This window comes from Kitasatospora sp. UYEF31 (assembly GCF_057291755.1).
Genome location: NZ_JBXAWK010000029.1, coordinates 1 through 56,843 on the forward strand (window position 1 = coordinate 1; position 56,843 = coordinate 56,843).

The 56,843-nt window shown below is 67.5% G+C and carries 51 protein-coding genes, 1 tRNA gene and 1 pseudogene (1 of these 53 running past the window's edge); 24 read left to right on the forward strand and 29 right to left on the reverse strand.

The window, feature by feature from the left end:
• Positions 1-358 precede the first annotated feature (358 nt).
• From AC0Z36_RS16180 to AC0Z36_RS16200, 5 genes and pseudogenes are all read right to left on the reverse strand, one after another.
• Positions 359-553 carry a hypothetical protein gene (locus AC0Z36_RS16180; protein WP_485463586.1) on the reverse strand — a complete coding sequence of 65 codons (195 nt, stop codon included), beginning with the start codon at positions 551-553 and terminating at the stop codon, positions 359-361.
• A gap of 454 nt (positions 554-1,007) precedes the next feature.
• Positions 1,008-1,241: a helix-turn-helix transcriptional regulator gene (locus AC0Z36_RS16185; RefSeq protein WP_485463587.1), complete on the reverse strand. Its 234-nt coding sequence runs from the start codon at positions 1,239-1,241 to the stop codon at positions 1,008-1,010.
• Between the two features lie 365 nt (positions 1,242-1,606).
• Positions 1,607-1,885, reverse strand: a pseudogene (locus AC0Z36_RS16190) (DUF3151 domain-containing protein); the annotation flags it as partial.
• Positions 1,886-2,016: 131 nt separating this feature from the next.
• Positions 2,017-3,036, reverse strand: a complete 1,020-nt coding sequence (gene fbaA / locus AC0Z36_RS16195; RefSeq protein WP_485463588.1) for a class II fructose-bisphosphate aldolase — start codon at positions 3,034-3,036, stop codon at positions 2,017-2,019.
• A 200-nt stretch (positions 3,037-3,236) separates the two neighbouring features.
• Entirely contained in the window at positions 3,237-4,598 is a 1,362-nt protein-coding gene (locus AC0Z36_RS16200) for an FAD-dependent oxidoreductase (RefSeq protein WP_485463589.1), read from the reverse strand.
• A gap of 105 nt (positions 4,599-4,703) precedes the next feature.
• Here AC0Z36_RS16200 and AC0Z36_RS16205 point away from each other — a divergent pair, with 105 nt between their 5' ends.
• Positions 4,704-5,408 carry a DedA family protein gene (locus AC0Z36_RS16205; RefSeq protein ID WP_485463590.1) on the forward strand — a complete coding sequence of 235 codons (705 nt, stop codon included), beginning with the start codon at positions 4,704-4,706 and terminating at the stop codon, positions 5,406-5,408.
• Between the two features lie 324 nt (positions 5,409-5,732).
• Here AC0Z36_RS16205 and AC0Z36_RS16210 read toward each other — a convergent pair whose 3' ends face one another.
• The 3 genes from AC0Z36_RS16210 to AC0Z36_RS16220 all read right to left on the reverse strand — a co-directional run bounded on the left by AC0Z36_RS16210 (position 5,733) and on the right by AC0Z36_RS16220 (position 9,073).
• Positions 5,733-6,707 carry an LPXTG cell wall anchor domain-containing protein gene (locus tag AC0Z36_RS16210; RefSeq protein ID WP_485463591.1) on the reverse strand — a complete coding sequence of 325 codons (975 nt, stop codon included), beginning with the start codon at positions 6,705-6,707 and terminating at the stop codon, positions 5,733-5,735.
• A 398-nt stretch (positions 6,708-7,105) separates the two neighbouring features.
• On the reverse strand, positions 7,106-7,642 hold the full coding sequence (pyrE, locus tag AC0Z36_RS16215) for an orotate phosphoribosyltransferase (protein WP_485463592.1): 537 nt from the start codon (positions 7,640-7,642) through the stop codon (positions 7,106-7,108).
• Positions 7,643-7,777: 135 nt separating this feature from the next.
• On the reverse strand, positions 7,778-9,073 hold the full coding sequence (locus AC0Z36_RS16220; RefSeq protein WP_485463593.1) for a L,D-transpeptidase: 1,296 nt from the start codon (positions 9,071-9,073) through the stop codon (positions 7,778-7,780).
• 528 nt (positions 9,074-9,601) lie between these two features.
• On the opposite strand from AC0Z36_RS16220, the gene AC0Z36_RS16225 reads away from it, so the two are divergent.
• Entirely contained in the window at positions 9,602-10,699 is a 1,098-nt protein-coding gene (locus AC0Z36_RS16225; protein WP_485463594.1) for a lipid II:glycine glycyltransferase FemX, read from the forward strand.
• Here AC0Z36_RS16225 and AC0Z36_RS16230 read toward each other — a convergent pair.
• The 3 genes from AC0Z36_RS16230 to AC0Z36_RS16240 form a co-directional block, all read right to left on the reverse strand.
• Complete coding sequence (locus AC0Z36_RS16230) at positions 10,674-11,543, reverse strand: hypothetical protein (protein ID WP_485463595.1); 870 nt, start codon at positions 11,541-11,543, stop codon at positions 10,674-10,676. The two genes, AC0Z36_RS16225 and AC0Z36_RS16230, sit on opposite strands and share 26 nt — an antisense overlap.
• 134 nt (positions 11,544-11,677) lie before the next feature.
• The gene (locus AC0Z36_RS16235; protein WP_485463596.1) at positions 11,678-12,100 is read right to left on the reverse strand and encodes a DUF350 domain-containing protein; all 423 of its coding nucleotides are present in this window, start codon (positions 12,098-12,100) and stop codon (positions 11,678-11,680) included.
• 72 nt (positions 12,101-12,172) lie between these two features.
• Positions 12,173-12,685: a DUF2617 family protein gene (locus tag AC0Z36_RS16240; protein WP_485463597.1), complete on the reverse strand. Its 513-nt coding sequence runs from the start codon at positions 12,683-12,685 to the stop codon at positions 12,173-12,175.
• Between the two features lie 167 nt (positions 12,686-12,852).
• Here AC0Z36_RS16240 and AC0Z36_RS16245 point away from each other — a divergent pair, with 167 nt between their 5' ends.
• Complete coding sequence (locus AC0Z36_RS16245; RefSeq protein WP_485463598.1) at positions 12,853-14,037, forward strand: pyridoxal phosphate-dependent aminotransferase; 1,185 nt, start codon at positions 12,853-12,855, stop codon at positions 14,035-14,037.
• 419 nt (positions 14,038-14,456) lie between these two features.
• Here AC0Z36_RS16245 and AC0Z36_RS16250 read toward each other — a convergent pair whose 3' ends face one another.
• Positions 14,457-14,957: a type III secretion system chaperone family protein gene (locus tag AC0Z36_RS16250; protein WP_485463599.1), complete on the reverse strand. Its 501-nt coding sequence runs from the start codon at positions 14,955-14,957 to the stop codon at positions 14,457-14,459.
• 69 nt (positions 14,958-15,026) lie between these two features.
• Positions 15,027-15,185 (reverse strand): hypothetical protein, encoded by a 159-nt coding sequence (locus tag AC0Z36_RS16255; RefSeq protein ID WP_485463600.1) that lies wholly within the window; start codon positions 15,183-15,185, stop codon positions 15,027-15,029.
• 183 nt (positions 15,186-15,368) lie between these two features.
• On the opposite strand from AC0Z36_RS16255, the gene AC0Z36_RS16260 reads away from it, so the two are divergent.
• Positions 15,369-15,773: a cupin domain-containing protein gene (locus tag AC0Z36_RS16260; RefSeq protein WP_485463601.1), complete on the forward strand. Its 405-nt coding sequence runs from the start codon at positions 15,369-15,371 to the stop codon at positions 15,771-15,773.
• Positions 15,774-16,282: 509 nt separating this feature from the next.
• Here AC0Z36_RS16260 and AC0Z36_RS16265 read toward each other — a convergent pair.
• The 4 genes from AC0Z36_RS16265 to clpB form a co-directional block, all read right to left on the reverse strand.
• Entirely contained in the window at positions 16,283-16,762 is a 480-nt protein-coding gene (locus tag AC0Z36_RS16265) for a YbjN domain-containing protein (protein WP_485463602.1), read from the reverse strand.
• The gene (locus AC0Z36_RS16270) at positions 16,759-17,193 is read right to left on the reverse strand and encodes a type III secretion system chaperone family protein (RefSeq protein ID WP_485463603.1); all 435 of its coding nucleotides are present in this window, start codon (positions 17,191-17,193) and stop codon (positions 16,759-16,761) included. The genes AC0Z36_RS16265 and AC0Z36_RS16270 overlap by 4 nt, the downstream gene beginning before the upstream one ends.
• Entirely contained in the window at positions 17,190-17,831 is a 642-nt protein-coding gene (locus AC0Z36_RS16275; RefSeq protein ID WP_485463604.1) for a type III secretion system chaperone family protein, read from the reverse strand. Before AC0Z36_RS16275 ends, AC0Z36_RS16270 begins: the two co-directional genes overlap by 4 nt.
• Positions 17,832-18,074: 243 nt before the next feature.
• The gene (gene clpB / locus AC0Z36_RS16280; protein WP_485463605.1) at positions 18,075-20,678 is read right to left on the reverse strand and encodes an ATP-dependent chaperone ClpB; all 2,604 of its coding nucleotides are present in this window, start codon (positions 20,676-20,678) and stop codon (positions 18,075-18,077) included.
• Between the two features lie 180 nt (positions 20,679-20,858).
• Between clpB and AC0Z36_RS16285 the strand changes: the two genes are divergently transcribed.
• The 3 genes from AC0Z36_RS16285 (at position 20,859) to AC0Z36_RS16295 (ending at position 22,550) form a co-directional block, all read left to right on the forward strand.
• Positions 20,859-21,266, forward strand: coding sequence for a pyridoxamine 5'-phosphate oxidase family protein (locus tag AC0Z36_RS16285; protein WP_485463651.1), 408 nt, complete (start codon positions 20,859-20,861; stop codon positions 21,264-21,266).
• Positions 21,267-21,391: 125 nt separating this feature from the next.
• Positions 21,392-21,529, forward strand: coding sequence for a hypothetical protein (locus tag AC0Z36_RS16290; protein WP_485463606.1), 138 nt, complete (start codon positions 21,392-21,394; stop codon positions 21,527-21,529).
• Positions 21,530-21,776: 247 nt separating this feature from the next.
• Positions 21,777-22,550: an ATP-binding protein gene (locus AC0Z36_RS16295; RefSeq protein WP_485463607.1), complete on the forward strand. Its 774-nt coding sequence runs from the start codon at positions 21,777-21,779 to the stop codon at positions 22,548-22,550.
• A gap of 17 nt (positions 22,551-22,567) precedes the next feature.
• Here AC0Z36_RS16295 and AC0Z36_RS16300 read toward each other — a convergent pair whose 3' ends face one another.
• The 5 genes from AC0Z36_RS16300 to dnaK all read right to left on the reverse strand — a co-directional run bounded on the left by AC0Z36_RS16300 (position 22,568) and on the right by dnaK (position 28,928).
• On the reverse strand, positions 22,568-24,424 hold the full coding sequence (locus tag AC0Z36_RS16300; RefSeq protein WP_485463608.1) for a TIGR03767 family metallophosphoesterase: 1,857 nt from the start codon (positions 24,422-24,424) through the stop codon (positions 22,568-22,570).
• A 102-nt stretch (positions 24,425-24,526) separates the two neighbouring features.
• Entirely contained in the window at positions 24,527-24,982 is a 456-nt protein-coding gene (locus AC0Z36_RS16305) for a heat shock protein transcriptional repressor HspR (protein WP_485463609.1), read from the reverse strand.
• Positions 24,983-24,998: 16 nt separating this feature from the next.
• Positions 24,999-26,192: a molecular chaperone DnaJ gene (gene dnaJ / locus AC0Z36_RS16310; RefSeq protein WP_485463610.1), complete on the reverse strand. Its 1,194-nt coding sequence runs from the start codon at positions 26,190-26,192 to the stop codon at positions 24,999-25,001.
• A 265-nt stretch (positions 26,193-26,457) separates the two neighbouring features.
• Positions 26,458-27,042, reverse strand: coding sequence for a nucleotide exchange factor GrpE (grpE, locus tag AC0Z36_RS16315; protein ID WP_485463652.1), 585 nt, complete (start codon positions 27,040-27,042; stop codon positions 26,458-26,460).
• A 41-nt stretch (positions 27,043-27,083) separates the two neighbouring features.
• On the reverse strand, positions 27,084-28,928 hold the full coding sequence (dnaK, locus tag AC0Z36_RS16320; protein WP_485463611.1) for a molecular chaperone DnaK: 1,845 nt from the start codon (positions 28,926-28,928) through the stop codon (positions 27,084-27,086).
• Positions 28,929-29,258: 330 nt separating this feature from the next.
• On the opposite strand from dnaK, the gene AC0Z36_RS16325 reads away from it, so the two are divergent.
• From AC0Z36_RS16325 to AC0Z36_RS16340, 4 genes are all read left to right on the forward strand, one after another.
• Complete coding sequence (locus tag AC0Z36_RS16325) at positions 29,259-30,320, forward strand: hypothetical protein (RefSeq protein WP_485463612.1); 1,062 nt, start codon at positions 29,259-29,261, stop codon at positions 30,318-30,320.
• The gene (locus AC0Z36_RS16330) at positions 30,317-31,324 is read left to right on the forward strand and encodes a hypothetical protein (RefSeq protein ID WP_485463613.1); all 1,008 of its coding nucleotides are present in this window, start codon (positions 30,317-30,319) and stop codon (positions 31,322-31,324) included. Before AC0Z36_RS16325 ends, AC0Z36_RS16330 begins: the two co-directional genes overlap by 4 nt.
• A 107-nt stretch (positions 31,325-31,431) precedes the next feature.
• Positions 31,432-32,316, forward strand: a complete 885-nt coding sequence (locus AC0Z36_RS16335; RefSeq protein ID WP_485463614.1) for a hypothetical protein — start codon at positions 31,432-31,434, stop codon at positions 32,314-32,316.
• A gap of 38 nt (positions 32,317-32,354) precedes the next feature.
• Positions 32,355-33,392 carry a hypothetical protein gene (locus AC0Z36_RS16340; RefSeq protein ID WP_485463615.1) on the forward strand — a complete coding sequence of 346 codons (1,038 nt, stop codon included), beginning with the start codon at positions 32,355-32,357 and terminating at the stop codon, positions 33,390-33,392.
• A 171-nt stretch (positions 33,393-33,563) separates the two neighbouring features.
• Here AC0Z36_RS16340 and AC0Z36_RS16345 read toward each other — a convergent pair whose 3' ends face one another.
• On the reverse strand, positions 33,564-34,601 hold the full coding sequence (locus AC0Z36_RS16345) for a hypothetical protein (protein ID WP_485463616.1): 1,038 nt from the start codon (positions 34,599-34,601) through the stop codon (positions 33,564-33,566).
• A gap of 591 nt (positions 34,602-35,192) precedes the next feature.
• On the opposite strand from AC0Z36_RS16345, the gene AC0Z36_RS16350 reads away from it, so the two are divergent.
• The 3 genes from AC0Z36_RS16350 (at position 35,193) to AC0Z36_RS16360 (ending at position 39,373) form a co-directional block, all read left to right on the forward strand.
• Complete coding sequence (locus AC0Z36_RS16350) at positions 35,193-37,487, forward strand: (Fe-S)-binding protein (RefSeq protein WP_485463617.1); 2,295 nt, start codon at positions 35,193-35,195, stop codon at positions 37,485-37,487.
• Positions 37,488-37,614: 127 nt separating this feature from the next.
• Positions 37,615-38,457 (forward strand): Yip1 family protein, encoded by an 843-nt coding sequence (locus AC0Z36_RS16355; protein WP_485463618.1) that lies wholly within the window; start codon positions 37,615-37,617, stop codon positions 38,455-38,457.
• Positions 38,458-38,704: 247 nt separating this feature from the next.
• Positions 38,705-39,373 (forward strand): bifunctional DNA primase/polymerase, encoded by a 669-nt coding sequence (locus AC0Z36_RS16360; protein WP_485463619.1) that lies wholly within the window; start codon positions 38,705-38,707, stop codon positions 39,371-39,373.
• Positions 39,374-39,508: 135 nt separating this feature from the next.
• Here the strand turns inward: AC0Z36_RS16360 and AC0Z36_RS16365 are convergent, their stop codons facing one another.
• Positions 39,509-40,006 carry a phosphoribosyltransferase gene (locus AC0Z36_RS16365; RefSeq protein ID WP_485463620.1) on the reverse strand — a complete coding sequence of 166 codons (498 nt, stop codon included), beginning with the start codon at positions 40,004-40,006 and terminating at the stop codon, positions 39,509-39,511.
• Between the two features lie 62 nt (positions 40,007-40,068).
• The gene (dcd, locus tag AC0Z36_RS16370; protein WP_485463621.1) at positions 40,069-40,644 is read right to left on the reverse strand and encodes a dCTP deaminase; all 576 of its coding nucleotides are present in this window, start codon (positions 40,642-40,644) and stop codon (positions 40,069-40,071) included.
• Between the two features lie 155 nt (positions 40,645-40,799).
• Between dcd and AC0Z36_RS16375 the strand changes: the two genes are divergently transcribed.
• From AC0Z36_RS16375 to AC0Z36_RS16390, 4 genes are all read left to right on the forward strand, one after another.
• Positions 40,800-40,873, forward strand: a tRNA-Gly gene (locus AC0Z36_RS16375).
• An 81-nt stretch (positions 40,874-40,954) separates the two neighbouring features.
• Positions 40,955-41,803 carry a helix-turn-helix domain-containing protein gene (locus tag AC0Z36_RS16380; protein ID WP_485463622.1) on the forward strand — a complete coding sequence of 283 codons (849 nt, stop codon included), beginning with the start codon at positions 40,955-40,957 and terminating at the stop codon, positions 41,801-41,803.
• Positions 41,804-42,239: 436 nt separating this feature from the next.
• A complete protein-coding gene (locus AC0Z36_RS16385; protein ID WP_485463623.1) occupies positions 42,240-42,545 on the forward strand; it encodes a hypothetical protein in 306 nt (101 codons plus the stop codon).
• 275 nt (positions 42,546-42,820) lie between these two features.
• Positions 42,821-44,311: an aminopeptidase P family protein gene (locus AC0Z36_RS16390; protein ID WP_485463624.1), complete on the forward strand. Its 1,491-nt coding sequence runs from the start codon at positions 42,821-42,823 to the stop codon at positions 44,309-44,311.
• Positions 44,312-44,461: 150 nt separating this feature from the next.
• Here the strand turns inward: AC0Z36_RS16390 and AC0Z36_RS16395 are convergent, their stop codons facing one another.
• The gene (locus tag AC0Z36_RS16395) at positions 44,462-45,724 is read right to left on the reverse strand and encodes a 2-isopropylmalate synthase (protein WP_485463625.1); all 1,263 of its coding nucleotides are present in this window, start codon (positions 45,722-45,724) and stop codon (positions 44,462-44,464) included.
• 294 nt (positions 45,725-46,018) lie between these two features.
• Between AC0Z36_RS16395 and AC0Z36_RS16400 the strand changes: the two genes are divergently transcribed.
• The 4 genes from AC0Z36_RS16400 (at position 46,019) to AC0Z36_RS16415 (ending at position 50,677) form a co-directional block, all read left to right on the forward strand.
• The gene (locus AC0Z36_RS16400) at positions 46,019-46,684 is read left to right on the forward strand and encodes an MFS transporter (protein ID WP_485463626.1); all 666 of its coding nucleotides are present in this window, start codon (positions 46,019-46,021) and stop codon (positions 46,682-46,684) included.
• A 94-nt stretch (positions 46,685-46,778) separates the two neighbouring features.
• Complete coding sequence (locus AC0Z36_RS16405) at positions 46,779-49,172, forward strand: AMP-binding protein (RefSeq protein WP_485463627.1); 2,394 nt, start codon at positions 46,779-46,781, stop codon at positions 49,170-49,172.
• Positions 49,160-49,459, forward strand: a complete 300-nt coding sequence (locus AC0Z36_RS16410; RefSeq protein ID WP_485463628.1) for a hypothetical protein — start codon at positions 49,160-49,162, stop codon at positions 49,457-49,459. The genes AC0Z36_RS16405 and AC0Z36_RS16410 overlap by 13 nt, the downstream gene beginning before the upstream one ends.
• Positions 49,460-49,993: 534 nt before the next feature.
• Positions 49,994-50,677 carry a hypothetical protein gene (locus AC0Z36_RS16415; RefSeq protein ID WP_485463629.1) on the forward strand — a complete coding sequence of 228 codons (684 nt, stop codon included), beginning with the start codon at positions 49,994-49,996 and terminating at the stop codon, positions 50,675-50,677.
• A 229-nt stretch (positions 50,678-50,906) separates the two neighbouring features.
• On the opposite strand, the gene AC0Z36_RS16420 is transcribed toward AC0Z36_RS16415, so the two are convergent.
• Positions 50,907-52,373 (reverse strand): aminopeptidase P family protein, encoded by a 1,467-nt coding sequence (locus tag AC0Z36_RS16420; protein ID WP_485463630.1) that lies wholly within the window; start codon positions 52,371-52,373, stop codon positions 50,907-50,909.
• Positions 52,374-52,699: 326 nt separating this feature from the next.
• Here AC0Z36_RS16420 and AC0Z36_RS16425 point away from each other — a divergent pair, with 326 nt between their 5' ends.
• Both AC0Z36_RS16425 and AC0Z36_RS16430 read left to right on the forward strand, forming a co-directional pair.
• Positions 52,700-53,329, forward strand: a complete 630-nt coding sequence (locus AC0Z36_RS16425; protein WP_485463653.1) for a helix-turn-helix domain-containing protein — start codon at positions 52,700-52,702, stop codon at positions 53,327-53,329.
• Positions 53,330-53,688: 359 nt separating this feature from the next.
• The gene (locus tag AC0Z36_RS16430) at positions 53,689-55,377 is read left to right on the forward strand and encodes a phytoene desaturase family protein (RefSeq protein ID WP_485463631.1); all 1,689 of its coding nucleotides are present in this window, start codon (positions 53,689-53,691) and stop codon (positions 55,375-55,377) included.
• A 52-nt stretch (positions 55,378-55,429) separates the two neighbouring features.
• Here the strand turns inward: AC0Z36_RS16430 and AC0Z36_RS16435 are convergent, their stop codons facing one another.
• The gene (locus AC0Z36_RS16435) at positions 55,430-56,287 is read right to left on the reverse strand and encodes an ABC transporter permease (RefSeq protein ID WP_485463632.1); all 858 of its coding nucleotides are present in this window, start codon (positions 56,285-56,287) and stop codon (positions 55,430-55,432) included.
• Positions 56,284-56,843 carry the 3' portion of an ATP-binding cassette domain-containing protein gene (locus tag AC0Z36_RS16440; protein ID WP_485463654.1) on the reverse strand. It continues 469 nt past the right edge of the window, so 560 of the gene's 1,029 nt are visible here — the last part of the coding sequence; the start codon falls outside the window, past its right edge; the stop codon is at positions 56,284-56,286. Before AC0Z36_RS16440 ends, AC0Z36_RS16435 begins: the two co-directional genes overlap by 4 nt.

Below are 56,843 nucleotides of genomic sequence, written 5' to 3' on the forward strand. Positions count from 1 at the left end.
GGCTGCTGCTGAGCGTCGGTCACAAGATCAATCTACCGGCCAGGCAAGACCACTCCGCACCAGACCGCAGCTCACCGACCATCCAAAACAGTCACTACAAAAGGGTCGCACAGGCACCCATACGTCTGACCCCATACCCCGACGTTTGGTGCGCCCGCATACAAGCTAGATGTCCGTTCACTTTGCGTCAATCACCTGTGCGATTCGGCCAACCACCGAAGCGCTAGACAAAATGTCCCACTTAGACAAAACCTCTCAGTTTTCCTCGCATGCCCGCTTTGCCCTACTACAAGCAAGAAGCCACAGACATGTATGTCTGTGGCTTCCCAATGGTGCTGCTTTAAAGTTGCGTGTCCCGCTAGCGCCGCAGATAGCCCGTTTCGTCGGATTCCCGTATCGCCAGACCGTACCCCGTGTCATAGGCGTACGTCACGATCATGTGATGCATCAACTCTTTGAACGTTCCGAACCGCGCAGCGCGCTTCGCGTGGACGGTTTCGCCTGCTTCCACATCCGCGGCACATCTAAGCATCAAGTGCCACTCGGCGGTCATGTGCGCCGGGTTGACCCGCGCCGGGAGCCACTTCTCATACTCGGCCCGACTCTTGAGTCTGTTACTCCCCTGCATCCGGCGCAAGCGATTAATGAGAGTGCTCGCTGGCACGTCCAACATGCCTGCTTGCCGCCGGAGTGATAGGCCGGCCCCCGGGCCCTCAACTAGCGACCGGATCTCTTCATCGGTCACAGGATTTGTGGGCACGGTACTACCTACCTCTCTCACACGTTCCCCCGAACATCGACCCCGAGCGTAGAACGGGTGCAAGGGCTACGACTAGTCCTCAACTGCAAAATGCAGGTGCCTGCCAACCTGTCAGATCACCTTGTACATGTATCGACATGTTCGCTGACACGCGTGCCGCGTGTCAAAGCTCTGCTCAAGCCATGCGGCAAGTCACTTAAGGGCCGCTCAGGCGCTCACGCGCCCGCCTACAGGCATCAACCATGAGTCAGGGGAAGAGATCCCGCGCGGGAGCACCGAGCGCGTCAGCGATCGACAAGAGCGCGTTCTCGTTGGGTGCATACGCAGCAACTTCAATGTGGTTGATCGTCTTGCGAGGCAGCCCCGCAGCTTCGGCTAGCCGCTCTTGTGTCATCCCTCGCGCCACCCGCAGGGCGCGCACCTGCCGTCCGATCTCAAGGCGACGCGCGTAGTGCGCATCGGGTGAGTAGGGAGACGACACGGTGACACGGTGTCGTCAGCATGATCAAAAGTCTGTCCCATCGATGGGACAGACTCAAGCCGACGCAAAAGAGCCCCCTGCAACGGGAGCTCTTTGATGCTTGGCGTAGAAGCAAGCCTCAACCCGTAGGGGGCTTCTTCTTTCCGTTCTTGCTGGGCACCTCTGCGCCCGTGACGATGCGGGCTAGGTCTAGGTGCCATCGTGCGCCCCTCTTAGGCATCTTCGCTGCCCAGTGGGTCAACCAGTCTTCTTCGGTGCTCAGCTCGGCCTGTGTCGCTTCTTCCATCGCTCTTCCGCCCCACCCTGGGCGGCCTCAGCGTCGTTGTTGCAGGTCAGACGCTTAGCCGTACAGGGTTACATTTGGCATCCTTCTCCCACGGCACCGGGCCGTGGCCGTGCCAGCCGGCCCGGCGCAGCGAGTCGAGGCCGCGGTGGTAGCCGACGCGGGCGTAGGCGTACGACTCGATGACGTTGCCCTTGGCGTAGGCGGCGTCGGCGAGTTCGGCCCAGGCGAGCGAGAAGGTCGGGAACTTCGCGGCCACCTCGGCCGGGTCGGCGCCGTCGGTGAGGAGATTGAGGGGCTCGGTCTCCTCAGGCAGGTAGGTGGGGTCGGGTCCGCCGAAGAGGTTCTGGTCGATCGTCATGGGCCTATCTTGTCCTGCCCGGCTCATACGCCATGACGTGGTGGCAGTGGCAGGCCGAATTGTGGCCCGGACATGCCGGTGCCCCGGCCCGCATCGGACCGGGGCACCCGCACTGGAGCAGGGCGTACCGCTTACTTCATGCGGGTGCCGGCGGACCGCAGGTCCTGGCAGGCCACGACCACACGCTCGGCCATCGCCGTCTCCGCGGCCTTGCCGTACGAGCGGGGGTCGTACAGCTTCTTGTTGCCGACCTCGCCGTCGACCTTCAGCACCGCGTCGTAGTTGCGCAGCATGTGGTCCGCGATCGGGCGGGTGAAGGCGTACTGCGTGTCAGTGTCGACGTTCATCTTCACCACGCCGTAGTCCAGCGCCTCGCGGATCTCCTCGAGCGCGGAGCCCGAACCGCCGTGGAACACCAGGTCGAACGGGCGCTCCTTGCCGGAGGACGCGGTGACCGCGTCCTGGATGTCCTTGAGGATCGACGGGCGCAACTGGACGTTGCCCGGCTTGTAGACGCCGTGCACGTTGCCGAAGGTGGCCGCGAGCATGTAGCGGCCCTTCTCGCCGAGACCGATGGCCTCGACGGTCTTCAGCGCGTCCTCCGGGGTGGTGTAGAGCTTGTCGTTGATCTCGTGGGTGACGCCGTCCTCTTCGCCACCGACGACACCGATCTCAAGCTCCATGATGATGCGCGCGGCGGCGCACTTCGCGATGAGCTCCTGGGCGATCTGGAGGTTCTCTTCGAGGAGTACGGCCGAGCCGTCCCACATGTGCGACTGGAACAGCGGGTCGAGGCCCTTCTTCACCCGCTCCGCGGAGATGTCGATCAGCGGGCGCATGAAGCCGTCGAGCTTGTCCTTGGGGCAGTGGTCGGTGTGCAGCGCGATGTTGACCGAATACTGCGCGGCGACGACCTTCGCGTACTCGGCGAAGGCCACCGAGCCGACGACCATGTCCTTGACCGACCCGGAGAGGTACTCCGCACCACCGGTGGACACCTGGATGATGCCGTCGCTCTCCGCCTCGGCGAAGCCACGCAGGGCTGCGTTCAAGCTCTGCGAAGAAGTGACGTTGATGGCCGGGTAGGCAAAGTGCTCTGCCTTCGCCCGGTCCAGCATCTCGGCGTAGACCTCGGGGGTTGCGATGGGCATGCGTGTGCTCCTCGTAACGAGCTTGCGGCGATATGAGGGTTCGGCGCTTTGGGCCGTATCCCCGCGTGCCGACCATCCTGGCAGACTGCGCGGTGCCGTACAGCACCCCGGGCCACTCGTTCGATGGGCACTCCGCGGCGCGAACACGCTTGACTGGCAAGACCGTTACGTACGGTTTCTGATGTTCTGTCCGGGCTGGTTCAGCGCGCTTCCGCCACTCTCTGCGCGGTCTTGCGGGCGGCCACCAGGATGGGGTCCCACACCGGGGAGAACGGCGGGGCGTAGCCGAGGTCGAGGGCGGTCATCTCCTCCACGGTCGCCTGGTACGTCAGGGCGACTGCGGCGGTGTCGATGCGCTTGGCGGCCCCGTCGCGGCCGACGATCTGCACGCCGAGCAGCCGTCCGGTGCCGCGTTCGGCCATCATTTTGACTGTCATCGGGGCGGCCCCGGGCATGTAGCCGGCCCGTCCGGTGGACTCGATGGTCGCGGTGACGTAAGCGAACCCCGCGGCTTCGGCGTCCTTCTCGCGCAGTCCGGTCCGGGCGATCTCCAGGTCGCAGACCTTGCTGAGCGCGGTGCCGACGATGCCGGGGAAGGTGCCGTAGTCGCCGCCGATGTTCATGCCGATGACGCGGCCCTGCTTGTTGGCGTGGGTGCCGAGTGCGGCGTGCATGTAGCGCCCGGAAACCAGGTTGAGGACTTCCACGCAGTCGCCCCCGGCCCAGATTCCCTCTGTGTGCAGGACCCGCATCCGGAGGTCGGTGCGGATACCGCCGCTGTCACCGAGCGGCAGTCCCGCTTCTTTGGCGAGTTCCGTGTTCGGCCGTACGCCCGTCCCCAGAACGACGATGTCGGCGGGGTAGCGCTTGTCCGCGGTGTGGACTGCGACGACGCAGCCGTCTTCGCCGGTCTCCACCCGCTGCACGTCAGCGCCGGTGACCACGTTGATGCCCAGGTCCTCCATGGCCTTGTGGACGAGGGTGCCCATGTCGGGGTCGAGGGTGGACATGGGTTCCGCCCCCCGGTCCAGGACGGTGGTCTCCAGGCCCCGCCGGGACATCGCCTCGGCCATCTCCACGCCGATGTAGCCGCCGCCGATCACTACGGCGGTGCGGTGCCGCGCGTTCAGGTGGTCGAGCAGGGCCTGACCGTCGTCCAGGGTCTGTACGCCGCACACCCCGGGCGCGTCGATTCCGGGTACGGGCGGGCGCCTGGGGGTGGCCCCGGTGGCGATGACCAGTTGGTCGAAGCCGACCCGGGAGTCCTTTCCGGCGCTGAGGTCCCGTACATAGACCTCCCTGCGGTCGAGGTCGATCCCCACGGCCTCGGTGCCGAGACGCACGTCCAGACCCCGTTTGCGGTGCTCTTCGGGGCTGCGCGCGATCAGCTTCCCGGGGTCCGTGACGTCACCGGCGATCCAGTACGGAATTCCGCAGGCGGAGTACGACGTGCGGGTGCCCCGTTCCAGGACGACGATCTCCAGATCCTTGCGCCGGTTGCGGGTCTGGGAGGCCGCTGTCATGCCTGCGGCGTCGCCGCCGATCACCACGAGTCGTTCCATGCGGATCAGCATGCCCGTACGCGGGACTGAACACACGTACGATCAGAACACTCGGAGGACCAGGCGGGCGTAACGGCGACTGGAGAAGACCATTACCCTGCGGATGTGGACTACACCTCCCTTGCCGTCAACGTATTCGACGCCAAATCGCTGATCGCGACCTTCGGTCTGATCGGCATCCTGGCGATCATCTTCGCCGAGACGGGCCTGCTGGTCGGGTTCTTCTTCCCAGGCGACTCACTGCTGTTCCTGGCCGGTATCGCCACGTCGAGCGTGGCTGACGAAGTCATCGGCACCAGCATGTCGCTGCCGGTCCTTCTTATCGCCGCGCCGATCTGCGCGATCGCCGGAGCCCAGCTCGGACACCTGCTCGGCGCGAGATACGGCGCCAAGATGTTCGACAAGCCCGACTCGAAGATCTTCAAGCCGGAGTACGTACACAAGGCCGAGTACTACTTCGAGAAGTTCGGCCCGGCCAAGGCTGTGGTGCTCGCCCGGTTCATCCCGATCGTGCGGACGTTCCTCAACCCGGTCGCGGGCGTCCTGGAGATGCCGGCCCGCACGTTCTTCGTCTGGAACGTCGTCGGCGGCCTGGTCTGGACCGACGGGATCATCCTGCTCGGCCACTGGCTGGGCGCCAAGATCGGCACCAGCATCGACAAGTACCTGCTGCCGGGCATCGTCCTGATCGTCTTCGTGTCGATCCTGCCGATCCTCATCGAGATCGTCCGGGAGCGGAAGGCGAAGAAGCGCGGCGAGGTGCCCGCCCACAAGCAGATGAAGTCGCGGATCACGAATCCGCGCGACTGACTTCCACAACAGCTGTACGGCGAAGGGGCGGTGCGTGAGCACCGCCCCTTCTGCGTTGGCCGGGGCAGGCCGTCCAGCGATGATGACCGCGATCGGCAGCGTCAAGTGGCCGGAGAACAAGCGGGTTTCCCTCCGGGAACTCGCCGAACCCGCCGAGATCACACAAGCCCGCACCATCATCCCCGGGGCTGGCAATTCGCGGATCATCACCGTCTGCCCGGCAGGCTTACAGCGGGCCGTCGTGCCGGACCTTCACTGGGCCCGGCGGGTCGTACCGGGGAGAGCTACTCAAACTCCGTCAGCAGGTGAAGCGGGATGCCTGGATCAGGCAGCCGCGCCACCGCTGTTGCGACGGCGCAGAGCGACGAGCACACCCGCACCACCGATGAGGGCGACGCCACCGACGATGCCGACGGTCATGGCGGTGGAGTTGCTGTTACCGGCACCCGTCTCGGCGAGCGACTGACCCGGCTTCGGCTTGACCGGCTTCTTCTCCGGCTTGACCGGCACCTTGCCCGGGACGGTCGGCTTGTCGCCGGCCTTGGTGATGGTGAAGATGTACGCGTCGCTGTACGAGTCGTACTGGAACTCGCCGCTCTGGTCCGTCTTGTCGGCGGAGAGCGCGGCGTAGAGGCCGAGGCCCTTGCCGAGCGGCGCGTCCTTGGTGAAGGAGAGCTTGACCTGGATGCTGGCCTTCGCGTCCTTCTTCAGTTCGTAGAGCGAGTCGGCGCCGACACCGTCAGCGTCCTCGTGACCGAAGATCGCGACGACGGCCACGTCGACCTGCACGATCTGGGCGTCCTGCCACTTGCCCGTCTTCGGGTTGACGAACGAGAGCTTGACCTGGGAGGCCTTCAGGCTGCCGTCGATCGACACCAGCGACACGGCCGGCGAGTAGACCAGGTCCTTGCCCTTGTTGTTGCTGATCAGGGTGCTGAACGTGGCCGCGTCACCACCGGCGACGAAGGCCGAGGGAACACCCTGGAGGGAGACCTCGGGACCGTCGCCCTTGTTCTGGGTCGGCTGGACGACAGCCGAACCACCGGGGGTCTGGGCCAGCGGCGCAGCGGCGGGAACCGTCGCGGCCGGCTTGGCGGAGGCCGGCGTGGAAGCCGGAACCGGCGCGCTGGGCTTCGGCTCGTCAGCCTTGGGGGTGGTCGACGCGGGGGCCGTCGCGGGGGCCGACGGAGCGACCGGCGGCGCCGACTCGGCGGCCATGGCGGCCGGGGCCGCGACGAGCACTGCGGAGGAGACGAATGCCGTAACAGCGGCAACGGCGAGACTGCGGTGGAGCTTCATGAAAGAAGACCTCTATGGGACGCAGGGCAGGGGACTGCGGGGATGGAACTGTACGAATGAGAAAGGCCCGCCGCGTACAGAGGGACGCACAGCGGAGCCGGTTGAACAGGGACGGGCGTCAGCGGATGCAGGAGATCCGGGCGGCGCGCAACACGTCGCGACAACACGGCAGTTCGTACAGGAAAGTCATCATCCCCCCACGGAATGGCTCAGCCCTCCCCAAGAATCAAGGCCGAGTGCGCTCGAAGGATATCCCAGTGGCCAAGAAAAGCAACGGCCGCACCAGTAGATGCGATTGGCATCACAGGTGCGGCCGTTCACAGAAGCCGCTAAAGGGCCCATACAGGGCTCCATAAACGGAATCAAACAGTTACCAGCAGTTACACGCAGCGAAAGGGCTACAAACCGAGATCGTCCAGCGAGTACGCGATGTAGTACGGCAGGCCGGTCTTCTCAATGGCGGGTGCGGCTCCGCGCTCGACGATGACGGCGACGCCGACGACCTCGGCCCCGGCCTCACGCAGTGCCTCGACGGCGGTGAGCACCGAGCCACCGGTGGTGGAGGTGTCCTCGACGGCCAGCACCCGGCGGCCGGCCACGTCCGGGCCTTCGATGCGGCGCTGGAGACCGTGCGCCTTGCCTTCCTTGCGGACGACAAAAGCGTCGAGCGTACGGCCCTGTGCCGCGGCGGCGTGCAGCATCGCGGCGGCGACGGGGTCGGCGCCGAGGGTCAGCCCGCCGACGGCGTCGTATTCGAGGTCGGCGGTCACGTCCAGCATCACCTTGCCGACGAGCGGTGCGGCGACCGCGTCGAGGGTGATCCGGCGCAGGTCGACGTAGTAGTCGGCCTCTTTGCCGGAGGAAAGGGTCACCTTGCCGTGCACGACGGCCTTGGTCTTGATCTGTTCCAGGAGGGCATCACGGTCGGTGCTCATGAAACAAGAGCGTAGGCGAAGCAGCGGGCGACGACTAAACGCGGGAGGCCCGTACGCCCCGCTTCGCAGCAGGTCGTACGGGCCTCACCGGCGTTCAGCGGGTCAAGGGTTCCGCAGGTCCGGAGGTCAGGACAGTCAGGATGTGGTGACCGCCGACTTGGCCTTCCATTCGTCCCAGCTGAGGGTGAACGCCCCGAAGCCGTTGCCCGGGTCGACGTTCTTCTCCTTGGCGTTCTTCACCTCGATGATGTCGCCGACGGTCGCGCGGTCGTAGAACCACTTGGCGTCCGCGGTGCCCAGGTTCACGCAGCCGTGACTGGTGTTGGCCGAGCCGATGTTGGTGTTCCAGTGGGCGTCGTGGGTGAACGTGCCGGACTGGGTCATGTGGACGGCGTTGTCGACCTCAAGGTCGTAGAAGTCGGCGATGCCGACGCTCGCCGACGTCATCCGGACCTTCGGCTGCTTGCCGAGCACGGCCATCTTGCCGTTCCAGGTGGCGTACTGGGCCGAGCCGAGGGAGACCGGCATCGTCCGTACGGTCTGACCGTTCTCGGTCACCACGGCCTTGTGGGTGTTCGCGTCGATGACGGTGACACGGGCGGTGTCGCTGATGGTGAACTCGGAGGAGTAGTCACGCACCATGAAGCGCTCGTTGCCGGTGTCCACACCGGTCACGTTGGCTTCGAACTTCACCTTGGTGCCGGGCTTCCAGTACTCCTTGGGCCGCCAGTCCACGCGGTCCTTTCCTGCCTTGTCCTTGACCCAGCCCCACGAGCCCTCGACCTCCGGGGTGGTGGTGACCTTGAGCTTCTTCTCGATGTCGGCCTTGTTCTTCACCGGGTAGTCGAAGGCCATGGACACCGGCTGGCCCACGCCGACGACGCTGCCGCCGGACGGGACGATGGTGACCTTGTTGGTCTTGTCGGCCACCTTGGTCACGAACTTCGAGGTGAGGGTGCTCTCCTTGCCTTTGCCGTCCTTGACCACGGCGTTGACCGTGTAGTCGGTGGTCGGGGCGAGCAGACCGGTGGAGGTCCAGGAGTTGCCCGTGTCATTGACGGCACCTTCGACGGCGGCGCTGCCGTTCGGCGTGGCGCTCGGCCTGCCAGTGGTGTTCGCGCTGCCCGTGGTGCTCCTGGCGCCGACGACGTCGACCTTGACCAGGGTTCCGTCGGAGACGGTCACCACGACGGCTTTGCTGTTCTCGACGTCTTTACTGCCGTCCGCCGGGTCGACGAGGATCGCCGGCGCGGGCGGCGCCTTCTTGTCGTCCACCTTGTTGTCGGAAGCGGTCTTGTCGCCGCTCTTGGCGTCTGCTCCGGCGGATCCACCGCCGCAGGCGGCAAGCACCGTGAGACTGCCGAGGGCTAGGACCGCGCCGCCTATTCGGCGGGCGGAAGCCGCTTTGACCGTCAATCCGACAACACGCATCTAGTAGCTCCTTTGCGGATGAACCGACCCTCGTAACGACGAACAACAACCGGTTGCGGTTCCGTCTTCCCTGCGGTCCCGTACGGTATGTGACCACTCAGACAACAGGCGACTCATGCATTACATGAAAAAATAGGGCAATACAGACATAGAATCCCAGGTATACGACCAGCGCCAAATCTCCTGTTCCTGATCATCTGTTCCTGATCTCCTGTTCCTGATCTCCTGTTCCTGATCACCTGTTCCTGATCACCGACTTCGTACGGCCGTAAAAGGTTTCACTCCGGACGCTGAAACATTCCACGGCCGTACGGAGTCGGAACCAGGTGCGGGACAGTCCCGCCGCAGGCCGGTGGTCTGCGTCCACACCCCAGGAGCCCACCCGTGGCCGGACCGCTGACGGAGAGACCCCCCACCCGTGGGCCCGCGCCCCGCGGACCCGCGTCCCACAGCCCCCCCGCCCAGGTGCCGCGCCGCCCCGCACCACACCACCCCGCGGCGTCCCCGCCTTTGTTCGCGGCACTGACCGTGGCACCCGTCGCGCCGGCCCGGCAACTGGCGTTCCTGCGCGACCGGGGCGGCGTGTCCTTCCTGCAGACCCCCGCCTGGGGCAGCGTCAAGCCCGACTGGGACCCGGAGTGCCTGGGCTGGTGGGACACCTCCGGCGCACTGGTCGGCACCGTCCTGGTGCTGCACCGTCGGATCCCACGGACGAATCGTTCCTTCGCCTACCTCCCCGAAGGCCCGGTTATCGACTGGGCTGATCCGGACCTGGCCCGCTGGCTGACCCCGCTCCTCGAACACTTCCGGGCGCGGAACGTCTTCTCCGTACGGATGGGCCCGCCGCTCGACCACCGCAGCTGGCATGCGGAAACAGTCAAATCCGGGGTCAAACGAGGCTTCACCCGGCTCGGCGAACTCACCCCCGACGAGATCGATCCGGTCGGCGTCACCGTCGCCCAACGGCTGCGCACACTGGGCTGGCGGCCGACCGGCGACGATGACGGCGACGCGCAGCCCCGGTACGTGTTCCGTGTCCCGCTCGCCGGGCGCAGCCAGGACGATCTGCGGTCGGGCCTCAACCAGGAGTGGCGCCGGAACATCAAGAAGGCCGCGGCGTCCGGCGTGGAGATATCCGTGGGTGACGCTGAGGACATGGCGACCCTGCACGCGCTGCTGCGGGAGACGGAGGCACGGGACGGTTTCCGGCTCGGCCGCTCCCTGTCCTACTACGAGCGGCAGTACCGCGTGCAGAACGCCGAGGAGTCGGGCCGGATGCAGCTGTACCTGGCTTCCTACCAGGGCGAAGTCCTCGCCGCGCACACGCTGGTCAGCCTCGGGGACCGGGCCTGGTACCAGACCGGCGGCTCCGCGGACCGGTTGCGTGAAGTGCGGCCCAGCCATGCGTTGCAGTGGCGGATGATGTGCGACGCCAGGGCGGCCGGGGTGCCCGTCTACGACATGCGCGGTATCAGCCCGGTGATCGATCCGCAGGACCGCCGGTTCGGGGTGCTGCGCTTCAAACTGGGCACCGGCGGCACGGCGGTGGAGGGCCTGGGCGAGTGGGAGTTCCCGCTGAACGCCGCGCTGCACACGGCGTTCAAGGTGTACCTGAACCGCCGGTGAAGCACCCGGAACAGCGGTCGCCCAGCAACGGATCGGTGTTGACCGGCAGCGGATGGCGCCGCAGGTTCTCGTGCACCACGTCCTCGAACGCGCCCGCGCACTTCCACGCTCCGCCGAGCAGGACCAGTGCGGCGAAGAGACCCACCGTCAACGCCGCCCTGGTCCGCGGGGAGAGGTCGGCGACGAACAGCCACAAAACCACCAGGGTGCCGGCCGCCGCGTTGACCATGCCGGTCACCGCGACCGTACGGATGACTCCGAGGTGTGGCAGCAGCAGGAAGGGGAACAGCAGCCCGCCGAAGAGTGCCCCCACGTAGTCCGCCGCGAAGAGGTCGGCGACCGCGCTGGAGGCGTCCTGGCGGCGGATGCGCTGCAGCAGGGTCATGAGGAGCGGGATCTCCGCACCGATGAGCAGGCCGAGTACCGCGGAGACGGCCAGCAGCGCGGGGCGGTGGCCGCCCGTCCAGATGTACGAGGTGTAGAGGATCGTGCCCGAGGTACCGCCGACGGCGGCGAGCGCCAGTTCGATGGCGGCGAAGGCGGGGGCGGCCCGGTGGGCCAGCGGCTTTGCGGCCAGCGCCCCGGCCCCCATGGCGAAGACCATGACGGACAGGACGAGCGAGGTCTCCGTGACCGGGTCGCCGCCGAGGTGCCCGCCGACCGCCGTCAGCGCCAGTTCGTAGATGAGTCCGCAGGCGGCGCACAGGAGTACGGAGAACAGCACCAGGAATCGGGCGGGGCCTGCGGGGAGCGGCAGCACCGGGGCTCTGAACTGCGCCAGTGCGGCGGAGTCAGCGGCAGCGGGGGTGGCGCCGGGGCCTGGGGTCGGGTCGAGCAGCGTCACGCCCGAACGGTAGGCGCAGACTCCGGCGGAACACCGGTATCCGGGGAAGGTTCACTCAAACCGGTAACAACCATCGGGTAGGCCGGAAAACACGCTCCGCGCGCTGCGGGATGTGCTTTCCGGCCCACTCGGCGCTAAGCGATACAGGCACAGACGATCGCGGCGACGCCGACCTGTGAGGCCGCCGTCACCCACACCGCCGGGTGCGGTTCGTCCTCGACGCAGATCGCGCCGAGCTTGCCCGGGGTGACCAGGTCGAGCACCAAGAAGGCGATCGCCATCATGACCAGCCCGGAAACGCCGAACAGCGCGGTGGAGGCCAGGCCCTTGCCGAACTCGTCGTAGGTGGTGGCGATCGCGGTGGTCACGATCGCGCCGACGCCGAGCAGTGCCGAAGCGAGCACGGTGGCCGCGTTCCGGTTGCGCTGCATCCAGATCTGGTGCCCGAGCTTGCCCGGCGTGAGCACGTCCACCAGGACAAAACCGAGGACCATCAGCACGATGCCGACGCCTCCGTACGCGAGTGTCCGTCCCAGACCATCGATCAGATCGCTCATGCTGCCCCGCCCCGTCCGTCTTTTCCGTGTGCCGGTCGGCGGTAAGTCTGGCCTAACGAGCGTCGCGCGTGTTCACACAATCGGATGTGCGTGCGTACGGGTGATCACAATGCGGCCTTCCTGCGGGTAGGTGTGCCAGGTCGACCAGTCGACCGAGCCGCCGTCACGGACCTCGGCGGTGAGCGCGGTCACCGCGTACGGACTGCCCGGGTAGACCCCGATCAGACCCGTCGGGTGGGCCCGGACACCGGCGACCACACTGTCGACCTTCCGGCCGAAGTCCAGCGTGTCCAGGTGCTGGGTCAGCGCGGTGAACTCGTACTCCCAGCGCCCGACCTGCTGTGCAGCGCGGGCCGGCAGCGGCTGCCGTCGGCCGCCCGTGCAGGCCACCGTCTCCGAGCACCACTCGTCCCCTTGGGTGAGGAGCACCTGGTGGGAGGCGCCGAGCAGGCGCAGGTTCAGCTTCGCGTCGCCGGGCAGTTCGATGTCGCGCTCGGCCAGAGCCGGCAGCGGGCGCAGGTTCAAATGCCAGCTCAACGCGTCCGCGCGGGTATCGGTGTACGGGATGTCCAGGTTCACATGCATCGACCGACCAGCGCAGGCGTGGATGTCACCGAATCACCTCAGACAGGGAAGGAATAGGGAGCGCATTCACGGTAGGTGACGATTGCCGGCTCGTCGTCACCCCGAGTAGTGAATATTGTTACCTCACACGGGTGACCGTGGACGTTATGAAGGAGGAGTACGCCGATATGAGTTCATCGCGCCCGCTTCTGAACCGCCGGCTGGCCGGTCTCGGCACAACGATCTTCGCGGAGATGTCCGCGCTGGCCACCGCCACCGGTGCGGTCAACCTGGGGCAGGGGTTCCCGGACACCGACGGCCCCGCGGAGGTCGTCGAAGCCGCCGTGGCGGCACTGCGCAGCGGGGTCGGCAACCAGTATCCGCCGGGGCCCGGCATGGCTGGTCTCCGTACGGCCGTCGCCGAGCACCAACAGCGCTTCTACGGCCTGACGTTCGATCCGGACACCGAGGTGCTGATCACCACCGGCGCCACGGAGGCCATCGCCGCCACGCTCCTCGCCCTGGTGGAGCCCGGGGACGAGGTCGTCGCGCTGGAGCCGTTCTACGACTCGTACGCGGCCGGGATCGCGATGGCGGGCGGTGTCAGGGTCGGCGTGCAACTGCGTCCCGACGCGGCGGGCACCGGTTTCTTCCTGGACCTGGACGAGTTCCGGGCGAAGATCAACGACCGGACGCGGCTGATCATCCTGAACTCGCCGCACAACCCGACGGGCACGGTGCTCGGCCGGGAGCAGCTGCTGGGGATCGCCGCGATCGCGGTCGAGCGCGACCTGATCGTGCTCACCGACGAGGTGTACGAGCACCTGGTGTTCGACGGGGAGCACATCCCGCTGGCGACGCTTCCGGGCATGCGGGACCGTACGGTGACCGTGTCGTCGGCTGGGAAGACCTTCAACTTCACCGGCTGGAAGATCGGCTGGGTGTGCGCGGCCCCGGAGCTGACGGCGGCCGTACGGACGGCCAAGCAGTTCCTGACCTTCGTCTCGGGCGGCCCGTTCCAGCCGGCGGTCGAGCTTGCGCTGCGGCTGCCCGACGCGTACTTCACCGGGCTCCGCGACGACCTGCGGACCAAGCGGGACCTGCTGGTCGGCGGTCTGGAGGCGGCCGGGCTCAAGGTGTTCACGCCGCAGGCGACTTACTTCGCGACCGCGGACATCCGCCCCCTGGGCTACACCGAAGGGCTGGATTTCTGCCGTCGGCTGCCGGCGCTGTGCGGGGTGGTCGCGGTGCCTGAGGTGGTCTTCTTCGACGACGTAGAGGCGGGGCGGCACCTGGTGCGGTTCGCGTTCTGCAAGCGGATGAGTGTGCTAGAAGAAGCAATCGAAAGGCTGTCCAAGCTGCGGAAACGCTAATCTCAGCGCCCGGGACACGCACGGTCAGGCCGGGGCTCCGCCGTGTACGTGCACACCGGGGCAGTCCAAGTCCAGCCCAGGCAGCCCACTTGTTGACGCGCCGGGCGGCGCCCTCGTCCATCCCGTCGGGGTCCCGCATGATCCATGCGGTGACCTGGCGGACGGTCGGAGCGGCCTCCCCTGCCGGTTCGCCCGGGATGGCACGGTGCTTCTTGAGGTAGCCGCGGACGATTCCGTGGCAGCCCGCGTAGCCCTGCGCGGTGATCTCCCGGTGCCGGGCCAGGGCGTTGGTGCGGCCCGACGACCATCGTTCCAGTCGGCTGAAGAACTCGGCTGAAGCAGCCCGTCCAGAACAGAAGACCGGGCGCGCGGAGGCCCCTGTCCGGGGCGTCCGCGCGCCCGGTCGCTGCGCGCACGGCTCAGCTCTCGGCAGGCTTCTCGTCCTCGGCCGGCTCGACCGGGCCGTCGATCTTCTCGTTCAGCCAGTTCGAGAAGGTGATCGAGGTGCTGATCCAGGCCCGCGTGGTGAACAGGAACAGCTCACGGTTGATGCCGGGCTCGCAGTCCAACTGCGACTCGCCGATGATGCGCACCTTGCCCTCGTGGACGTGGGTGTACGCCTTCGGCCAGAAGTACTGGCGGTGCCACTCGTCGAGCAGGTCGAGCAGCATCGGACGCTCGGATTCCTCGAACTCACGGTCGAGGAAGGTGCGGACAGTGAAGATCTCCTGGCGCTCGCCGCGCAGCATGAAGTAGACCCGGAAACCGTCCCAGGGGGCGCCGATGTCGCCCTCTTCGTCGGTGAAGTGGTTGACCTGCAGTTCAGTGAGCACCTGCTCGATGAGCGCCTTGGAAGGCTTGATCACCGGTGCCGCCGGCACGAAGGTCGGCATCGGCAGCGAGGACGGGTCGATCGTCATGGCGAAGGTTCCTCTGGTGTGGAGTGGCAGGTTCTGGGGTTCATCCTCCCCCACCGCTCCCCGGACGCGTCACTCGTACTCCGTACCACCCCTGCGGGTGAGTCGGGCGTCGGAAACGATCTTGCCGACGGCAGCCCGGCAGAGGCCCACCGGGGCACGTTCGAGGGCCTCGGCGTCTGGGTGGGTGTGGACGGTCCGCGGTTCAGCGGTGACCCGGAACGCGGACACGGGTCGCCCTTTTCTGGATGTCCGGACGGGCGGGATGTCCGGATGGCTGACGGTTCGTCACCATCCTTGCCGCACAACGGGTCCGGGTTCGCAAGGGGTTCCCCGTACTCCATCGGTTCTCCGGCGCAGCCGTCCACAGATTGTGGACAAGCCGCGACGAAGCCGATGGGCGATGATGTCCGCATGCCCATCTTCATCGAGAAGCCCACGATCGTCGAAGCCGCCGGGAACATCCCGAAGACCATCCGGGAGTTCGTCGGCCAGGTCAACACCGGCACGTCCGAGCTCAGCATCGCCCACATGTCGAGCCCCGGCGGCTGGACCGAGCCCGGCCAGACGCCGGAGTTCGACGAATACACCGTTGTACTGCGCGGCATGCTGACCGTCGAGCACAAACCAGCCGACGGTACGGATGACTCCGGCACGATCGCCGTCATCGAGGTCGGGGCCGGCCAGGGCATCCACACCCGGGCCGGGGAGTGGGTCCGCTACAGCACCCGCAACGCCGAAGGCGCGGACTACATCGCCGTCTGCCTCCCCGGGTTCACCCCGGACTCCGTCAAGCGCGACGAGGACCAGCCCGCGTAAGGCCCCGCGCCCTGGAACGCTCCTGAAAATCCTGGGTTCTGGCCCCGCTCCGGGTGGAGTGGGGCCAGTCTTGTGTTCGTGCGGGGGGAATGGGGCGGGGAGAGCGTCGGCGTGGATGAAGACGGCACCCTGTTCGTCATCGCGCCCGGATCCGCACCCTTCGTGGCCGCCCAGCGACGCAACGGGGCGTACGAAACAAGGGCGATCCGCTCGCCGAGCGTGATGGGGCGCAGGCAACAGCGCAGCGGAGATCCCATGTCCTCGCCGGTCGCGATGAACGGGGCGCAGGGACGGCCCGCGTCATCGATGACCCGCAGTGCCTTCAGGACGACTGTGTCAACGGGCGCACGGTGTATCTGGTCATGTGCCCATGCTGGATCGACGCACGGACGGTTGCTGGCGGGAAAAGGACGTCACGTTGGTGCGCGACCACACAGAAGGCCGGCCGGAAGGGTCCCACCCGCTGAACGCAGGCCGCCTACGACCGCCGACCCCTTGGAATCGATCATCTAGTCGCCGAGGTCCTCCGACTCAAGGGCCTGCTTGGCCCGGATCAGCTCCTCCAGGATCCAGTGCACGAAGTCCAGGTTCCGGCTGATCGAGTCCCTGGTGAAGTTCAACAGGTAGTGGCGGGTCAGCCCGTACTCGCAGTCGATCTGCGACTCGGCGCTGACCCGCACCCGGCCGTCGTCGCCGGTCACCGTGTAGGCCTTCGGCCAGCGGTACCGCCGGTTCCACTCGTCCGTCAGGTCGAGCAGCCGCAGTTTGTCCTCGATGGGGAAACTGCGGTCCATGTCGATGCGGACGGTGTACACCCGCTCGCCGCGGAAGAAGAAGATCCGGTCGCCGCCCCAGAAGCCGCCGAAGTCGCCCTCGTCGTCGGTGAAGTGCCGGATGTCGAGCTCCGCGAGGAACCCCTTGACCAGCTCGGCCGTCGGGCGGGTGACGGGCCCCGCGTCCGATCTGACCGCGCCCTCGTCGCCGCTCACAGTTCCGGCCCCATCCGCTCGCCCAGCCAGTCCCGCAGCGACCGCATCGTGCCCAGCCAGCACCGGTTGGTGTGGAAGAACAGCGCCCGTTCGATGCCCACTTCACAGTCGAGCAACGCCTCAGCCGCCAGCGTCAGATGATCGTCGTGGACACGGGTGAAGACCTTCGGCCAGTACCGCGTGCGGTTCCAGTCGTTCACCACGTCGAGCAGTTCGTCCTTGCGGTCGAGCGGGAACCGCCGGTGGTAGTAGGCCCGGACCCAGTAGATCTCCTGCTCCTCGCCCAGGAGCATGAAGTAGACCCGGTACCCCTCCCAGTACGCCCCGAGGTCGCCCTCGTCGTCAGTGAAGTAGCGCAGCCCGGATTCCTTCAGGAACTCCTCGATCAACTTCAGGTCGGGGCGGACGGGCAATCCCATGCCGGCGGTCACGAATCCCCCTCCGTGCTGTCTTCGGCGGCACTGTCCTCAGCCGTGCTGTCGTGGACCGTGCCGCGTTCAACCGTGCCGCGTTCAACCGTGCCGCGTTCAACCGTGCCGCGTTCAACCGTGTTGCCGTCAACCGGGCCGCCTGCGGCCGGGCTGCCGCCGGGGCCGCCGCCTTCGGTGGCCATCTGCTGGGCCATCTGCTGGGCCATCCAGTCGCGCAGCGACAGCGAAGTGCCGATCCACCGGCGGACGGTGAACAGCAGGAGGTCCCGGCTGATACCCGGCTCGCAGTCCAGCTGGGCCTCGCCGGTGATCCCCACCAGGCCGTCGTCGAGCGTTTCAGCGAATGCTTTGGGCCAGTAGCGGGTGCGGTTCCACTCGTCGAGCAGTTCCAGGACCCGGGTGCGCTCCTCGATGGGGAAACGGCGGTCCAGGTAAACGGTTGTGGAGAAGACGTCCTGGTGCTCACCGACCGTCATGAAGAAGATCCGGCAGCCGTCCCAGAACCCCAGGATGCCGCCCGACTCGACCTCGGTCACGAGGTCCAGTTCCTCCAGGACCGACTGCACGAGCTCCCGGGTGAGCTCCACAGGCATCGCCCCTGGTCCGGGCACCGGCTGCCAAGGACGTTCGTCGGTCACCGCGTCCTCCCCTTGAACACTTGAAACACTTGGAAAACGTGAACTGAACACTGCGACACCGCTGCGCAGGCAGTACGCGCCGACTCCCCGCCGCACGCCCCCTGCGGCCGTATCCCTACGCTACCCGCCCCGGGGGACGCTCGAACGACGGTCCCCACGTCCTACCTGCCCTGTACAGGGAAATGCCGACGGCCTCGTCCCCCAGATGGGGGACGAGGCCGAAACGGCTGTCCAAAAAGCCGGTCAGGACGCCTCGGCGCTCCCTGCGGGCCGTACGGTCAACTGGTCCAGGTCTCCGTCCCGGTCCACCAGCACCGTGTCACCGTCGTTGATGTGGCCGGAAAGGAGCGCCCGGGCCAGCTTGTCGCCGATCGCCGTCTGCACCAGGCGGCGCAACGGGCGGGCACCGTACGCCGGGTCGTAGCCGGTCAGCGCCAGCCACTCGCGGGCCGCGTCGGTCACCTTGAGCGCGATCCGCCGCTCCCCCAGGCGCTTGGCGAGCCGCAGCACCTGGAGGTCGACGATGTGGGTGAGGTCGTCCAGGCCCAGGGCGTCGAAGACCACGATGTCGTCGAGCCGGTTCAGGAACTCGGGCTTGAACGCGGTCCGCACCATCTCAAGCACGGCGGCCTGCTGCGTGTCCTTGTCGATCGTCTGGTCGACCAGGAACTGCGAGCCCAGGTTGCTGGTGAGGATCAGCACGACGTTGCGGAAGTCGACCGTACGGCCCTGACCGTCCGTCAGGCGCCCGTCGTCCAGGACCTGGAGGAGGATGTCGAAGACCTCGGGGTGGGCCTTCTCCACCTCGTCGAGCAGGATGACGGAGTACGGGCGACGCCGTACGGCCTCGGTGAGCTGCCCGCCCTCCTCGTAACCGACATAGCCGGGCGGGGCTCCGACGAGACGGGAGACGCTGTGCTTCTCGCCGTACTCGGACATGTCGATCCGTACCATCGACCGCTCGTCGTCGAACAGGAAGTCCGCGAGCGACTTGGCTAGTTCGGTCTTTCCGACGCCCGTGGGGCCGAGGAAGAGGAACGAGCCGACAGGCCGGTCGGGGTCGGCGATGCCGGAGCGGGAACGGCGGATCGCGTCGGCGACGGCCGCGACGGCGGTCTTCTGGCCGATCAGCCGGGTGCCGAGCTCGTCCTCCATGCGCAGGAGCTTGCCGCGCTCGCCTTCGAGCAGCCGCCCGGCGGGGATCCCCGTCCAGGCGGAGACCACGTCGGCGACGTCGTCGGGGCCGACCTGGTCCTTGACCATGGTGTTCTGCTGGTGGGCCTCGGACTGCGCGGCCTCGACGAGTTCCTTCTCCAGGGTGGGGATGCGTCCGTAGAGCAACTTGGACGCAGCCTCGAAGTCCCCGTTGCGCTCGGCGACTTCGACCTCACTGCGGGCTTCGTCGAGCTGCTTCTTGATGTCGCCGACCTTGTTCAGGCCGGCCTTCTCCTGCTGCCAGCGCACGGTCAGCGCGTTGAGTTTCTCCTGCTTGTCGGCGAGGTCCTTGCGCAGTTTGTCCAAGCGCTGCACGGAGGCCGCGTCGGTCTCCTTCTCCAGCGCGAGCTCCTCCATGCGCAACCGGTCGACGGAGCGCTGGAGTTCGTCGATCTCGACGGGTGAGGAGTCGATCTCCATACGCAGCCGGGACGCGGCCTCGTCGATGAGGTCGATGGCCTTGTCCGGGAGGAAGCGCGCGGTGATGTAGCGGTCCGACAGCGCGGCGGCGGCGACCAGCGCGGAGTCGGCGATCTGGACCTGGTGGTGGGCTTCGTACCGCGACTTGAGGCCGCGCAGGATCGCGATCGTGTCGTCCACGCTCGGCTCGCCCACGAAGACCTGCTGGAAGCGGCGCTCCAGGGCCGGGTCCTTCTCGATGTACTTGCGGTATTCGTTGAGCGTGGTGGCGCCGACCATCCGCAGTTCGCCGCGGGCCAGCATGGGCTTGAGCATGTTGCCCGCGTCCATCGCCCCTTCGCCGCCGGCCCCGGCGCCCACGACGGTGTGCAACTCGTCGATGAACGTGACGACTTCGCCGTTGCTGTCCTTGATTTCGGTCAGTACGGCCTTGAGGCGCTCTTCGAATTCACCGCGGTACTTGGCACCGGCGACCATGGCGCCCAGGTCGAGGGAGATGAGCCGCTTGTTCCGCAGGCTCTCGGGGACGTCCCCCGCCACGATCCGCCGGGCGAGCCCTTCCACGACGGCGGTCTTGCCGACGCCCGGTTCGCCGATGAGCACGGGGTTGTTCTTCGTACGCCGGGACAGGACCTGCACCACCCGGCGGATCTCACTGTCGCGGCCGATGACCGGGTCGAGCTTGCCGTCGCGGGCCTCGGCGGTGAGGTCGCGGCCGTACTTCTCCAAGGCCTGATAGGTGCTCTCCGGGTCCTGCGAGGTGACCCGCGAGCTGCCGCGGATCTTGCTGAAGGCGTCGACCAGGTTCTGCGGGGAGCCGCCGTGCTGCTTGAGCAGGTCGGCGACCGGTCCTGAGCCCGCGGCGAGCCCCACGAGCAGGTGCTCGGTGGAGATGTACGCGTCGCCGAGTTTCTCGGCGCGTTCGCCCGCCTGGGTCAGCGCGTTCATCGCCTCCCGGGACAAGCCCGGCGCGTTCACCGTCGAACCCTGCGCGGACGACAGTGCGTTGAGGACCGCGGCGGTCTGGGTGCGGAGCTGATTGACCTCCGCGCCCAGGGCGGTGAGCAGCGCGGGCGCCGCGCCCTCGGGCTGGTCGAGCAGAGCGAGCAGGAGATGCGCGGGCTCCACCTGCGGGTGCCCCGACGCAGCCGCCTTGCGCACGGCGGTGGAGAGAGCCTCCTGGCTCTTGGTGGTGAGCTTGTTTGCATCCATTTACTGGCCCGACCTTCCCTTCCAAACGGGTTCCGAACGGCTTCCGAACGGCTTCCGAACGGCTTCCGTATGCAATAACGGCGGATAAGTTGAGTCTATTCCACTCAACTTTCACCACGCCGCCGCGGCTGCCTTGATGCTGCCCGCGCCGGGTCCCCACTACCGTTCCTGTCCATGACTATCGCTGCGGCACCCCGCGACCCGAAGGCCCCGGAACAGGCGTACATCGACTTCTGGCGCGAGTACCACCTGTGCACGCTCACCACGCTCCGGAAGGACGGCTCTCCGCACGTCGTCCCGGTCGGGGTCACCTACGACACCGGGACGGGCATCGCGCGCGTCATCACCGGGCGCGGCAGCAGCAAGGCGCGCAACGTGGCGCTGTCGCCGGGCGGGAAGGTGGCCGTGTGTCAGGTGGACGGGCGTCGTTGGGCGACGCTGGAGGGGACGGCGGTGATGCGTACGGAGCCGGATCTGGTGGCTGACGCGGTCTCGCGTTACGCGGAGCGGTACGGACGGACACCGGCCCCGAATCCGGAGCGGGTACTGATTGAAATCACGGTGCGGCGGGCGCTGGGGCGCGCCTGAAGGATGTCGCCTTCGCACTGCCGGTCTGATCCGAACGAGCTTGATCCCAGGAATCATTACTCGTAGCATTCACCGATGCACTCTAAGTTGCAGATCGACGGCATCCCCTCCTCGATCTCATCCCCGTGGAGCGGTGCATCAACCGACTACGGAACTGGTGCGGCATCGCCACCCGCTACGACAAGACCCCAGCCAGCTACGAAGCCGGACTCCACCTGTGCGGCGCGATGCTCTGGCTCCGCAGCATCGCGCCGAATTCATGATCCGAATTCCAGACAGGACCTAGCCGAGAAAGCTCCGGCAGAGTTCTGCCGTGCCACCAAGCTCCTTGTTGAGGACAGGGTGACCCGTGCCGGAATTCTGCTTTACGGCACTGCCGAAGCGCTTCGCGACGAGATCTATCACTGGGGCGTTAACTTGCAGACCCGCCCAGTCACAGGCGCTCCTCGACTGCTCATCCGCCGGTACGAAACCGAGAAGCCGCTGGTTTCCCTCATCGATGAGATCACGATGAGGATCACCACACTGGCCAATTCCCAATTCTTTCTCATCGGCGCCTTCCAATCGGAAGTCGTGGACTACCCCGAACGAGCCGTCCGCGAGGTTGTCGCCAACGCTTTCACGCACCGGGACTGGGAGGTTCCCGGTGTCATCGACATCGTTCATTCCGCTCAGAGCCTTGAGATCGCTAGTCCAGGCGGGCTCCTGCCCACACTGCACATCGACCGGCTCCTCCACGATGCCGCTCAGCCCCGCAACCGTCTACTGTCCGAGAACCTGGCCCGCCTACAACTGGCGGAGGCTGCCGGACTCGGCCTCGACCGGGTCTTCAAAGAAGTCGCCTGGATGGGGAAAGAGCCGCCTTTGTTCCAGGACTGCACGAACTTCAAGGTCACCTTCTTCGGTGGCCGCGGTGACGAATCCTTCGCCCGCTACGTCGCCGATCACGACAGGTTTCCTCAGAAGTTCCGTGAAAGTGTGGACGTAGTGACCATCCTCACCGCCCTCCGGAACTCACGGACCGTCACCGCTGCCAGCGTCTCCGAACGACTACAGCGCGACCCTGAAGCAGTGGAACCGTACCTCCGCCGCCACCACCGGATCACCAACGAGGACGTACGCGACTACCTCGACTGCGACACCTCCACCGCCCGCAACCGGCTGACCAGCCTGCGCAAACGCGGAGTCATCGACTTCGAGGAGGACAGTCCCCGCCGGGGCCCCAACGTCGTCTACCGATTCCTCGGTGACACCCCGGCCCCGGCGAAGAAAACCCGTACCTGACCTCAGTCCTCAGCTCTTCAGCTCTTCAGCCAGCCCGGCGTCGGCAGCAGCAGTTCCACGTTCCGGTCCGCCGGCTTGCCGCGGCGGCCGTCCGCGGCCGGGTCGAGCTTCTCGCTCTCCGCGCCCTTGCGCTCATGCCAGTCGTTGCCGGCCAGCTCGCGGGACAGCGCCGCCAGGGCGATCGGGTCGTCGGTCTTCCCGCCGTACGAGGCCGGAGCCACGCTGTCGATGAGCGTGCCGAACACCGACAGCGTGCCGTCCTTGTTGTCGGCGAGCTCAACGATGCGGGCCTGCTGCGGCCAGTCGACGTGCGACGCGGTGTTGACCTCCCAGAACCCGCCGGGCACCGGGCCGCCGGCCGGGCGCGGGTGCGGACGCACGTTGTTGGAGTGGGTGTGCCCGTTGACCCAGGCGATCACGTTGGGGAAGCGCAGCAGCAGGTCGGCCACCTGCTTGCCGAGGACCCGCGGCTTCTTGTCCGGCCCCATGGTGATGTTGTCCATCGACCATGTGGTGTGGTGCGAGAACAGGATGAACAGCCGGTCGTCCTTCTTCTGGTCGACCTTCTTGCCCTGCGCGTCGAGGTAGACCGAGCTCGCGTCCGTCAGCTGCTTCTCCAGCCACCCGAACTGCTCCTGGTCCAGGGAGCCTTCGCTGCCACCGTTGATATTGACGGAGTCCAGGGTCAGGCAGCGCACCTTGCCGTGGTCGACCGCGTAGTACGCCGTACCCGAATCGACGTTGGACTGGCTGAAGCCGTGCCCGGCCGGCATGCCGGTGGTCTTGAAGTGCTCCTGGATGGTCTCCTTGCGACTGACCGCCCTCCTGTCCGGGTCTGCGGTGACCGGCCGCGAAGGACCGCTGAGCAGCGTCTTGACCGCCGTGGGGTCGTTGTTCTGCAGGCCGAGCGCGAGCGGCACGATGTTCTGCCCCGGCGGCAGCGCGATCACCTTGTTCCCGCTGACCGCCGCGGCCTTGATGGTGTCGTCCGCCGGGAAGTTCCCCTGCACCAGACCGTCGTGGTTTCCGTACGCGGCGAACCACGGCATTTTCAACCCGGTCGCCTGGAAGGGCCGCCGGGCCGCGTCGAGCAGGCCGGGCACGTCGGGGTAGCCGTACTTCTCGTGGGCGAAGTCCTTCTTGCCGTTGACCACGGTGCCGTCCGGGTGCCAGTAGCGCTCGTCGTACGCGACGGCGTCGGCCACCCCTTCGTACTTCCCCCGGTCACCCGAGTCCGGGGTGATCCGCCCGCCGTCCAACAGGTCGATGTACCAGCGCAGTTCATTGAACTGGCAGTTGTCGGCGCTGTCCCCGGTGACGATGGTGAACGCCAGCTGCCCGCCGGTGACCGGCCCCTTGCCCACTGCGGCGACCGCCCGCACCATGGCCTCGGCGACCTGGGCGCTGAGGATCTCCTGCGGCCGGTAGGCCCCCTGGAACGGCAGCAGTTTCGCCAGCGGCTCCCCCGGGTCGTCGAGCCGGTCGAGGAACTCCACCCGGGCCGGCGACTGGTGGTCGACGATGTGCAGGTCCGACAGCTGGGCGAAGGCGAGCAGCGGCACGCGGCCCTTGCGGTCACCGGCGCTCGGCGCCAACTCACTGCGGACCACGTGTGGTTCAGGCGGTCCGGCCTTGACCTTCTTATAGCCGCCGGCGCCCGGTGCGTCGAGCAGGAGCGTGCCTTCGGCGGTGGTCTTCGCCGGCATCGCGTTCGACACCGCCCCCGAGGTGGTCGGTGCCGGTTTGGCCGTCGTGGGACCGGCCTTCGCCTTGTCGCCGCTGTCCGAACACCCGGCCATGCCGAGCGCCGCCGCCCCTACTGCGGCGGCCCCCAGTGTCGAGTGCCTCAGTACGTCGCGCCTGTTCGGCTCCATCGCCCCGCCCTCTGTAGAAAACCCACCGGTAACCCCACGTGCGTGGGCCAGAGAGTATGCGAGAGCTGGATCACTGGGAAGCAGCTTCACCCGGGAGGACGCCTACTTCTTGCGCGGCTTCCAGACCACCAGCGCCGTCGGGCGCTCCACCGGGACCAGGTCACGGCGGTACGAGGCGTGGACCTGCGCGGTGGCGTCGCGGACGGCGGTGGCGGCCTGACTCAGGCCCACCTGTACGGAGGACTCCAGTTCTGCCACCCGCATCTGCAACGCGACGACGTGGTTCTCCAGTTCGAGGATCCGCTTGATCCCCGCGAGGTTGATGCCCTCCTCCTGGGAGAGGCGCTGCACCTCGCGCAGTTGGAGGATGTCGCGGGCGCTGTAGCGCCTGCCGCGGCCGGGAGCGCGGCCCGGGGAGACGAGCCCGAGCCGGTCGTACTGCCGCAGGGTCTGCGGGTGCAGCCCGGACAGTTCGGCGGCCACCGAGATCACGTACACCGCGGTCGTCTCATCGACCTCGTAGCCGCCGCGGCCCGTGCCGAAGGGACTTGGTCCCATCCGTCCAGAGTGCATGTCACTCCCCCTTCGCGCGGCCCATCAGATCGGCACGAGGGTCGTCGTCGGCCGTCGCGTCACGGTAGTCCTCCAGGGCCTGCTTCGCCTTGGAGTCGAGGTTCTGCGGTACGGCGACCTCGATGGTGACCAGCAGATCGCCGCGGGTGCCGTCCTTGCGCGCCGCGCCGCGCCCGCGCACCCGGAGGGTTCGGCCGTTGGTCGTGCCGGCCGGGAGCTTCAGGGTCACCGGGGGTCCGCCGAGGGTGGGTGCCTGGACCTCCGCGCCGAGAGCCGCCTCGGGGAAGGTGACCGGCAGCGTCAACGTCAGGTTGTCGCCCTTCCGGCCGAACACCTGGTGCTCCTTGACCTTCACCGTCACGTACAGATCACCGTTCGGGCCGCCACGCTCGCCGGGCGCGCCCTTGCCCTTGAGCCGGATGCGCTGCCCGTCCTTGACCCCGGCGGGGATGCGCACCTGCATGGTCTTGGAACTCTTGGCCCGCCCGCTGCCGTGGCACACGATGCACGGGTTGTCGACCTTCAGGCCGCGCCCCTTGCAGTCCCTGCACGGTTCGGAGAGCCCGAAGCCGCCCTGGTTGCTGGCGGTGTGCCCGGAACCACCACAGGTCGTACAGGTGCGTGGCATGGTGCCGGCCGCCGCGCCGGTGCCGTTGCAGTGCTCGCACGGCTCGGCGGTGGTCATCCGGATCGGCACAGTCGCGCCGTCCACCGCGTCGGTGAAGGCGATGCCGACCTCAGACTCGATGTCCGTGCCGCGCCGCGGGCCCTGCCGGGTCGTCGTCCGCGGGCCCTGGCCCGCGCCGAACAGGCCACCGAACAGGTCGCCGACACCACCGGCGCCGGCGGGCTGCCCGCCCCCGCCGCCGAAGAGGTCACCGAGGTCGAAGTGGAAGCCGCCGGGGCCGCCCGCGCCGCCACCGCCGGTCGGCATGCGGAACCCGCCGTTGCCACCGGCGCCGAACAGGGTGCGCGCCTCGTCGTAGTCCTTGCGGCGCTTGTCGTCCGCGAGGACGTCGTACGCCTCGGAGATCTCCTTGAAGCGCTCCTCCGCCTTGGCGTCGCCCTTGTTCTTGTCCGGGTGGAACTCGATGGCGAGCTTGCGGTAGCGCTTCTTGATGTCCGCGGTGGTGGCGTCCTTGGGGACGCCCAGGACCTTGTAGAAGTCCTTTTCGAGGTAGTCCTTAGTGCTCATGGCGTCCCCCCTCCTTTCGTTCGGGTGGCTTTTTGGTTTTCACATCAAGTCGGTTTTCAAACCAAGTGAGTTTTCAAACCAAGTGAGTTTTCAAACCAAGTGAGTTTTCAAACCAAGTCAGTTTTCACATCAAGTCAGTTTTCACATCAAGTCGGCAGCTCAGGGCAGAAAAGTCTCAGTGCCGACCGCGCCGGTCCCGGCAGCCCGTCAAGGGCCGCCGGGACCGGCGCAGTCGTACGACTCAGTCAGCTGACCTCAGCCGACGTCAGTCGGAGTCGGTCGGGACTGCGTCCGCGCCCGACTCGGCCGGTTCGGCCACGGCGACCCGCGCGGGGCGGATAACCCTGTCGTGGACCGTGTAACCCGGCTGGAGGATCTCCACACACGTGGGCTCGGTGACGTCCTCGGTGTACGAGTGCAGCAGCGCCTCGTGCACCATCGGGTCGAAGGGCTCGCCCTTCTTGCCGAACGTCTGCAGGCCCATCTTGGCGACGATCGTCTCGAGTGACTCGCCGACCGACTTGAACCCGCCCGTGAGCTCGCTGTGGTCGCGGGCCCGGCCGATGTCGTCCAGGACGGGAAGCAGCTCGTTGAGGACCTTCACCGTGGCCATTTCAGCGGCCACGCTGCGGTCCCGCTCGACGCGCTTGCGGTAGTTCTGGAACTCCGCCTGGAGACGCTGCAGGTCACCCGTACGCTCGGTCACCTGCTCCTTGAGCTGCTCGATCTCCTCCGCGGCGGCGTCCACGGAAGAGCTCTCGACCGGATTCTCGGTCGGCTCAGTCTCCTGCTCGGCGGAGGCCTGGCGCACCTCGCCCGTCTCCGGGTCGATCCGCCGTTTGTCGCGGATCACCGGCTCGATGTCCTCGGGGGAGTCGTGCTTCCCCTCGGTCACACCGCACCGTCCTTCTTGTCCTCGTCCACGATCTCGGCGTCGACGACGTCGTCGTCCTTGTCGGACGGCGCGTCACCGGCGGCACCGGCCGCGGCGTCACCCGGCTGCGCGTTGGCGTACATCGCCGAACCCAGCTTCTGACTGGTGGTCGCGACCTTCTCGGACGCCGCCTTGATCTTCTCGACGTCCTCGCCCTTGAGGGCTTCCTTCAGCTCCACGATCTCAGTCTCGACCTCGGTCTTGACGTCGCCGGGGACCTTGTCGCCGTTGTCGGCCAGGAACTTCTCGGTCGTGTAGACGAGTTGCTCGGCCTGGTTGCGGATCTCGGCCTGCTCGCGGCGGGCCTTGTCCTCCTCGGCGTGCGCCTCGGCTTCGCGCATCATGCGCTCGATGTCGTCCTTGCCCAGGCTGGAGCCGCCGGTGATCGTCATCGACTGCACGGTGCCGGTGCCCAGGTCCTTGGCGGACACGTGGACGATGCCGTTGGCGTCGATGTCGAAGGTGACCTCGACCTGCGGGACGCCACGCGGGGCCGGCGGGAGGCCGGTCAGCTCGAACATGCCGAGCTTCTTGTTGTACGCGGCGATCTCGCGCTCACCCTGGAACACCTGGATCTGCACCGACGGCTGGTTGTCGTCCGCCGTGGTGAAGATCTCCGAGCGCTTCGTCGGGATCGTGGTGTTGCGCTCGATCAGCTTGGTCATGATGCCGCCCTTGGTTTCGATACCAAGCGACAGCGGGGTGACGTCGAGCAGCAGGACGTCCTTGACCTCACCCTTGAGCACACCGGCCTGCAGCGCGGCGCCGATGGCCACGACCTCGTCCGGGTTGACGCCCTTGTTGGGCTCACGGCCGCCGGTCAGCTCGCGGACGAGCTGGCTCACGGCCGGCATCCGGGTGGAGCCGCCGACGAGGACCACGTGGTGGATGTCGGCGAGGGGGATCCCGGCGTCCTTGATGACGCTGTGGAACGGCACCTTGACGCGGTCGAGCAGGTCCTGGGTGAGCTGCTGGAACTGCGAGCGGGTGAGCTTCTCGTCCAGGTGCAGCGGGCCGTCGGCCGACGCCGTGATGTACGGGAGGTTGATCGAGGTCTCGGCGGACGAGGACAGCTCGATCTTCGCCTTCTCCGCAGACTCACGGAGCCGCTGCAGCGCCATCTTGTCCTTGGACAGGTCCACGCCGTGGGCGTTCTGGAACTGCCGGACGAGGTGGTCGACGACCTTCTGGTCCCAGTCGTCGCCGCCGAGGTGGTTGTCACCGTTGGTGGACTTGACCTCGACCACGCCGTCGCCGATCTCCAGGAGCGACACGTCGAACGTGCCGCCACCGAGGTCGAAGACGAGGATCGTCTGCTCGTCGCCCTTGTCCAGGCCGTACGCGAGCGCGGCCGCGGTGGGCTCGTTGACGATGCGCAGGACGTTGAGGCCCGCGATCTCACCGGCCTCCTTGGTGGCCTGGCGCTCGGCGTCGTTGAAGTACGCCGGGACGGTGATGACCGCGTCCGCGACCGGCTCGCCCAGGTAGGCCTCGGCGTCGCGCTTCAGCTTCTGCAGGATGCGGGCGCTGATCTCCTGCGGGGTGTACTTCTTGTCGTCGATCTGGATCGCCCAGTCAGTGCCCATGTGGCGCTTGACGGAGCGGATGGTGCGGTCAACGTTGGTGACCGCCTGACGCTTGGCGACCTCGCCGACGAGGACTTCACCGTTCTTGGCGAAGGCGACCACAGACGGCGTGGTCCGGGACCCCTCCGCGTTAGTGATGACGGTTGCTTCGCCGCCCTCGAGAACGCTGACGACAGAGTTCGTCGTACCGAGGTCGATACCGACCGCACGTGCCATGGTTCGGTTCCTCCTGAAGAAGTTGAGTGGTGCCTGCTCAAGCATGCACGTCTGGTCCAACACCGTCAACAAGCTTGAGTATTCCCGACTCAACTTTGCTGATTCAGCGCAGGTCAGAGAGTACGGAGAACCAGCAGTCGGGACGTTCCGCACAGCGGCCGGCGACCATCCACATGCCCGCATGGCGTAACAGTCGGGTGAATGTCGACACAAGACGGGCCGTGCGAGCGGCAGTGCGTGCACCCACATGGCAGCATGTCGTCCCACTGCCATGCCCAGGGCTTCCTGCCAGGCTGCCCTGCCCAGCGCAACCACGAGGGGGTCCCGCCAGTGAGCGATGGCCAGAACAGTCCGCCTACGCCGCCGATGCCACCCGGACCGCCGTCCGGTTCAGCCGGCTACCCGCCGCCGCCCCAGGACGCGCCGCAGGGTGGAAGCCTCTACCCGCCGCCACCGCCGCAGGGGCCGCCGTCGGGTGCCTACCCGTTCCCCGAGCAGAGCCATTACGGGCACTACCAGCAGTACAGCGCGAACAACCCGCAGGCGCCCGGCCCTTACGGCGCTCCGCCTCAGCAGCCGCACAACAGGAAGACGATGTTCACCTGGATCGCGGTGGTGGCCGCCGCCGTCGTCGCGTCGGTGCTGGTGGCCCTGCTCGGCTTCGACGACCCGGTGGACGACGCCGCGAAGGGGCCGGCCAGCACGGGGCCCGCCATCCCGCCGCCCCCGGCACCCCTGGACGCCACGGACGCCCCCGGCCAGCGGCCCGGCGACAAGCCGACCCAGAAGACCGACGGGCCGCAGAAGCAGACCCTCACGAACGACCTGAAGATCCCCGCGACACCGCCGGCGGCCACCGGCGAGAAGTTCACCGGGAGGATCACGGCGGACAAGGCGACCTGGCCTGAGGCGTGCAAGCTCCTCACCGACGAGGAGATCATCGCCAACATCCCCGACGCCAAGATCCGCAATCGCAAGAGCTTCCTGGGCCGGATCACGAACATCATGACCAAGCACCAGAACAACAACGAGTGCGACATCGAAATCGATGTGCCGAACCAGGCCAGCTACGACTACCCGATCAAGCTGAACATCACCTCGCTGGGCTACAAGCCCACCGACGCGGCCAAGACGAGCTTGGCGCGCGACAAGCAGAACAGCGCCAAGGCCTCAGCGAACTACCCGGACCAGTACGACGACCTCGGCACCAAGCTGGGCACCGACGACGCGTTCCGCGACAACAGGACGATTCAGATCGTGAAGAACGGCTTGAACGTCTGGGTGACCTTCAGCGCACAGCTGGTGGACAGCAACGGCGAGAGCCTGAAGAGCAGCACCGCCACCAAGCAGTGGGGGCCCACGCTCGTCATGATCATCGGCCAGAAACTGTGAGCTGGCAGCAACAGCCGCCGCCGCCGGACGGATACGGGCAGCAGCCGGGCCAGTACGGCCAGCAGCCCGGTCCGCCGCCGGGCCAGTACGGCCAGCAGCCCGGTCCGCCGCCGGGCCAGTACGGCCAGCAGCAGCCTTACAACAGCCAGCCCGGGTACGGCCAGCAGCTGCCGTACGGCACCCCGCAGTACGGCGGGCCGCAGCCGACGCGCCACGGGAACAACGGCTTCATCATCGGCCTGGTCCTCGTTGTGGTCGCCGTCCTCGGCTTCGGCGGCTACATGTTCTTCACCAAGGACGACGACAAGGCGACAAAGACGCGACCGGCTGCCGGGGCAGACCCGGGCAAAATCCCCAACTTCTCGATCCCGCCCAAATCGTCGGCCTCCGGCGGTGGCGGCGGGCAGCAGAGCAAAGCCCCCGCCGCTCCGCAGCCGCTGGTCATCCCGCAGGGCGCACCCGCCGACGCCGGCGCCAAGTACACCGCCACCAACGACGGCACCACCTGGCCGAAGATGTGCGATGCGCTCACAGACCAGCAGATCCTCGCGCTCATCCCCGGCGGGAAGATCAAGGAGCGTAAGCCGCATGACGGATACGTCAACAAGTACAAGTACGGCATCGTCACCGGCAACGAGTGCCGGATCACCCTGGACATGCCGGACCCGAATGACGCCAAGTACCCCACCTTCGCCTCGATCACCCTCGCACTCGAGGCTGTCGACGAATCACCCACGGCCGCCAAGGGCTACTACACGGACACCAAGCGGATTCGCCAACGCAACCCGATCGCCGGCGAGTTCGAGGACCTCGGCACCCAGATCCCCGGTGTCGACGACGCCTTCCGCGACGGCCAGTACCTGTACTTCGTCAAGGGCAACTACCGGATGCAGACGTACTTCTCCTCCGGCCTCGAAGGCACCATCGGCGACCGGCAGCCCCAGGGCAACTTCGCCAAGAAGATCGGCCCGACAATCGTGAGCCAACTCGCGGCACGGATGTAGAGGGTTACCCGTACCATCGCTGCGTCAGCGACCGGGCCCACCGGCCTCATGGCCGCTGACGCCGCATCAGCAGGAACTTCTCCACACGCTAACCAGGGGCAGGATCGATGAGCGGAAACCAGGGTGGCTACCCGTACGGCGGACAGCAGCCCCACCAGCAGCCGCCGCAGTACGGACAGGGCTACGGACAGCCGCAGTACGGGCACCAGCCCCCGCCGATGTACCACCCCGGCCACTCCGCTCCGCCGCCGGAGCCCCCGCGCCGCAGCAAGCTCAAGCCGATCCTCGGCTGGGTCGGCGTCGTGGTCGGCGGTGTCCTGTCCACCATCCTCGCCGCGAAGATCGTGGACGTGGTCAAGGGTGATGACGACAAGAAGGGCGACCAGTCGGCCGCCCAGACGCACGACGGGGGCATCCCGCAGGCCGCGGGCTACACCTACCCGACCGGCGACGCGCCGTACGTGAAGGGCCCGAAGTTCAACGCCACCGGCGAGATGAACACCTGGCCGGACATGTGCAAGGACGCCATCTACGACGAAGAACTGGCCAACGCGATCCCGGACGCCCGGATCCTGCAGCGTGAGGGCACGAAGGGCAAGAACTACCGGAACACCTCATGCGCGATCCAACTGGTCCTGCCCGACCTGGAACGCGCGCAGAACCCCGCCAAACTCACCGTCTCCATCGAGGCCATCGGCGACCCGGCGCAGGTCAAGCAGGCGTTCTTGAACGACAAGGGCAAGAACCAGAAGGACTTGGCGAACATCAACAACGGCTTCGAGGACCTTGACAACAAGCTGTACGTCGACTCCGCCTACCGCACCTCGTCGCTCGGCGGAAAGCTGTACCTGCTCAAGGGCGGCTACTACCTGTCGGTGACCATGAACGCCGACATCAAGGACTCCACCGGCCAGGCCGCCCGCGACGACACCTGGCTGAAGCGGTCCGGCCCCGCCATCGTGTGGCTGCTCAGTTACAAGATGAGCAGCTGACCGGGCAACCACCAATCCACACGGGGAGCGACACCACGATGAGCGGTCAGTACAACGGTCCGGGCAATGACAACTCCGGTCCGGGCAATGACAACTCCGGTCCGTACGGAAGCGGTTCCTACGGGAACGGCGCGCAGGGAGGCGGTCCGCAGGGAAGCGGTTCCGCCTATCCGCCGCCGCCCGGGCACTATCCGCCGCCCCCGCAGGGGCCGCCGCAGTACCAGCAGCCGTACGGCCCGCCCGGCTACGGCCCACCGCCGGGCATGTACCCGCCGCAGCAGCCCCCGCCGCGCGGCCGGAACCTGAAGAAGATCGGCGGCTGGGCCGCCGTTGTGCTCGTCGGCGCGGCCACCACCGCGTTCGCCACGATCCTCGTGAACAAGAACGACGACAAGAAGCCGGCCGCGAGCGTCTCGGCCTCGCAGGGCCCGGGTGCCGGCGCACCCACACAGAAGACGGTGCCCACCTTCGCCCCGGGCAAGGTGCCGAGCGTCAAGCCGACCGTCTCCGCGCAGTCCGCACCACAGACGCCGGACGCGCCGCCCGCCCCCATGAGCGGCGGCAAGTTCGACGCCAAGCCGACGGACATGAAGACCTGGCCGGACGCCTGTGCCTTCCTGACCTTGGACGACGTGAAGCAGATGATCCCGGGCACCTCCGGAATGCAGGTGTACGGAACCGCTGAGGCCGCGGGCTACTACAAGGACCGCGGCCCGGCGCTGCGCAGCACCACCTGCGACATCACGGTGGAGACCAGCCGGAAGGCCTACTCGCCGGTGAAGATCTCCGTCCACATCCGCGACGTCGACACGCCGGAGCAGCTCAAGAAGTGGATCGAGGGCCCGATGTCCTCGGCGAAGCGGGTGGCCCCCGACTTCAAGGACCTCGGCACGGCACTGGGTGCCGACGAGGCCTACTTCGCCACCAACCGGGTCGGCTTCCGCAAGGGCGTCTACTACCTCGACGTCGACGTACGGGGGAGCATCTTCGTGGAAGGTCAGAACATCGAGACAGTGAAGGGCTGGCAGCCCGAGGCTCTCTCCAAGGCGATCACGCTGATCACCGATAAGATCTGACACCTTGACAGATCCGGCGCGTACCACCTGCGACGCACGGTGACCTGCACCCCCAGCTGGTGCCGCTTGTGTCCAAGCCGTGAAAAACACCTCGGAGAACCGTCGGCCCGGTGCGTCCTGAGGCTTCGCAGCTCAGGGTGCACCGGGCCGAAAAGCCGGTCAGCGTACGGGTTACCCCTTCCAGAGCCCCGAGACGATCACGTCGACCAGCCGGAAGTTGACGTCCTGGACGACCTTGGCCAGCGCTTCGGCCTGGTTGCTGAGTGAAGCGCCGTTGTTGCCGGTGATCTCCGTCAGTATCACGTAGTGCCCGGTGGCCACGACCAGCGAGACGTGCGTCGCGTCGTCCTTGACCGTGACACCGCCCGCCGGAGGCTTCAGGAACTGGATCATCGGCTGCTTGGCGTCCAGCTTGCTGAGCGCTTCCTTGAGCTTGTTCGCATCCGCCTTGGTGGGGACGGACACCAGCGACGCGGTGACCACGTACTTCTTCGCTTCGTCCGTATAGACGCCGCGCAGGACGCCGATGCACTGGTTGAGCAGCAGCAGGTCCTTAGCCGGTCCGACGGCGACCTTGGAGCAGTCGGCCTTCGCCGTGTCGTCGGAGGCGAGGAACTGATACTTGGCGCCCTTGATGTTCAGGGTGCCTTTGTCCTTGTAGAACTCGTCCAGCGTGAACTTCAGCGGGTCGCCCACCGCGGTGTCGGTGACACTCTCGGACGCGTTCGGGTCCTTGGTGGAGAACGCCTTGGGGTCGTCGCCGGCCGCGCCCGACCCGGTCGGCTTCGGCACCGTCGACCCCGGGGCCTGTGGACTGGCGGCACCCGGAAGCGACGGTGCGACCTGCGAGGACTTGGCCGCGGGCTTCGTGTCGTCCTTGTCCTTCTTGTCGTAGAGGAAGAACGCCCCGCCGCCGATCACCGCGAGCGCGATGACGGCAGCCAGCGGCGCGACCCACTTCGGGCGACGCGGCTGCTGCGGGGGTTGCCCGTACGCGGGGAACTGCTGCGGCGGATAAGGCTGCTGCTGGGGCTGCCCGTAAGCCGGCTGCCCATGGCCCTGCGGGGGGCCGTAGCCCTGGGGAGGTCCGTAGCCCTGGGGGGCTCCGTGGCCTTGCGGGGGCCCGTAACCCTGAGGCGGTTGGTTTCCGTACGGCCCGCCTCCGGACGGCGGGTTCGGCGGCTGCTGGGGTGGAGGCGGGTAACTCATGCGGCTGAGGTTATAGCGCCGGTCCGCCGGTGAACCTCCGCACCCGCATGATCCGCAACGCTCTTGTGACCGTCGGCGTCCCACCTGTTCCGTTTCCGCACAGTTTGACGGTCAACACCCCAGGCCGGACGTGCTCCTCGGCTCCCGGACTCGACCGCCCGGCGACTACTTTGCGAGAAGGTCGCCGCCGCGATCGAACGCGGCTGGACCTCGTGGCGCGGACGCGCCGTGGAACCGGTCATCCGCGAAGCCCTGGGCAGACTCACGCCGACGGTGCCCTTCCCCGATGTCACCACCAACGCCGCCCTATTCGCAGAATGCTGCGGTTTGACGGCGGGCCAAGCCCGGACATTTGATCTGACTGACCGTCAGATAGGGTACAGGCACCTCTCGACGGGGAACACGCGAGCGGATACCCAGGACCGGCAAGCGCCGACAGGTCGGGCACAACCCGGCCATTGGACGCGACCCTCATGACACAGATCATCCGTTCAGCGGGTAAGTTACCAGCGGGTATCACACCCGCACGGCCATACGCTGTCGGCCGAACCGCGCCCCGGAAGGGACGACCCACCGGAGGAGTAGCACCCGATGCAGCTAACCGCCATTGTGATCTCGCTGGTCGTCAGCGTGGTCGGCGTCGCGCTGTTCGCGCGCGCCATCGGCTTCATCCTGTCGTACGTCAAACTCGGCCAGCCCGTCCTCGGCCGGAACGGCCCGGTGGGCCTACGGCTGAAGAACATGCTGATGGAGGTCGGCCTCCACACCCGGATGCTCCAGTGGGGCTTCGTCGGCTTCGTCCACTGGTTCGTGATGGTCGGCTTCGGCGGCCTGGTGCTGACCCTCGTCAACGCCTTCGGCCAGCTCTTCGACCCCGAGTGGGCACTGCCGGTCATCGGCCACTGGGCGGTCTGGAACGCGTTCGTCGAGTTCCTGGGCCTGACCACGCTCCTGGGCATCGTCGCGCTGATCGTCATCCGCCAGCTCAACCACCCGCGCCGGGCCGGCCGCAAGTCCAGGTTCGCCGGGTCGACCTTCTGGCAGGCGTACTTCGTCGAGTTCATCGTCTTCGCGGTCGGCGCCTGCATCATGACGCTGCGCGCGCTTGAGGGCGCACTCGCGAACGTGAACTCGTACGAGGCCTCCTACTGGGTGAGCTACCCGCTCGCGCGTGCGTTCGACAACCTGTCGACCGGCACGCTGGAGAACCTGGTCTACCTGGTCGCGATGCTGAAGATCTTGTTCTCCTTCGGCTGGATGATCACGATCGCGCTCAACCCCTCGATGGGTGTGGCCTGGCACCGGTTCACCGCGTTCTTCAACATCTACTTCAAGCGCAACGCGGACGGCTCGGTCGCCCTCGGCGCGCTCCAGCCGATGTCGTCCGGCGGCAAGCTCATCGACTTCGAGGACCCGGCCGACGACGCGGTCTTCGGCGTCAGCAAGGTCGAGGAGTTCTCCTGGAAGGGCCTGCTCGACTTCGCGACCTGCACCGAGTGCGGTCGCTGCCAGTCGCAGTGCCCCGCGTGGAACACCGGCAAGCCGCTGTCCCCGAAGCTGCTGATCATGTCGCTCCGCGACCACGCCTTCGCCAAGGCCCCGTACCTCCTCGCCGGCGGCGGCAAGGACGAGGACGGCAACGAGAAGGCCACCCCCGAGCAGCTGGCCAAGGTGCCCGCCTCCGCGATCGCCGAGGCCGAGCGCCCGCTCATCGGCACCGCCGAGGAGAACGGCGTCATCGACCCGGACGTGCTGTGGTCCTGCACGACCTGCGGCGCGTGCGTCGAGCAGTGCCCGGTGGACATCGAGCACGTCGACCACATCGTCGACATGCGCCGTTACCAGGTGCTGATCGAGTCGGCGTTCCCGTCCGAGGCCGCGTCGATGCTCAAGGGCCTGGAGAACAAGGGCAACCCGTGGGGCATGGCCACCAAGGCCCGCCTCGACTGGGTCAAGGAACTGAAGAAGTCCACCGGCATCGTGGTGCCGGTCATGGGTGAGGACATCGACCCGACCGAGGTCGAGTACCTCTTCTGGGTCGGCTGCGCCGGTGCCCTGGCCGACGGCCCGAAGAAGACCACCAAGGCCTTCGCGGAGCTGCTGCACATCGCCGGGGTCAAGTACGCGATCCTCGGCAAGGACGAGTCCTGCTCCGGTGACTCCGCCCGCCGCCTCGGCAACGAGGCGCTGTTCCAGATGCTCGGCCAGCAGAACGTCGAGACGCTGAAGCTGGCGCTCGAAGGCGACCCGGACGACGAAGAGGCGCTGGCAGCCATGCTGGCCGGTCCGAAGAAGCGGATCGTCACCACCTGCCCGCACTGCTTCAACACCATCTCCAACGAGTACCCGCAGCTCGGCGGCAAGTTCGAGGTCGTGCACCACACCCAGTTGCTGCAGCACCTGATCGACGAGGGCAAGCTCCTGCCGGTCACCCCGGTCGACGGTCTGATCACCTACCACGACCCGTGCTACCTGGGCCGGCACAACAAGATCTACACGCCGCCGCGCGAGATCCTGTCCGCCGTCCCGGGGGCCCGACAGGAGGAGATGCACCGCCACAAGGAGCGTGGCTTCTGCTGCGGCGCCGGCGGTGCGCGCATGTGGGTGGAGGAGCGGATCGGCAAGCGGATCAACAACGAGCGCATGGACGAGGCGCTCTCGTTGAACCCGGACTACGTGTCCACCGCTTGCCCGTTCTGCCTGGTGATGTTCACCGACTCGATCAACGCCAAGAAGCAGGACGGCCAGGCCCGCGAATCGGTGCAGGTCGTCGACGTGGCGCAGCTGCTGCTGCAGTCGGTCAAGGTCCCCGAGCCGGTCGGCGCCCCCGCCGGGGCCGGGGAACCGGTCGCGGCGAAGGCTGAAGAGCCCGCCGAGCCGAAATAGCATTCCCGTACGGGAGAACCCGTAGCAACCGAACGCCGGTGGGTCCGTCTCAGGACCCATCGGCGGTCGTGTTTTCGGACCCTGCGGGGGAGAGCGGGAGGAGGCTTAGGACGAGTACCTTCTAAATGTGACCGGTAACGCTCAAAATCCTTACAACGGCCAGCAGCCCTACGGGCAGGACCCGCGTGGCGGTGGCGGCTACCCGCCGCAGCAGCCGCCGTACGGACAAGGGCAGCCGCCGCCTCCGCCGCCGCCCGGTGCCTTCCCGGGTGGTCCGCTTTCGCTGCCCGACGAGACCAGCATCTACGTGTACGGCCAGGTTCCCGAGGGTTTCTCCCCGGTGACGCCCCCCGCGGACCCGTCAGCGGGTCGGCAGGACCGCCCCGGCAGCTACCCGGACCAGCCGCACCAGGTGCCCACGTACAGCCGGAAACTGCGCTGGCAGGACCTGCTCACGTCGCTGACGACCCGGCCGCTCAGCACCATGGACCGGATCCGGGACCACACCTACTGGTGGCCCGCCCTGATCCTGTCGATGCTCGGTGGTGTGCTGGCGCTGTTCGCCAACGACACCACCCGGCACGAGATCCTCAACGCCACCCTCGGCTCCAGCGTGCCGGCGATCGGCATCACGGTGGTGCTGGTCCCGGCGTTCTGCGCGCTGCTCGGCTGGGTGTCGCACATGCTCGCTTTGCAGTTCGGCGGCGACGGTCCGGCCCAGCCGTACATCACCCTGGCCATGGTGCTGATCTGGATCGTGGAGGTGCCGCGTCTCATCGCCGCACTGTTCGTGCCGGACGACAACGCCATCGTCGTCGGCGTCGGCCTGGCCTCGTTCGCACTCACCGGCTGGCTGCTGACCGCACTGATGGAGCGGACACACGACCTGCCGTGGCCGAAGGCGCTCGGCTGCGTGTCCGTCCAGCTGCTCGCCCTGCTCCTGGTGCTCAAGCTGCCGCTGGGCGCCTAGGGCCTGTTCTGGGTTTCCCGCCGGAATTCCGGCCGGGTCGGTAAAAAGCACGGAAGCGGACCACGACTGGACCAGCCGGTCCACAAGCGATCCGTTAGCGCCGGGATACGGATCTTCCGAACCGCAACCGCACCGGGCTGTACTCGTATCCAGGACACCTACCCCTGCACACGGTCAATCGGAATCCCCGGGCCGGCCGCTCCACGGTCGGCCGGGACACCGGACCCGCGCTTGAAGGAAACCGGACATGCTTGTGCGGCAGCACACCCGCGCGGCCCTCCAGGCCGCCGCCCTCTTCTACACCACCGACCGGGGCTGGCCCGTGCTCCCCGGGGCATATCCGGACGCCTGCGGTAACTGCTCGTGCGGGAGCGACCGGTGCCCCACCCCCGGCTGCCACCCCCTGGACCAGCCGGGCCTCTACCAGCCGACCAGGTCCCCGGAGGTCGTCCGGGCCTGGTGGAGCAGCCAGCCTTACAACGTACTCCTGGCCACCGGCCTCGAATTCGACGTCATCGACGCCCCGGTCGCCGCCGGCTACGCGGCCTTGCAGGAACTGGAGATGATCGGCGCCCACCTCGGGCCCGTCGTCCATCTGCCGTCCGGGCGGCTGCTGTTCCTCGTGCAGCCCGGGGCCAGGACCGTCTACTGGTACACCCTCGACCACAACGACACCGCGCATCTGGACGTCCACCACCACGGCGAAGGCCACTTCGTGTCGGCTCCGCCGTCCGGCACCGCCCCCAGTTCACACACGCGATGGGCTGTGCCGCCGCATCCCGTCGACCGCCGACTGCCGGAAGCGGTGGACCTGCTCGGGGCCCTCGTGCGGGCGCTGCAACCGCCCTCGGGGAGCAAACCGCCGCACACCCGTCCTGGGGTCGGCAGTGAACCTCCCGCAGATCCCCATCCCTGACACCGGAATGAGGTGAGCCGTCGGACCCCTGCCCGTACAGCCGAAAGCGCCTGTCACCGTGGACCATCCCCACGCGGTGACGGGCGCTTCGCCCTGCCTGCTGCTTGTTGCGGTGCCTACTGCGGCGCTTCCGGCTCAGACGTCCAGCACCTGGTTCTCCCGGGTGATCAGAACCGGCTTGTCCGACCACGGGAAGTTGATCCACTGGTCGGTGTGCTTCCAGACGTACTCGCACTTGACCGACGACTGCGGCTTCTCGTAGATGACCGCGCTGCGGACCTCGGCCACGTGGTCGGCGCAGAAGTCGTGGATCAGCTTCAACGTCTTGCCCGTGTCGGCGACGTCGTCGGCGATGAGGACCTTCTTGTTGGTGAAGTCCACCGCGTGCGGGACCGGCGGGAGCATGACCGGCATCTCCAGCGTGGTCCCGACGCCGGTGTAGAACTCGACGTTTACCAAGTGCAGGTTCTTCACGTCGAGCGCGTAGGCCAACGTCCCCGCCGCGAACACACCGCCACGGGCGATCGACAAGATGATGTCCGGGTCGTAGCCGTCGTCCGCGACCATCTGGGCCAGCTCACGGGTAGCCGTGCCGAATAGCTCCCAGGACAGGGTCTCGCGCTCGTCGCTCATTGTTTTGTGTTGCTTTCTTGTCTGTTGTGGAGGTGGACCGGCGCAGGCCGGGGACCGCGAGGTCAGATCTTGGAGCGGTGGAAATTCTGGAACGAACGCGAAGCAGTCGGGCCGCGCTGGCCCTGGTAGCGCGAGCCGTACAGCGCGGAGCCGTACGGGTTCTCAGCAGCGGAGCTGAGCCGGAACAGGCACAGCTGCCCGATCTTCATGCCCGGCCACAGCTTGATCGGCAGCGTCGCCACGTTCGACAGCTCAAGCGTCACGTGCCCGGAGAAACCCGGGTCGATGAAGCCGGCCGTGGAGTGGGTCAGCAGCCCGAGCCGGCCCAGGCTGGACTTGCCCTCAAGGCGCGAGGCCATGTCCTCGGGCAGAGTGACGACCTCGTAGGTGGAAGCGAGGGCGAACTCACCGGGGTGCAGGATGAACGGCTCGTCCTGCGCCGGCTCGACCAGCCGGGTGAGGTCCGGCTGCTCTTCTGCGGGGTCGATGAAGGGGTATCGATGGTTCTCGAAGACCCGGAAGTAGCGGTCCAGCCGTACATCGATGCTCGACGGCTGCACCATGGCCGGGTCGTATGGGTCGATTTGCACCCTGCCGGCGTCGATCTCCGCGCGGATGTCTCTGTCCGAAAGCAACACATAGTGAGGGTAGTCGCAGTGGTGGGCAAGGACCCAAACGAGGGCTGCCAAAGCCCTCGATCACACCCTCGGGACTCGCGGCGAAAGGTGGCTGCACTCGCGCCGGGGCATCAGGTAGGGTGAGAGAAGCAGAGCACCCCGACGGGGTGGTTGTCGCGGGCGTAGTTTAATGGTAGAACGTGAGCTTCCCAAGCTTATAACGCGAGTTCGATTCTCGTCGCCCGCTCCAAGCTGAACCCCAGGTCAGGCCGCTACCCGGCCTGACCTTCCTTCTTTTGCGGAGTACCGGCCGGTCTGATACTCAACTCTCGTGGCTATAGCAGCATCGTCAAGCGTTCAGCAGGCCCGGCAGGTACTCGCCGACCGTTTGGAAGAGATCCGGCGGGATGCCGGGATGACAGGGCGTGAGCTGGCACGCGTCTGCGGCTGGCACGAATCCAAGTCGTCACGCATTGCGAATGCCAAGACCCCACCGTCAGCCGACGACATCCGGGCATGGTGTCGCGCTTGCAATGCGGAGGATCAGACGGCTGACCTGGTCGAGTCGTTGCGTGCTGTCGAGGGAACGTTTATCGAGTGGCAGCGGATGGAGCGGGCCGGACTACGAAAGGCCCAGGAAGTACGGCTACCGCTGTACGAGCGGACGCACCGGTTTCGCTCGTACTCGTCCTGGCTGATCCCAGGGATGATCCAGACCCGGGCCTACACAACGGCAGCGCTGAAAGCAATCCAGCAGCGTCGGGGACTCGTTGACGACGTCGAGGACGCGGTAACCGCCCGGCAGGAACGGCAACGTCTGCTGTACCGGGGCGACCGTAGGTTTGCGTTCCTGGTTGAGGAGTCGGTGTTGCGCTGCGGAATTGGGAGCCGTGACGTCATGGCCGGACAGCTCTCCCACCTGGTCGCCGTCAGCGCGTTGCCTGCTCTCAGCCTGGGCGTTGTGCCAATGCGCCCGGACCGTGCGCGCTGGCCGGTCGAGGGTTTTTGGATCTACGACCAGGCGCAGGTCAACGTCGAGCTTGTATCCGGCTACCTCACCATCAAGCAGCCTCGCGAAGTGGCGATGTATGCACAGACGTTCACCGAGTTGGCAGAGCTGGCGGTATACGGCGGTGCGGCGCGATCGCTCATCACGTCGGCTACCGACGCACTCAGGTGAATCATGCGCAAGCCCATGCAAGTTTATGGAGGCCGAGCTTCCATCGTCCCTAGCGTGGATGTCATGACGACACGACACCGAGCACCTGTCGGCACTGACCCGCCGCCTTCTGTTGGCTCGTTCATGGTCGATAGGGACTCGGAGCGGGTCGGGGAAGTCATGGACACCGAGGGGTTCAAGGTCTGGCTACGGCCTCCCGGCGGTGGACAGGAATGGGAGTGCCTGACCGAAGATCTACGCCCCGCAAACGACGCCGAGCGACTGTCCGCGCGGGTGTCCGTAGTGAACGCGCGGAGCCTGCGGAGCCTGCGGAGCCAGCGGAGCCAGCGGAGCCAGCGGAGCCAGCGGAGCCAGCGGAGCCAGCGGAGCCTGCGGAGCCAGCGGAGCCAGGCCCATGGCTAGAGCAGGGGAAAGCCATGCTGTCGGGGGCGAAACCGTGAACGAAGACAAGATCGAGGTCTTTGGCGCGTGCGGAACGCTCCACCTCCTGATCCCCCTGGAGCTCAACAGCCCCTGCGCCTGCGGACGCTGTCGCCTGATTGAGCTTTCCGAGGCGGACGCAAGGGACTTGATCCTCGCTGTCCTCGATCACATGAGCCCGGATCACCCGGAATGGATCATCCTCGAAGCCGCTAGCCAGCTGATGGACCATCAAGGGGAACGTCGACTGTCGACCCTGGCCGCCGAGGCCAGAGATGGCAAGTCATGGGAACTGGCCGGGGGTTCACGGCCGCCTGTCTGACCTTCCGAGAGGCGACCTCCGCCGTTCCCCTGAAGGGGACTTGCCGTTGATCCCGTGCGGAGTCTCCATACCGGATCGAGTATCTCCAGTGCCTCGTCCAACCCCGAAGTTCCTCGGCGAAGCCGGGCGCGCAGTTGGCCCGGGTGCGCCAACCGTGCGGAGCCGCTGATTGCGCCGTGTCCGGGGTGGCGCACCCGGTCGGTCGCCCGTACAACTTCCTTCGACTGCCCGGCCGTCGATGGCCACGCTCAAGTCATAGAAATGTCATATGTGAAATGGTACTTTCCTTGCGAGCGGACCACGACGACCGGAGGCATGCGGTGGAGCGGCAAAGCGGTTTGCATGGTGTCGGGAGCCACGATCGCGAGGTGTCGGCCGCGTTGGCCGAGTCCTTCCGGCAGGGGTGGGCGGATACGAACCTGAAGCTGCCCCCTGTGCCCGGGGCTGCAAACGCGGCCAAGCGGCGCGCGGCGGTGTCCGAGCGGTTCCCCGGTGAGCGGATTGTCATCCCGTCAGGCGGAATCAAGGCCCGGAGCAACGACTTCGACTACACGTTCAGACCACACTCCGCGTTCATCCATCTCACCGCCGAGCAGGGGACGCAGGCGGTCCCCGACAGCGTCCTCGTCTTCGAACCGACCGGGACGGGGCACTTGGTCACCCTGTTCACCCGGCCCAGGTCGCCGCGCGACGGCGGGCCGAACAGCGCTGAGCTCTACCGCGACCGGCAGCACGGCGAGTTCTGGGTCGGGCGGCGCCGGACGCTTTCGGAGACCGCCGACGCCTTCGACGTCGAGGTCGCCGTACGCGACGACCTGACACGGGCCCTCGGCCGGAACATCCCGGCCCGGGTGCTGCGCGGCGAGGATGCGCTCGTCGATTCGCTGGTGCCGCCGGCCCGCGAGGCCGAGGCCGAACTGCGCACCTTCCTATCGGAGTTGCGGCTGGTCAAGGACGAGTGGGAGATCGAGCAGCTGCACGCAGCCGTGGGGTCCACGGTCGCCGGGTTCCACGACGTCGTCGGTGAGTTGCGCCACGCCACGGACCTCGCACGAGGCGAGCGCTGGATCGAGGGCACCTTCAACCGGCGGGCCAGGCTGGACGGTTACGGCCTGGGCTTCGAGACCATCGCGGCGGCCGGCGCGCACGCGTGCGTCCTGCACTGGATGCGCAACGACGGCCCCGTACGGGACGGGGACCTGCTGCTGCTGGACGCGGGTGTCGAAGCCGACTCCTTCTACACCGGTGACATCACCCGGACGCTGCCGGTCAACGGACGCTTCACCGACGTTCAGCGCCGGGTCTACGACCTGGTCTTCGCCGCCCAGTCGGCGGGTATCGCCGCACTGCGTCCCGGTGCTCGGTTCGGCGACTTCCACGACGCCGCGATGAGTGTCATCGCCGAGGGTCTCGATGCCTGGGGCCTACAGCCCGGCGGCAAGGCGGCCCTCGCTCCCGATTCCACCCTGTACGGCCGGTACACGATCTGCGGCTCGGGCCACATGCTGGGCCTGGACTGCCACGACTGCGCGAGCGCCCGCAGGCAGACCTACCTGGACGGTGTGCTGGAGGTCGGCCACGTCCTCACCGTCGAACCCGGTCTGTACTTCCAGCCCGACGATCTGACGGTCCCCGAGGAACTGCGCGGCATCGGCGTCCGGATCGAGGACGACTTCCTCATCACGGCCGACGGCGTGGAATGCCTGTCGTCGGGCCTGCCGCGCGGCGCGGACGAGGTCGAGGCCTGGGTAGCGGCGCTGCGATGACCGCCCGCCGCCCGCTGGTGGACCAGGTCTGCGGAGAGCTGCGGCAGGCCGGCGCGGTGGCGGTGGTCGGGCCCACCGGGTTCGGCAAGTCCGCAGTTCTGGACGCCGTGTGCACGACGTGGCAGGAGGCCGGGGATCCGGTCGTCCGGCTCAGCTCGGCGTCCGCCTACGCGCACATCGCCTACGCGCCCCGACGACCTCGTACTCGTCGGCGCCGGACGGCGACGCGATCGAGTCGTCGAGGCAGTAGGTCTCCTGGAGCAGCCGCCAGATCTCGGTCGGTTCCAGTTCACGCCCCAGCCTGTCGGCGGCGTTCTGGACCACGGTCGCGAAGTCCCGGCGCAGTTCCGCCGGCAGGTCGATCCCCCAACCGCCCTTCAGCACATAGGCGATGGCGTCCTGGTGGGTGCCGGAGAAGGCCGTGTACACCAGGTCTCCGACGTAGGGGTGCCGGGGGTGCGCCGGCAGGCGGTTGCAGTCCTCGACGATCTCCCGGACGTTGTCGATGTCGGAGATCTCCAACTTCGGGTCGACGCCCTGGCTGAACAGGTTGAGCGCGAGCGTCACCAGGCAGACGTTCCCGGTGCGTTCGCCGTTGCCGAACAGCGTGCCCTCGACCCGGTCGGCCCCGGCCATCAGCGCCAGCTCGGCCGACGCGACGGCGGTGCCCCGGTCGTTGTGCGGGTGCACCGACAGGATGATCGACTCGCGCCGGTCGAGGTTGCGGTGCATCCACTCCACCTGGTCGGCGAACACATTGGGCGAGTGGGTCTCCACAGTGGTCGGGAGGTTCAGCACCAGCGGCCGGTCGGGTGTGGCGCCGACGATCTCCGTGACCAGGTTCGCGATCTCCAGCACGAACTCAGGCTCGGTCAGGTTGAAGGTCTCCGGCGAGTACTCGAACCGGATGTCCGTCCCGGTCGCCCGCTCCGCCAGCCGCACCATGTGCTGCGCGCCCTCGACGGCCATGCGCCGGACCTCGTCCCGCGACATGCCGAATACGACATCGCGCCACAGGCACGCTGTCGCGTGGCACAAATGCACAGTTGCGCGTTCGACTGCGCGAATCGACTCGAAGGTCCGCTCAATGAGTTCGGGACGGGTAGGCGTGAAAACCGAAACCAGCACGTCGTCCGGAATTCCGTCCTTGAGGACCAGTTCCTGAACGAAATCGAAATCGTTGGCGCTTGCCGCCGGATATCCGATTTCAATGTCCTTGAAACCCGTCGCGACAAGCAACTCGAACATCCGCTTCTTCCGGCGCGGGTCCATGGGCTCGGCCAGGGCTTGATTTCCGTCCCTGAGATCGACCGAGGCCCACACCGGAGCATGATCGAACGCCTGGCCCGGCCACCGACGCAACCAGCCGGCAGTAGGTGCCGGTTCGTTCCGCGCATAGCGATGGAACGGCATGGACGACGGGCGCTGGAGAATCCCCCGGCTCCGCTCCGGGAAAGGAATTAGTGAATCTGGTCTTCTTACTCCCACGCTGCCTCCTCTCGCTGTCCTCAACGCTTCGACAGTACGGAATGACTGCCTCCGCAGGGAAGGAGGGGAACTTCTAGACCTGACCCTGGAATCGGACTAATGCGGCGCATTCAGACCGGTCGAGTACGTCTCCTGGTTGACGCCGCGGGTTTCGTCAAGGCTAGGATTTCGCGGCAGTGGTCGGCACGAATACACCGCCTCACGCGAAATGGCAAACACATGGCCAACCCGACCAGCCTCGACAACGACACAACGGACGTGGACAATCCGCCCCTGAGACCCCGCCGCGTTCTGGTGGCAGCAAGCCTGGCGACCGGGATGATCGTCATCGACATCAGCATCGTCAACGTCGCGATCCCGGCGATCCGCGCCAGCCTCCATGCGAGCCTGCCGACGATGCAACTCGTCGTCGACGCCTATGTGATCGTCCTCGCCAGCCTGGTGCTGGCCGGAGCCGCGATGGTCGGACGGTTCGGCGCGGTGCCGATGTTCCGCCTCGGCGTCGCCGTGTTCGGGGTGACGTCCGTGCTGTGCGGTCTCGCTCCCGACGGTGCCGCGCTCGTCGTCGCGCGGGCGGCACAGGGGCTCGGGGGGGTACTGCTCACGCCCGCCACCCTGGTGATGCTCATGGACACCTACAAGGACCCGGCCGACCGTGCCAAGGCCGTCTCCGTCTGGGCGATGGCCGGCGGAAGCCCGGTCGCGTTCGGTCCCATTCTCGGGGGCGCCCTGGTCGCAGCGGTGGGATGGCGGAGCATCTTCCTGGTCAATGTGCCGGTCCGCACCGGCGCTCGCGGCCGTCGTGATCTACCTGCTGATGGCGCTGGCCGTCGGCCTCGGCACGCGACGGCTGCCCGTGGGCACGCCGGACTAAAAGGCCACTGAAAATCAAGGCCTGTTCCGGGTTGCCCACCGGACCAGGCCCTGGGGCCTGTTCTGGAGGCATCGGTTCATCGGACTCCTCACAACCGGAGCACTCATGTCTGAGCATCAGGTGCGGCACGACTTCCCGTCCCTGGCCGCGGCACTGCACGCGAACGATCCCGAATTCGCCCGAGCGGCTCCGTCGCCGGGCGTCGCCGACGCCGTCCGGCGCTCGGACGGCAGCCTCATCGGCACCATCGCGGCCGCCATGAACGGATACGCGGATCGGCCGGCGCTGGCACGGCGGGCCGAGCGGATCGTCGTCGACATCGGTTCGATCGATGCCGCGGTCGACACCGTCCTGGCGTCAGACTCCATCGAGCGCTTGGTCGTCTTCGACTACGACCCGCGCGTGGACGACCACCGGGAGGCCCTGCAGGGTGCCGTCGACAAGCTGGGCGGGCGGGCCGCGGTGGCGCCGTTGCAGGACGAGCTGCGCCGCGGCGGCAAGCTGCCCGTCGTGGAACCTTGTGACGACGGCGATCCGGACCGGTTGGCCGGCCTGATCTACACCTCAGGGAGCACCGGCACACCCAAGGGCGCGATCTACACCGCATCCATGATCACGAGAATGTGGCAGAACGCCTGCGGCGGCATGGCCAGTGCTGCGGGCTGCGGCACGCCGGTGCCGACGATCGTCCTGCACTACATGCCCATGAGCCACGTCAACGGCCGTTCCTGGCTGGTCTCCGGGCTCGCCTGCGGCTGCATCGACTTCTTCGCCGCCCGTAGCGACATGTCGACACTGTTCGACGACATCCGTCTGTCACGTCCGACGGTGCTGAGCCTGGTGCCGAGGATCTGCGACATGGTGTACCAGCGGTACCTGCTCGAAGTCGACCGGGTCACCCGGGCCGGCCCCGATCGACCGGATGCCGAAGCGGCCGCGCGCGAGCATGTCCGTGACTGCATGCTCGGCGGCCGGATCATCAGCGCCCTGTGCGGCAGCGCGCCCTTGTCCATGGTGATGCACACGTTCATGACGTCGGTCCTCGGCACAAAAATCATCGACTGCTACGGGTCGACGGAGACGGCCCGGGCCGTTGTCGTCGACCAGCAGGTGCGCCGTCCGCCGGTGATCGACTACCGGCTGGTCGACGTTCCGGAACTCGGCTACTTCGCGACCGACAAGCCGTACCCCCGGGGCGAGTTGCGACTGAAATCGGTCGGGCTGGTCCCCGGGTACTACAAGCAGCCCGAAGTCAGCGCACGCACCTTCGACACGGACGGCTACTACCGTACGGGCGACGTGTTCGCCGAGACCGCGCCCGACCGCCTGGTCTACGTCGACCGGATCAACAATGTCGTGAAGCTCTCCCAGGGGGAGTTCGTCGCCGTGTCCCGGCTGGAGGCGTTGTACTCGACCAGCCCGTACATCGCGCAGATCTATGTCTACGGCAGCAGCGAACAGGCTTTCCTGCTGGCGGTGGTGGTCCCCGACCGGCAGCACCTGGGGCAGGCCGACGATGCCGCGATACGGGCGGCCGTCCTTGACTCGATGCGGGAACTCGCCCACGGAGCGGGCCTTTACCCGTACGAGATCCCGCACGACGCGGTCATCGAACGGCAGCCGTTCACGATCGGGAACGGGCTGCTTTCGGGCGTCGGCAAGCATCTGCGTCCCGCCCTCAAGGAGCACTACGGCGCTCGGCTGGAGCAGCTGTACGCGGACATCGCGACCGGCCGTGCCGGCCAGTTCGCGGCGCTACGGGCCGGGGGCCGGGACGTCGCACCGCTGGATGCGGTCCTCACCGCGGTCCAGATCACCCTGGGCTATCCCTCGTCGCTGGTTCGTCCTGAGGCCGGCTTCACCGATCTGGGCGGTGACTCCCTGTCGGCGCACACCTTCTCGACGGTTCTCGAGCAGGTCTTCGACATTGAGGTCCCGGTCCAGGTCATCCTCAGTCCCACCTCGACGCTGGCCCGCATCGCGGACCACCTCGGCGCGGCGCGCGGGACGGACGCACCCCGTGCCACGTTCGCCTCGGTGCACGGTCGCAACGCGGTCGAGGCGCGGGCGAGCGATCTTTCCCTCGACCGGTTCCTCGACGAGCGCCTTCTGACCCGGGCGGCGAAAACCCCGGACAGCGCCGCTTCGGTCCACAACGTCCTGCTCACCGGTGCGACCGGCTACCTCGGGCGGTTCCTGGCGGTCGAATGGCTCCAACGCGTCGCCGGGACGGGCGGGCGGCTGATCTGTCTCGCCCGGGCCGCCGACGACGCGGCAGCCAGGCAACGGGTGGTCCAGTGCGTGCGCGCCGCGTCGGGGGACCGGACCGACTGGTTCGACGCGGTCGCGGCAGAGCATCTCGAAGTCCTGGCGGCGGACGTGTCAGCGCCGAAGCGATCTCATCGCTCAGTGCCCGCGGTACGGACGGGTACGTCACGTACAACTCGATCAACGCGAACGACGACGGCGTCTCGCTGGACGAGTTTGTGGACTGGCTGATCCGCGCCGGGCACCCGATCACCCGGTACGACGACTATCGGGAGTGGCACATGCGCTTCGAGGCGGCGGTGCGGGGCCTTCCCGACCACCAGCGGCGGCTGTCGCTGCTGCCGTTGATGCAGGCGTACGCCCGCCCGGGCGAGCCGAGAGTGGGCTCCGCGGCACCGGCCGCGCGGTTCACCGCGGCGGTCGGGAGCCTCGGCGTCGGCAGTGGTCACATGCCTTCTCTCTCCCCGGAGTTCATCGGCAAGTGCGTCGCCGACCTGGAGTTGCTCGGCCTCCTCTAGCGTGCGCGAAAAGCCGTACGTCCCAACGACCTCGTGCGTGATTGAGATCAGGACGTCCTCGCGTGGCGGATCGGCTGGTGGGTGATCACCGCATGGCGGCGCGGCCGGAGGCCAGGGACACGATCGCGTCGATTGGACTGAGCGGGCACCGGTGCGTCAGGTTGCTGCGTATATCGGACCGTCAGACGGAGCGGTCACCGGATCTCCTCGGCGGTGTAGTCGGCCAGTATGCCGACGCGTGTGGACCGGGGCCGGTTGTCTGCCTCGGAAGGTGCAGTGCCGGAGGGGCTCGCGCCGGTGCTCCACCTGATCGCGGCGGGCGCTCACCCGTTCGGCCTCTCGCAGTGTGGGCCAACCGGGAGGAAAGTCATAACTAACCGGAGTCACATAATCGCTCAATGCGGTCGTGTGACGAGTGGGTCCCGGTCGGGGTGGTTGCCGGATCCGGACCGCCGCGCCCAAGGCAGCCGGTTGTAGGCGGCCCACTGCCGAACCCGGAGTACATCTCCGGCACACGACGCGAAAGGCCCCACCATGCGTTTCCTGAACAGCACCGCGCTGCCTCGGACCCTTCTGGTCGCCGCGCTCGCCGTAGTCGGTCTCGTCGGCGCCCCCAGCATGGCTACCGCGGCCAACGGCAGCAATGGCAGTCCCGGTAGCGGCACCTTCGGCGGCACCGGTGGTGCCGGTGGTGCCGGAGGTCTCACCGGCAGCCCCGGCAACGGCGGGAACGGCGGCAACGGCGGGAATGCCGTCGGCGGCCTCGGCGGCGCCGGTGGGTACGGCGGCGCGGGCAACACAGTCAACGGTGGCAACGGCGGCAAGGGCGGTGTCGCTTTGTCCGCCGGCAGCGTCGGCGGCGCGGGCGGCTACGGTGGCGCGGGCGGTAGCGCCGGTGTCGGCGGCTACGGCGGCGCGGGCGGCGCGAGCTACCTCGGCGGTGTCGGCGGCGCGGGCGGCTACGGTGGCGCGGGCACCACTGCCAACGGCGGCCACGGCGGTGCGGGCGGTTCCGCTCTGTTCTCCGGCAGTCACGGCGGCGCGGGCGGGTTCGGTGGTGCCGGTGGCGCCAGCCCCGGATACGGTCCGGGCGGCCATGGCGGACGTGGGGGTAACGGCGGCCTCAACTGCCAGGGCGGTGCGGGAGGTGACGGCGCGGCCGGCCTCGCCAACGGCGTGGCCGGCGCAGACGGCGCAAACGGTACTGACTGTCCCTGACCGCGCCTCAGGGTTCCGGCAGGGCCCGGTCGACTGACCAGTCGGCGATGCGGACGCGGTCGGTTCCGGCCGGATACCAGGATGGACCAGGAGGCGCTTCCCCCTGCCGAAGGGGGAAGCGCCTCCCTTTGTGTCCCGGTGGGATCAAGCGCCGGACCCCGACTGTCCGCCATCGGTCGCGGCTGCGAAGTCCGGGTGGACCAGCGGGAGTTCGATTCGGTCGGCGTCGTCAGCCCCGCAGCCGGGACATCCAGGACTCCACCTCGTCGGCCGTCCGGGGCAGGGTGGCCGAGAGGTTCTCGTTGCCGTCGACGGTGACCAGGATGTCGTCCTCAATCCTGACGCCGATGCCGCGGAACTCCTCGGGCACGGTCAGATCGTCGCTCTGGAAGTACATCCCCGGCTCGACGGTGAGCACCATGCCGGGTTCCAGCGTGCCGTCGACGTACATCTCGGTGCGGGCCACGGCGCAGTCGTGGACGTCCAGGCCGATCATGTGGCCGGTGCCGGCCAGGGTCCAGCGGCGGTGCAGACCGAGTTCATAGGCCTCGTCCACCGACCGGTCGCCGAACAGGCCCCAGGAGCCCAGGTGCTCGGCGAGGGCCCGCTGGGCCGCGTGATGGAAGTCCCGGTACCCGGCACCGGGCTTGACCGCGGCGATTCCGGCTTCCTGCGCCGCGAACACCGCGTCGTATACCTTGCGCTGGACCGGGGTGTAGCGGCCACTGACCGGCACGGTGCGGGTGACATCGGCGGTGTAGAGGTTGTTCGTCTCCACGCCGGCGTCGAGCAGCAGCAGGTCCCCGGGACGGGCCTCGCCGTCGTTGCGGACCCAGTGCAGGGTCGTGGCGTGCGGTCCCGCCGCGCAGACCGTGGTGTAGCCGACGTCGTTGCCCTCGATCCGCGCGCGCATGAAGAACGTGCCCTCGATGGAACGCTCGGGAGTCGGCTTGTCCGTGCCGAGGATGCGGACGACGTCCTCGAAGCCGCGGGCGGTCGCATCGCACGCGAAACGCAGGTCGTCGATCTCGAACTCGTCCTTGATCAGGCGCATTTCGGAGAGGAAGACACGGAACTCCTCGTCGCGCTCGGCGGTCACCGTGCCGCGTACGGCGGCCTCGACCCCCGCGTCGTGGCCGCGCAGCAGGCGGACCGGGCCCGACACCTCGCCGAGCCTCTCGATCAGCGTGCGGACATCACGGCAGGGCAGGCCGAGGAACTGCTCGTTCTCGGTGAGGCTGTTGCGCCGACCGTCCCAGAGCTCACCGTGGTAGTCGTTCCAGAACTCGCCGTTCTCGCGGTCGGACCGGGGCAGCAGGTACGCGATCGCCTCGTGCTTGCCGTCCGCCCCCGACTCCAATATAAGTACGGCGTCCTGGGACTGATCTCCCGTCAGGTAGACGAAGTCGGAGGAGGGACGGAAGGGATAGTCCGTGTCGTTGGAGCGGACCTTCGGGCTGCCGGAGGGGACCACCAGCAGCTCACCGGGGAAGCGGGCGGAGAGCTCGGCCCGGCGGCGCGCGGTGTGCGCGGCCTGCGGGATGGGCTCCAGACCGCGCCGCTCGGTGTCGGCCCAGCCCTGCGTCATGTTCGCGGCGAGTTCGTCGCTCACTCCGTGGATCAGACCGTTCTTCCGCGTCTTGCGCTCGCCCCCGGGGGCTTCGGGCTCCTGGCTCTGAGATGTCCGCTCGGTCACAACCGTCTCCTGAATCGAATCGGTCCAGGCTGCCTTCTGTCGGCCAGCACTGGCAGCGGCGGACGAGCGCGGGCGGACCCCGGCCCGTGGGCCGTATCGCCGCGCCAGAAAGGCCAGCCGCTCCCCACCGGGCTCCCTGTCGGCGAGCCGGCTGTCGACGCGTTCAGCTAGGTCAGCTGTCCGGTCGGGCTGCGGCTCCCTCGCTCCCCTCGTTGGGCGGAGCGATCGACAGATGTTCTCGTCCACCGGCATCATCCGTACGATATACCGAACACCGTCGGGAGGAAAGAGAAACCGTGAGCGCTGTGGAAGATTCAATCCGCGAAGTGTTGGCCGCCAATCTGAAGCAGGTGAGGACCCGACGGGGGCTGTCGCTCTCCGAGCTGTCCCGCCGGTCAAAGATCGGAAAGGCCACGCTGTCGCAGTTGGAGTCGGGCACCGGCAACCCCACCATCGAGACGGTGTTCAGCCTCTCGCGCGTCCTGGAGGTCGCGATCTCCGACCTGGTGGACGCGCGGCCGTCCGGCAGGGTGACCGTGGTCCGCGCCGCCGACGTCGAGGTCCTCAGCGGCAAGGGCGTCGACCTGCGTCCGCTGCGGCGGATCGAGTCAGGTGACTCCGTGTTCGAGATCTACGACCAGCAGGTACGGGCAGGATGCACGCAGGAGTCACTCGGTCACACCGGCAGCGAGCACACCGTGGTCCAGGCCGGCAGGCTCGGCGTGCGGGTGGACGGGCACACGGTGGAGTTGGGACCCGGCGACTACGTGGGTTTCGACGCGGCGCTCCCGCACTCCTACACGGCCCTCGACGGCGCCGTGCGGTCGGTGCTGCTGCTGCACTGCCGCCAGGAGCAGCGGTTGCACCTGACTGATTCCGGACTGCCGCCCGCCGCCACGGCGCTCGGCCCGGACACCGTCGCAGGACACCACCTCATCGTGACCGCTGACGCATAGTCTCCCATCGTTCGGTTTAACGAACCATGTCGTTCCGCGTACACAACAGGGGTGCCGGCTCGGCGAAGTCCGCGCCCTGTCCGTCCAGCCGGTGTCGAGGAACGCGCCCGGGGTGCAGGACTGCCCTGAGAGGTCCCGCCGTACCAGTCCTCATCCCAGGCAGCGTCATGACAAAAACGGCCTCGGTTTCCGGGGTTTGCGGTAATGCGCGCCAGGTTAACGATCCGGCGTCCAAGGCCGGAATCAGCCGCAGCGGCGCTGCGCCGTTCCGGCACGCCCGAGAAAGTCCGCCGACCTGGGTGCGCCCCTGATCTCCGACCAGGCCGCCCACAGCCCAGGCGGCCCGTTGGAGGTACCCGTTGGCATCTCAATCCGACCCGTCCCGGTCGGCCCGCTATGACGCTGTGATCGTGGGTGGCGGCATCGGCGGACTTGTCTGCGCCGCGTACCTGGTGGTCGCCGGACGCAAGGTGCTCCTGGTCGAACAGCACGACGTCGTGGGCGGAAACAGCACAGTGTTCCGCAGACGCCGCAAGTACGAGTTCGACGTCGGCGTGCACTACCTCGGGGACTGCGGTCCTGACGGCATTATCCCGGCGGTCCTCTCCGGTCTCGGCGCGGCCGGCCGCATCGTCTTCCGGCCCATGGCCGCCGACGGCTTCGACCGGATCCTCTTACCCGGGCTGACTATGGACGTGCCCACCGGCTGGGACCGTTACCTGGCCCGGCTCACTGCGGCGCTCCCGGATGAGGCGGTGCGTCTCACGGACTGCGTCGGTGTCCTGCGGGCCGTCGCCGATTCCCTGCGCGGCCGGCTGCTCACCGGGTCGGCCGACTTCACCACCCGTGACGAAGCGGGCGCGGCCATCGCGAAGTTGCTGCGCCGCGGCACGGGGACCCTGGGGGCACTGTTCGCCGACTGTGGTCTGTCGGCCCGCGCACAGACCCTCCTTGCGGCGCAGTCCGGCAACTACGGCAGTCCGCCGTCCACGACCACGACCAGCACGCACGCGATGCTGATGGACCACTACCTGCGCGGCGCCTACTACCCCGTGGGCGGTGGGCAGATGCTGCCCGCCACGCTGATCGAGGTGATCGAAGCGCACGACGGCACCGTCCACACCCGCCGCACGGTCGAACGGATCCTGATCGGCGAAGACCGGAAGGTCCAGGGCGTCCTGCTGACTGACGGTGCGGTGGCGCACGCGCCGATCGTGGTGTCCAACGCCGACTACCGGCATACGGTTTTGGACCTGTGCGCCGGGGCGGGGTTCCCGGCCAAGCTGGTCGCCAGGACCGAGGCGGCGACCGGGCGTTCGGCCCTGTCGGTGGCCTACATCGCCCTCGACCGACCGCTGGACCTGCCCAACGCCAACCTGTGGTGGTGGGGTCACGACGACATTGAGCAGTGCTACGCCCAGGCCATGACCGAACCGGATGAACTCCCTTTCGCCTTCCTGTCTTTCGCCTCCCTGAAGGATCCGGACAGCCACAATGTCTGCCCGCCCGGACACAGCAACTTCCAGGTGATGACCCTGACTCCACCCACCGACCACGTGGTTGACCAGGGGTACCGGCGCGACACGGGCTACCGCGCTGGGAAGGAGCGGCTGTCCGAATCGCTCGTGGCTGCGGCGGAGCGGCTCATCGGGCCGTTCCGGGCGGACATCACCCACCTGGAGACCGCGACCGGGCTCACCAACCAGCGGTACACCGGCAGCAGTTACGGCACTCCGTACGGATTCGCCGACTGGGGCGGACTGGCCCGGCGTCCGGACGTCCGCACCAGCGTCGGCGGTTTGTACGTCGTGGGTCAGAGCACGCGCTATCAGTCGGGCATCGCCGGGACCGCCATCGGCGGCATCGCCGCCGCCGGGCACATCCTGGACCGCCCGCTGCTGCCCGAGGTCTACGCGGGCGCGGTCCTCGGTGACCGGACGCTCCTGAAGGACCCCGACGATACGTACGATCCGCTGCGGATCTCCCGCGGCTTCGCCCGCCGCGACGCACGGGGGCTGGCGCGCATCGACGCGGTGGTCCGGACCTGAGATGTACCGTCCCGGCGGCACCTGCCGCCGGGACCGACGGATCGGTCCGCCCCTACTTCCGGTTGTAGAGCCGCATCGTCAGCGTGCCGAAGACCACGATGAACAGCCCGGCCCAGCCCAGTGCCCAGACGATTTCCGTGCCGGGCCAGTCGCCTGCCATCAGGCCGCGCACCGCGGAGGACACGTGGGTGACCGGGCTGTTGTTGACGAACACCTGGAGCCAGCCGGGCATGGTCTTCGGGTCGACGAAGATGTTGCTGAGGAAGGTCAGCGGGAACAGCACCATCATGCTGACGCCCATCACCGACTTCTCGGAGCGCAGCAGCAGCCCGAACATCGTCCAGACCCAGGAGAACGAGAACGAGAAGACCAGGAGGAGGGCGATCCCGGCGAGCACACCGACGATGCCGCCGTGCGGGCGGAAGCCGATGATCATTCCGACGATCAGCATCACCGCCGAGGCCGTCGCGTAGCGGAACAGATCGCCGAGCAAGTAGCCGACCATCGCCGAGGGCCGCCAGATCGGCAGCGTTCGGAAGCGGTCGAAGACGCCCTTCTCGATGTCGTTGTTGACTGCGACACCGGTGTACATCGTGGTCATCACGATGCTCATGACGAGGATGCCGGGCAGCAGGAACTGGATGTACTCCTGGGTGGATCCGGCGAGCGCGCCTCCGAAGAGGTACGTGTACATCAGCACCATCATGATCGGGAACGCGGTTACGTCGAAGAGCTGTTCGGGGACGTGCTTGACCTTCAGCATGGCCCGCCAGCCGAAGGTCAACGATGTGGACCAGGCACTGGGCCGGGGCGGGCGTTCCCTGGCGATAAGGAGGGCGGCCAGGCTGTCCACGGTGACCGGTGCGAGATCGTCGTCGGACTGGGTCGCGGGGGCCGTTGTGGTGCTCATGCGGCTTCCTCCTTGGTGACGTCGACGGTCGTGTGCAGGGCGGGATTGTGCTCATCAGTGGGCGCGCCGGTCAGCGCGAGGAAGACCTCGTCCAGGCTCGGCTGCCCGAGTGAGAAGTTGTCGACGGTGATGCCCGCACGGGACAGTTCGGCCAGGGCGTACGAAGCCTTCTCGGCGGCGTCGGTTCCGTCCTCCCCCGCGTTGACCCGGGCGGTCAGCACCACCGGGTCGGGCTCCAACTGGATCGGCACGCCGAGCACCCCGGCAAGGAGCCGCTCCGCCTCGGGCCGCTGACCGGCGTCGCGCAGCCGCAGGTGCACCGAGCCCGCGCCGACGGATGCCTTGAGCTCGCCCTTGGTGCCCTCCGCGATGACCTTGCCCTTGTCGATGACCGCGATCCGGGAGGCCAGTTGGTCGGCCTCGTCGAGGTACTGCGTGGTCAGCAGGACCGTGGTGCCCTGCGCCACCACGGCCCGCACGATGTCCCACACCTGGTTGCGGCTGCGCGGGTCGAGCCCGGTCGTCGGCTCGTCCAGGAACAGCAGGTCGGGGGTAT

Excerpts from the sequence above, each read along its gene's own strand:
- AC0Z36_RS16180 (WP_485463586.1), bottom strand. The coding sequence starts at position 553 with ATGACCGCCGAGTGGCACTTGATGCTTAGATGTGCCGCGGATGTGGAA.
- fbaA (WP_485463588.1), bottom strand. The coding sequence starts at position 3,036 with ATGCCCATCGCAACCCCCGAGGTCTACGCCGAGATGCTGGACCGGGCG.
- AC0Z36_RS16200 (WP_485463589.1), bottom strand. The coding sequence starts at position 4,598 with ATGGAACGACTCGTGGTGATCGGCGGCGACGCCGCAGGCATGACAGCG.
- AC0Z36_RS16210 (WP_485463591.1), bottom strand. The coding sequence starts at position 6,707 with ATGAAGCTCCACCGCAGTCTCGCCGTTGCCGCTGTTACGGCATTCGTC.
- pyrE (WP_485463592.1), bottom strand. The coding sequence starts at position 7,642 with ATGAGCACCGACCGTGATGCCCTCCTGGAACAGATCAAGACCAAGGCC.
- AC0Z36_RS16220 (WP_485463593.1), bottom strand. The coding sequence starts at position 9,073 with ATGCGTGTTGTCGGATTGACGGTCAAAGCGGCTTCCGCCCGCCGAATA.
- AC0Z36_RS16235 (WP_485463596.1), bottom strand. The coding sequence starts at position 12,100 with ATGAGCGATCTGATCGATGGTCTGGGACGGACACTCGCGTACGGAGGC.
- AC0Z36_RS16240 (WP_485463597.1), bottom strand. The coding sequence starts at position 12,685 with ATGCATGTGAACCTGGACATCCCGTACACCGATACCCGCGCGGACGCG.
- AC0Z36_RS16245 (WP_485463598.1), top strand. The coding sequence starts at position 12,853 with ATGAGTTCATCGCGCCCGCTTCTGAACCGCCGGCTGGCCGGTCTCGGC.
- AC0Z36_RS16250 (WP_485463599.1), bottom strand. The coding sequence starts at position 14,957 with ATGACGATCGACCCGTCCTCGCTGCCGATGCCGACCTTCGTGCCGGCG.
- AC0Z36_RS16260 (WP_485463601.1), top strand. The coding sequence starts at position 15,369 with ATGCCCATCTTCATCGAGAAGCCCACGATCGTCGAAGCCGCCGGGAAC.
- clpB (WP_485463605.1), bottom strand. The coding sequence starts at position 20,678 with ATGGATGCAAACAAGCTCACCACCAAGAGCCAGGAGGCTCTCTCCACC.
- AC0Z36_RS16295 (WP_485463607.1), top strand. The coding sequence starts at position 21,777 with ATGAGGATCACCACACTGGCCAATTCCCAATTCTTTCTCATCGGCGCC.
- AC0Z36_RS16300 (WP_485463608.1), bottom strand. The coding sequence starts at position 24,424 with ATGGAGCCGAACAGGCGCGACGTACTGAGGCACTCGACACTGGGGGCC.
- AC0Z36_RS16305 (WP_485463609.1), bottom strand. The coding sequence starts at position 24,982 with ATGGGACCAAGTCCCTTCGGCACGGGCCGCGGCGGCTACGAGGTCGAT.
- dnaJ (WP_485463610.1), bottom strand. The coding sequence starts at position 26,192 with ATGAGCACTAAGGACTACCTCGAAAAGGACTTCTACAAGGTCCTGGGC.
- dnaK (WP_485463611.1), bottom strand. The coding sequence starts at position 28,928 with ATGGCACGTGCGGTCGGTATCGACCTCGGTACGACGAACTCTGTCGTC.
- AC0Z36_RS16335 (WP_485463614.1), top strand. The coding sequence starts at position 31,432 with ATGAGCGGAAACCAGGGTGGCTACCCGTACGGCGGACAGCAGCCCCAC.
- AC0Z36_RS16340 (WP_485463615.1), top strand. The coding sequence starts at position 32,355 with ATGAGCGGTCAGTACAACGGTCCGGGCAATGACAACTCCGGTCCGGGC.
- AC0Z36_RS16345 (WP_485463616.1), bottom strand. The coding sequence starts at position 34,601 with ATGAGTTACCCGCCTCCACCCCAGCAGCCGCCGAACCCGCCGTCCGGA.
- AC0Z36_RS16350 (WP_485463617.1), top strand. The coding sequence starts at position 35,193 with ATGCAGCTAACCGCCATTGTGATCTCGCTGGTCGTCAGCGTGGTCGGC.
- AC0Z36_RS16360 (WP_485463619.1), top strand. The coding sequence starts at position 38,705 with ATGCTTGTGCGGCAGCACACCCGCGCGGCCCTCCAGGCCGCCGCCCTC.
- AC0Z36_RS16365 (WP_485463620.1), bottom strand. The coding sequence starts at position 40,006 with ATGAGCGACGAGCGCGAGACCCTGTCCTGGGAGCTATTCGGCACGGCT.
- AC0Z36_RS16390 (WP_485463624.1), top strand. The coding sequence starts at position 42,821 with ATGGTACTTTCCTTGCGAGCGGACCACGACGACCGGAGGCATGCGGTG.
- AC0Z36_RS16395 (WP_485463625.1), bottom strand. The coding sequence starts at position 45,724 with ATGCCGTTCCATCGCTATGCGCGGAACGAACCGGCACCTACTGCCGGC.
- AC0Z36_RS16400 (WP_485463626.1), top strand. The coding sequence starts at position 46,019 with ATGGCCAACCCGACCAGCCTCGACAACGACACAACGGACGTGGACAAT.
- AC0Z36_RS16405 (WP_485463627.1), top strand. The coding sequence starts at position 46,779 with ATGTCTGAGCATCAGGTGCGGCACGACTTCCCGTCCCTGGCCGCGGCA.
- AC0Z36_RS16415 (WP_485463629.1), top strand. The coding sequence starts at position 49,994 with ATGCGTTTCCTGAACAGCACCGCGCTGCCTCGGACCCTTCTGGTCGCC.
- AC0Z36_RS16435 (WP_485463632.1), bottom strand. The coding sequence starts at position 56,287 with ATGAGCACCACAACGGCCCCCGCGACCCAGTCCGACGACGATCTCGCA.